Origin of the sequence: Burkholderia sp. 572 (assembly GCF_040545135.1) — a bacterium.
In the GTDB taxonomy this organism is placed as follows: Bacteria; Pseudomonadota; Gammaproteobacteria; order Burkholderiales; family Burkholderiaceae; genus Burkholderia; species Burkholderia cepacia.
In genome coordinates, this window is record NZ_JBEPLH010000015.1 from 55713 (window position 1) to 112690 (window position 56978).

General features: G+C 62.8%; 50 protein-coding genes, 1 tRNA gene and 3 pseudogenes (2 of these 54 cut by a window edge). 16 read left to right on the forward strand and 38 right to left on the reverse strand.

Going from position 1 to position 56978, the window contains the following annotated elements; genetic code table 11:
* A protein-coding gene (locus ABIC51_RS26625) for a transporter (protein ID WP_060359935.1) crosses the window boundary here: on the reverse strand, positions 1–230 show its beginning. It extends 796 nt beyond the left edge of the window; 230 of the gene's 1026 nt are visible here — the first part of the coding sequence; its start codon is at positions 228–230; its stop codon lies off the left edge, out of view.
* A 206-nt stretch (positions 231–436) separates the two neighbouring features.
* Positions 437–1396: a hypothetical protein gene (locus ABIC51_RS26630; RefSeq protein ID WP_027788506.1), complete on the reverse strand. Its 960-nt coding sequence runs from the start codon at positions 1394–1396 to the stop codon at positions 437–439.
* A 121-nt stretch (positions 1397–1517) separates the two neighbouring features.
* Here ABIC51_RS26630 and ABIC51_RS26635 point away from each other — a divergent pair, with 121 nt between their 5' ends.
* From ABIC51_RS26635 to ABIC51_RS26650, 4 genes are all read left to right on the forward strand, one after another.
* Entirely contained in the window at positions 1518–2363 is an 846-nt protein-coding gene (locus ABIC51_RS26635) for a M15 family metallopeptidase (protein ID WP_021161809.1), read from the forward strand.
* Between the two features lie 301 nt (positions 2364–2664).
* Positions 2665–6609, forward strand: coding sequence for a type VI secretion system membrane subunit TssM (tssM, locus tag ABIC51_RS26640; protein ID WP_175862491.1), 3945 nt, complete (start codon positions 2665–2667; stop codon positions 6607–6609).
* Positions 6606–7595 (forward strand): type VI secretion system-associated protein TagF, encoded by a 990-nt coding sequence (gene tagF / locus ABIC51_RS26645; protein ID WP_027788508.1) that lies wholly within the window; start codon positions 6606–6608, stop codon positions 7593–7595. The genes tssM and tagF overlap by 4 nt, the downstream gene beginning before the upstream one ends.
* Positions 7596–7599: 4 nt before the next feature.
* Positions 7600–8529 carry an OmpA family protein gene (locus tag ABIC51_RS26650; RefSeq protein WP_059688450.1) on the forward strand — a complete coding sequence of 310 codons (930 nt, stop codon included), beginning with the start codon at positions 7600–7602 and terminating at the stop codon, positions 8527–8529.
* Positions 8530–8614: 85 nt separating this feature from the next.
* On the opposite strand, the gene tssA is transcribed toward ABIC51_RS26650, so the two are convergent.
* The 9 genes from tssA to ABIC51_RS26695 all read right to left on the reverse strand — a co-directional run bounded on the left by tssA (position 8615) and on the right by ABIC51_RS26695 (position 19853).
* A complete protein-coding gene (tssA, locus tag ABIC51_RS26655; protein ID WP_059699704.1) occupies positions 8615–9736 on the reverse strand; it encodes a type VI secretion system protein TssA in 1122 nt (373 codons plus the stop codon).
* A gap of 39 nt (positions 9737–9775) precedes the next feature.
* Positions 9776–12445, reverse strand: coding sequence for a type VI secretion system ATPase TssH (gene tssH / locus ABIC51_RS26660; protein WP_059699702.1), 2670 nt, complete (start codon positions 12443–12445; stop codon positions 9776–9778).
* A gap of 322 nt (positions 12446–12767) precedes the next feature.
* Positions 12768–13868: a type VI secretion system baseplate subunit TssG gene (tssG, locus tag ABIC51_RS26665; protein ID WP_048023630.1), complete on the reverse strand. Its 1101-nt coding sequence runs from the start codon at positions 13866–13868 to the stop codon at positions 12768–12770.
* Positions 13832–15667 (reverse strand): type VI secretion system baseplate subunit TssF, encoded by a 1836-nt coding sequence (gene tssF / locus ABIC51_RS26670; protein ID WP_021161817.1) that lies wholly within the window; start codon positions 15665–15667, stop codon positions 13832–13834. Before tssF ends, tssG begins: the two co-directional genes overlap by 37 nt.
* A 77-nt stretch (positions 15668–15744) precedes the next feature.
* Positions 15745–16230: a type VI secretion system baseplate subunit TssE gene (gene tssE / locus ABIC51_RS26675; protein ID WP_021161818.1), complete on the reverse strand. Its 486-nt coding sequence runs from the start codon at positions 16228–16230 to the stop codon at positions 15745–15747.
* Positions 16231–16574: 344 nt separating this feature from the next.
* Positions 16575–17078, reverse strand: a complete 504-nt coding sequence (locus tag ABIC51_RS26680; protein ID WP_006477093.1) for an Hcp family type VI secretion system effector — start codon at positions 17076–17078, stop codon at positions 16575–16577.
* 70 nt (positions 17079–17148) lie between these two features.
* Positions 17149–18639: a type VI secretion system contractile sheath large subunit gene (gene tssC / locus ABIC51_RS26685; protein WP_006477094.1), complete on the reverse strand. Its 1491-nt coding sequence runs from the start codon at positions 18637–18639 to the stop codon at positions 17149–17151.
* Between the two features lie 15 nt (positions 18640–18654).
* Entirely contained in the window at positions 18655–19170 is a 516-nt protein-coding gene (tssB, locus tag ABIC51_RS26690; protein WP_027788514.1) for a type VI secretion system contractile sheath small subunit, read from the reverse strand.
* 44 nt (positions 19171–19214) lie between these two features.
* Positions 19215–19853, reverse strand: coding sequence for a tetratricopeptide repeat protein (locus ABIC51_RS26695; protein ID WP_027788515.1), 639 nt, complete (start codon positions 19851–19853; stop codon positions 19215–19217).
* Between the two features lie 373 nt (positions 19854–20226).
* On the opposite strand from ABIC51_RS26695, the gene tssJ reads away from it, so the two are divergent.
* The 3 genes from tssJ (at position 20227) to icmH (ending at position 23066) form a co-directional block, all read left to right on the forward strand.
* Entirely contained in the window at positions 20227–20838 is a 612-nt protein-coding gene (tssJ, locus tag ABIC51_RS26700; protein WP_027788516.1) for a type VI secretion system lipoprotein TssJ, read from the forward strand.
* Between the two features lie 102 nt (positions 20839–20940).
* The gene (tssK, locus tag ABIC51_RS26705; protein ID WP_011350756.1) at positions 20941–22287 is read left to right on the forward strand and encodes a type VI secretion system baseplate subunit TssK; all 1347 of its coding nucleotides are present in this window, start codon (positions 20941–20943) and stop codon (positions 22285–22287) included.
* The gene (gene icmH, locus ABIC51_RS26710) at positions 22284–23066 is read left to right on the forward strand and encodes a type IVB secretion system protein IcmH/DotU (protein ID WP_027788517.1); all 783 of its coding nucleotides are present in this window, start codon (positions 22284–22286) and stop codon (positions 23064–23066) included. The genes tssK and icmH overlap by 4 nt, the downstream gene beginning before the upstream one ends.
* A 92-nt stretch (positions 23067–23158) precedes the next feature.
* Here the strand turns inward: icmH and ABIC51_RS26715 are convergent, their stop codons facing one another.
* From ABIC51_RS26715 to ABIC51_RS26755, 8 genes are all read right to left on the reverse strand, one after another.
* On the reverse strand, positions 23159–23854 hold the full coding sequence (locus ABIC51_RS26715; protein ID WP_175862493.1) for a DUF7716 domain-containing protein: 696 nt from the start codon (positions 23852–23854) through the stop codon (positions 23159–23161).
* Positions 23851–24216 carry an immunity protein Imm33 domain-containing protein gene (locus ABIC51_RS26720; RefSeq protein ID WP_034195822.1) on the reverse strand — a complete coding sequence of 122 codons (366 nt, stop codon included), beginning with the start codon at positions 24214–24216 and terminating at the stop codon, positions 23851–23853. The genes ABIC51_RS26715 and ABIC51_RS26720 overlap by 4 nt, the downstream gene beginning before the upstream one ends.
* Positions 24200–24721: an SMI1/KNR4 family protein gene (locus ABIC51_RS26725; RefSeq protein WP_354006703.1), complete on the reverse strand. Its 522-nt coding sequence runs from the start codon at positions 24719–24721 to the stop codon at positions 24200–24202. Before ABIC51_RS26725 ends, ABIC51_RS26720 begins: the two co-directional genes overlap by 17 nt.
* Positions 24706–25194, reverse strand: coding sequence for a DUF4265 domain-containing protein (locus tag ABIC51_RS26730; protein WP_124673994.1), 489 nt, complete (start codon positions 25192–25194; stop codon positions 24706–24708). Before ABIC51_RS26730 ends, ABIC51_RS26725 begins: the two co-directional genes overlap by 16 nt.
* A gap of 103 nt (positions 25195–25297) precedes the next feature.
* On the reverse strand, positions 25298–25879 hold the full coding sequence (locus ABIC51_RS26735; protein WP_175862494.1) for a hypothetical protein: 582 nt from the start codon (positions 25877–25879) through the stop codon (positions 25298–25300).
* Positions 25880–26166: 287 nt separating this feature from the next.
* Entirely contained in the window at positions 26167–26490 is a 324-nt protein-coding gene (locus tag ABIC51_RS26740; protein WP_027788523.1) for a DUF7716 domain-containing protein, read from the reverse strand.
* Positions 26491–26751: 261 nt separating this feature from the next.
* Positions 26752–27093, reverse strand: a complete 342-nt coding sequence (locus tag ABIC51_RS26745; RefSeq protein WP_138143305.1) for a hypothetical protein — start codon at positions 27091–27093, stop codon at positions 26752–26754.
* Positions 27094–27770: 677 nt separating this feature from the next.
* On the reverse strand, positions 27771–28079 hold the full coding sequence (locus ABIC51_RS26755) for a hypothetical protein (RefSeq protein WP_027788525.1): 309 nt from the start codon (positions 28077–28079) through the stop codon (positions 27771–27773).
* A 362-nt stretch (positions 28080–28441) separates the two neighbouring features.
* Between ABIC51_RS26755 and ABIC51_RS26760 the strand changes: the two are divergent.
* Positions 28442–28572, forward strand: a pseudogene (locus ABIC51_RS26760) (IS256 family transposase); the annotation flags it as partial.
* A 33-nt stretch (positions 28573–28605) separates the two neighbouring features.
* Here ABIC51_RS26760 and ABIC51_RS40875 read toward each other — a convergent pair.
* Positions 28606–28734, reverse strand: a pseudogene (locus ABIC51_RS40875) (RHS repeat-associated core domain-containing protein); the annotation flags it as partial.
* 178 nt (positions 28735–28912) lie between these two features.
* On the opposite strand from ABIC51_RS40875, the gene ABIC51_RS26765 reads away from it, so the two are divergent.
* A complete protein-coding gene (locus ABIC51_RS26765; RefSeq protein WP_021161832.1) occupies positions 28913–29713 on the forward strand; it encodes a transporter substrate-binding domain-containing protein in 801 nt (266 codons plus the stop codon).
* A gap of 59 nt (positions 29714–29772) precedes the next feature.
* Here the strand turns inward: ABIC51_RS26765 and ABIC51_RS26770 are convergent, their stop codons facing one another.
* Both ABIC51_RS26770 and ABIC51_RS26775 read right to left on the reverse strand, forming a co-directional pair.
* Positions 29773–29976 (reverse strand): hypothetical protein, encoded by a 204-nt coding sequence (locus tag ABIC51_RS26770; protein WP_059522371.1) that lies wholly within the window; start codon positions 29974–29976, stop codon positions 29773–29775.
* 354 nt (positions 29977–30330) lie between these two features.
* Positions 30331–30873, reverse strand: coding sequence for a hypothetical protein (locus tag ABIC51_RS26775; RefSeq protein ID WP_175901146.1), 543 nt, complete (start codon positions 30871–30873; stop codon positions 30331–30333).
* 414 nt (positions 30874–31287) lie between these two features.
* Here ABIC51_RS26775 and ABIC51_RS26780 point away from each other — a divergent pair, with 414 nt between their 5' ends.
* The 3 genes from ABIC51_RS26780 (at position 31288) to ABIC51_RS26790 (ending at position 33888) form a co-directional block, all read left to right on the forward strand.
* Complete coding sequence (locus tag ABIC51_RS26780) at positions 31288–32373, forward strand: sensor histidine kinase (protein WP_175901149.1); 1086 nt, start codon at positions 31288–31290, stop codon at positions 32371–32373.
* Between the two features lies 1 nt (position 32374).
* Positions 32375–33109 (forward strand): LytR/AlgR family response regulator transcription factor, encoded by a 735-nt coding sequence (locus ABIC51_RS26785; protein WP_027788530.1) that lies wholly within the window; start codon positions 32375–32377, stop codon positions 33107–33109.
* A gap of 164 nt (positions 33110–33273) precedes the next feature.
* Positions 33274–33888, forward strand: coding sequence for a hypothetical protein (locus ABIC51_RS26790; RefSeq protein ID WP_175758764.1), 615 nt, complete (start codon positions 33274–33276; stop codon positions 33886–33888).
* A 121-nt stretch (positions 33889–34009) separates the two neighbouring features.
* Here the strand turns inward: ABIC51_RS26790 and ABIC51_RS26795 are convergent, their stop codons facing one another.
* Both ABIC51_RS26795 and ABIC51_RS26800 read right to left on the reverse strand, forming a co-directional pair.
* A complete protein-coding gene (locus tag ABIC51_RS26795; protein ID WP_081078924.1) occupies positions 34010–34267 on the reverse strand; it encodes a PAAR domain-containing protein in 258 nt (85 codons plus the stop codon).
* Positions 34268–34600: 333 nt separating this feature from the next.
* Entirely contained in the window at positions 34601–35122 is a 522-nt protein-coding gene (locus tag ABIC51_RS26800) for a hypothetical protein (protein WP_175901152.1), read from the reverse strand.
* A 243-nt stretch (positions 35123–35365) separates the two neighbouring features.
* Between ABIC51_RS26800 and ABIC51_RS26805 the strand changes: the two genes are divergently transcribed.
* Positions 35366–36202 (forward strand): SIR2 family NAD-dependent protein deacylase, encoded by an 837-nt coding sequence (locus ABIC51_RS26805; protein ID WP_175901155.1) that lies wholly within the window; start codon positions 35366–35368, stop codon positions 36200–36202.
* A gap of 153 nt (positions 36203–36355) precedes the next feature.
* Positions 36356–37603 carry a hypothetical protein gene (locus ABIC51_RS26810; protein ID WP_175901158.1) on the forward strand — a complete coding sequence of 416 codons (1248 nt, stop codon included), beginning with the start codon at positions 36356–36358 and terminating at the stop codon, positions 37601–37603.
* 54 nt (positions 37604–37657) lie between these two features.
* Here the strand turns inward: ABIC51_RS26810 and ABIC51_RS26815 are convergent, their stop codons facing one another.
* From ABIC51_RS26815 to ABIC51_RS26835, 5 genes are all read right to left on the reverse strand, one after another.
* The gene (locus ABIC51_RS26815) at positions 37658–38413 is read right to left on the reverse strand and encodes an SIR2 family NAD-dependent protein deacylase (protein WP_226129716.1); all 756 of its coding nucleotides are present in this window, start codon (positions 38411–38413) and stop codon (positions 37658–37660) included.
* 417 nt (positions 38414–38830) lie between these two features.
* Positions 38831–39034 carry a hypothetical protein gene (locus ABIC51_RS26820; RefSeq protein WP_155637340.1) on the reverse strand — a complete coding sequence of 68 codons (204 nt, stop codon included), beginning with the start codon at positions 39032–39034 and terminating at the stop codon, positions 38831–38833.
* A gap of 27 nt (positions 39035–39061) precedes the next feature.
* Positions 39062–39469 carry a hypothetical protein gene (locus ABIC51_RS26825; RefSeq protein ID WP_226129719.1) on the reverse strand — a complete coding sequence of 136 codons (408 nt, stop codon included), beginning with the start codon at positions 39467–39469 and terminating at the stop codon, positions 39062–39064.
* A 47-nt stretch (positions 39470–39516) separates the two neighbouring features.
* Positions 39517–39903: a hypothetical protein gene (locus ABIC51_RS26830; RefSeq protein WP_175901161.1), complete on the reverse strand. Its 387-nt coding sequence runs from the start codon at positions 39901–39903 to the stop codon at positions 39517–39519.
* Between the two features lie 16 nt (positions 39904–39919).
* Positions 39920–40828, reverse strand: a complete 909-nt coding sequence (locus tag ABIC51_RS26835) for a 5'-nucleotidase (protein ID WP_060319295.1) — start codon at positions 40826–40828, stop codon at positions 39920–39922.
* Between ABIC51_RS26835 and ABIC51_RS26840 the strand changes: the two genes are divergently transcribed.
* Positions 40803–42014: a helix-turn-helix transcriptional regulator gene (locus ABIC51_RS26840; RefSeq protein ID WP_319000683.1), complete on the forward strand. Its 1212-nt coding sequence runs from the start codon at positions 40803–40805 to the stop codon at positions 42012–42014. The two genes, ABIC51_RS26835 and ABIC51_RS26840, sit on opposite strands and share 26 nt — an antisense overlap.
* A gap of 1 nt (position 42015) precedes the next feature.
* Here ABIC51_RS26840 and ABIC51_RS26845 read toward each other — a convergent pair whose 3' ends face one another.
* From ABIC51_RS26845 to ABIC51_RS26875, 7 genes are all read right to left on the reverse strand, one after another.
* Positions 42016–44796 (reverse strand): helicase-related protein, encoded by a 2781-nt coding sequence (locus ABIC51_RS26845; protein WP_175901164.1) that lies wholly within the window; start codon positions 44794–44796, stop codon positions 42016–42018.
* A complete protein-coding gene (locus ABIC51_RS26850) occupies positions 44781–46784 on the reverse strand; it encodes a phospholipase D-like domain-containing protein (RefSeq protein WP_060082844.1) in 2004 nt (667 codons plus the stop codon). The genes ABIC51_RS26845 and ABIC51_RS26850 overlap by 16 nt, the downstream gene beginning before the upstream one ends.
* Positions 46781–47944 (reverse strand): hypothetical protein, encoded by a 1164-nt coding sequence (locus ABIC51_RS26855; RefSeq protein ID WP_175901170.1) that lies wholly within the window; start codon positions 47942–47944, stop codon positions 46781–46783. The genes ABIC51_RS26850 and ABIC51_RS26855 overlap by 4 nt, the downstream gene beginning before the upstream one ends.
* Positions 47945–48097: 153 nt before the next feature.
* Positions 48098–48604 carry a hypothetical protein gene (locus ABIC51_RS26860; protein WP_175901173.1) on the reverse strand — a complete coding sequence of 169 codons (507 nt, stop codon included), beginning with the start codon at positions 48602–48604 and terminating at the stop codon, positions 48098–48100.
* A 378-nt stretch (positions 48605–48982) separates the two neighbouring features.
* A complete protein-coding gene (locus ABIC51_RS26865) occupies positions 48983–50692 on the reverse strand; it encodes a LeoA/HP0731 family dynamin-like GTPase (protein ID WP_060319291.1) in 1710 nt (569 codons plus the stop codon).
* A complete protein-coding gene (locus tag ABIC51_RS26870) occupies positions 50692–52959 on the reverse strand; it encodes a hypothetical protein (protein WP_226257498.1) in 2268 nt (755 codons plus the stop codon). Before ABIC51_RS26870 ends, ABIC51_RS26865 begins: the two co-directional genes overlap by 1 nt.
* A 670-nt stretch (positions 52960–53629) precedes the next feature.
* Positions 53630–54628 carry a helix-turn-helix transcriptional regulator gene (locus ABIC51_RS26875; protein WP_226129747.1) on the reverse strand — a complete coding sequence of 333 codons (999 nt, stop codon included), beginning with the start codon at positions 54626–54628 and terminating at the stop codon, positions 53630–53632.
* Positions 54629–54891: 263 nt separating this feature from the next.
* Between ABIC51_RS26875 and ABIC51_RS26885 the strand changes: the two are divergent.
* Positions 54892–56214: pseudogene (locus tag ABIC51_RS26885) on the forward strand (transposase family protein); the annotation flags it as partial.
* Between the two features lie 215 nt (positions 56215–56429).
* Here the strand turns inward: ABIC51_RS26885 and ABIC51_RS26890 are convergent.
* Positions 56430–56505: transfer RNA gene (locus ABIC51_RS26890), tRNA-Thr, on the reverse strand.
* Positions 56506–56523: 18 nt separating this feature from the next.
* Positions 56524–56978, reverse strand: the 3' portion of a protein-coding gene (locus tag ABIC51_RS26895; RefSeq protein ID WP_027788532.1) for a ClpXP protease specificity-enhancing factor. 73 nt of this gene lie beyond the right edge of the window; 455 of the gene's 528 nt are visible here — the last part of the coding sequence; the start codon falls outside the window, past its right edge; the stop codon is at positions 56524–56526.

A 56978-nucleotide genomic window follows, 5' to 3' on the forward strand; every position in this document is an offset into this window, starting at 1 on the left:
CTGTCGGGCAGGCCGAGGTGCGTGCGCATCCAGCGCTCGCTCGCGCCGTGCGCGAGATTGAAGTGCAGCCAGACGAAATCGTCCGACGCGCCATCGTGCTCGCGGCACGTGCGCAGCCACGCGGCGGCCGTGTCGGCATCGAGCGTCGCGCCGGATCCGCCCGGATCGAAGCGGAATCCGCACACCATGCCGGACGTATCGGCGCCGTAAGTCTGTACGATCAGGTCCATCGTGTCGAAGGTCGTGCGGCGCGCGGCGCGCCGCGCATCGCGGGTCGCGAGCCCGCGCCGGAAAAGGAAAGGAAACGTATGCCCGACGGGCGTGACGCGCCGGTGACAGCGTCACGCCGCATCATACCGGCCGATTCCGCGCCCCAAAAGCAACGCGCCGCCCAACGGGCGGCGCAGGTGCGGCAGGCCGGCAAACGCGAGACGCGTTACTGCCGCGTCTCCGACTGCGCGGCGCTCGGGCACGCGGGATCCTTGCCCCAGTGACCTTCGCAGACGCGCCAGCGGCACAGTTGATCCTCGAAGAAACCGCGCTCCGAGCATTCCTTCACGCGCGATGCCAGCGAGCCGGCCGTCGCGGCCGTCTTGGTCGGCACGGCCTGCGCCTTCTGCGCGGCGAGTTTCTTGTCGGCGGGCTTCGTGCGCGCGACGAGCGCCGCGAGCAGATCCGCATCCGGATCGTCCTTCCCGGCCGCCTTCGCACTGCGGGTCGGCGTCGCGTCGCGACGCTTCTTCGCCTGCGCAAGCTCGGCCTGCTGTTCCTTGCGATGCTTGCGGGCCTCGGCCTTTGCGTCGGCCTTGGCATCGGCCTTCGTGTCGGTCTTGCCGTGCGCCGCGACCTTCGCGTTCTTCGCTGCGTCGGCCTTCGCGGTCTTGGTCGCAGCAGCAGCTGCGGCAGCAGCGGCGGCCGCACCGGCCGTGCCCGATGCATCGTCGGCGCCGTTGGCGAGCGCGCGCGACAGGCGGCTGTTGTCCGCGGCGGACGCGGACGATGCGGAAGCAACGGTTCGGGAAGCTGCGTCGTCGTTGACGATCGTGGCCGGCTGCGCGGCGGATGCCGCATTTTGCGCGACCTGCACGGCAGCGTCGCTGGCCGCTGCGGCCTTCGCCGGTGCGGCGGCCGCAGGTGCGGCCTCGGCCGTGACGGCGGCGGCCTGCTCGCCCGAATGCTGCACGCGCCATGCGCCCCAGCCACCGACGGCAACCACCAGTGCAACGACGGCCGCGATCGGCGCCTTCAGCGAACGGCGCGGCGGTTCGGCCGGCGGCGTGACACGTCCTTCCAGATTCGCGAGAATGCGCGACTGCTGAGCTCCGTCGCCTGCCGGTTTGGTATCGGACAGCAGGCTGGGCGGAGTTTTCGAATTTGAATTTTCCGGCGCACTCATTCAGCGTCTCATTGAATCCTGGTTTAATTCACCGCGATAATATAGCCCGGCCTCTCGAAGCAGCCTGATTCTAAGAGCAAGCATTGCAAAACACAATCAATTCCAATTTCCGGGGATTTCGTTGATTGCCGTCGCACTCGTCGCCTATTTCGCCCTTGCCGTAGCAGTTGCGGCACTGTTGCTTTTACCGGGTATCCGCGCGACCGTTTTCGAATCCGTCGCCCAGTTTCACGGCCGCCTAACACGCCGTGCGAACGATCGCGCCGCGCGTACGCGAAGTCAGATTGTTAAATCGGCAAGCGTTACGCGCGGTGCTTTAAACGATGTGCAAAATTTACTGGTTCGGCGGCGCTTGATGATTATGGTATCGGCAGGTATTCTTGCGACGCCGCCATTGGTCGCCATTGCGTTACGCGGCCGGCAATTGTTCCAGTACGACGACACGGCGCGCGTGCCCGACGAGAAGATCGCCGCCCTGCTGCAGGGCGAACAGCTCGTACCGCCCCCGCCGCTGCCGCCGGAAGTCTTCGCCACCAAGGAAGTCGAACAGGTACGTCCGGCGCTGAAGGATGCAAGCCGCGACTGGAACCTGCTGGATCCGGATTTCCGTACGCGTTTGCTGCTGGTCTACAAGATCATGCACGAACAATATGGATATGAAATGGCGTTGCTGGAAGGTTACCGGAGCCCGGAACGGCAGAACCGGCTGGCGGCAATGGGCGGCAACGTGACCAACGCGGCGGCCTTCCAGAGTTATCACCAATTCGGGCTGGCGGCCGACAACGCATTCCTGCGCGACGGCAAGCTGGTCATTTCCGAGAAAGATCCGTGGGCGATGCGCGGCTACCAGTTGTACGGCCAGGTCGCCGAACAGGTTGGCCTGACCTGGGGGGGCCGCTGGAAAATGATGGATCTCGGGCACGTGGAATACCATAAACCCGGTTTTAAACTGGGACGCGGCAGCTAGCCAGGGCTGCCGGACAGGAAATAATGAGGGCGGCATGGGGCTTTTTAATATCCCGGCAGGAAACGATATGGGCGGCGCAAAAAATCATGCATTCCGGTGCGCGATTTTTTCCGGCCGCCGCTTCCGTTTTAAATCTCACAGCGTCCTTTCGTTAATGCGCGCGCCTTCTCCGATGCCGCGGGCGCATTGATGCCAGCCCCCTTCATCCCGTTTGACAGCATGGCGACACATCGCGGCGCCACCCTTGCCGCTCGACGCGCCTGCGTCGCCTCACCGAATCGCACCGGAACCTGAACGTCCTATGCAACGCATCCTCAACGTGCTGACTCATCCGCGTACGCTCTCGATCGTCGGGATCGTCGCGCTAGCGGCCATCCTCTTCATCGTCGCCGACATGCTCCAGTTGCCGCTCCTGTGGGCGGCGATCGCGTTCGCGGCGATCCTCGCACTGTGGCTCGTCGTCGCGCTGTGGCGCCGCTGGCGCGTGAAGCGCGCGAACCAGCAGCTCGGCCAGGTGCTGGAGGAGCAGGCGGAAACCGGCAAGATCGCTGCGCCCGCCGCCGCCGCGCTCGCCCCCGACGCGAAGACGGCCGACCTCGACGTGCTGCGCACGCGCCTGTCGGACGCCGTGAAGACGATCAAGACGTCGAAGATCGGCCAGGTATCGGGCGGCTCCGCGCTGTACGAACTGCCGTGGTACATCGTCATCGGCAACCCGGCCGCGGGCAAGAGCAGCGCCGTGCTCAATTCCGGCCTGCAGTTCCCGTTCGCGGACAAGAACAGCGCCGTGATCCACGGCATCGGCGGCACGCGTAACTGCGACTGGTTCTTCACGACCGAAGGGATCCTGCTCGACACGGCCGGCCGTTATTCGGTGCACGAGGAAGATCGCAGCGAATGGCTCGGCTTCCTCGGCCTGCTCAAGCGCTATCGCCCGAAGGCGCCGATCAACGGCATCATCGTCACCGCGAGCATCGCCGAACTCACCGGCAACCGGCCCGAATTCGCGATCAACCTCGCGAAAAACCTCCGCCAGCGCGTTCAGGAGCTGACGGAGAAGCTCGAGGTGTTCGCGCCGGTCTATGTGATGTTCACGAAGGCCGACCTGATCACCGGCTTCACCGAATTCTTCAGCAGCAGCGACAAGCACGAGTACGACCGCGTGTGGGGCGCCACCCTGCCCTACGAACCCGACGACAAGCGCGACGTGGTCGCACAGTTCGACACGCACTTCGAGGAACTGTACGAAGGGCTGAAGGAAATCAGCGTCGCGCAGCTGTCGCTGTCGCGCGGCAACCAGCTGTCGCCGGGCCAGCTGAGCTTCCCGCTCGAATTCTCGACGATCAAGCCGTCGCTGCGCGCGTTCCTCGCGACGCTGTTCGAGAACAACCCGTTCCAGTACAAGCCGATCTTCCGCGGCTTCTACTTCACCAGCGCCTTGCAGGAAGGCGAAACCAACAGCGCGGCCGCGCAGCGCATCGCGCAGCGCTTCGGCCTCGACGGCAGCGCGCTGCCGAAGCCGCACAGTGCATTCTCGAAGAACGGCTTCTTCCTGCGCGACCTGTTCTCGAAGGTGATCTTCGCGGACCGCCAGACGGTGCGGCAGTTCGCGAGCCCGACCAAGACCCGGTTGCGCTATGCGACCTTCTTCGGCTTCGTCGCGGCGCTCGCGCTCGCGCTGGGCGGCTGGACCTGGTCGACGATCGGCAACCAGCAGCTCGTCGCGAATGTGCAGGCCGACCTCGACAACGTCACGCGCCTGCAGCAGGGCCGCAACGACCTGCAGTCGCGCCTGCAGGCGATGGACATCCTCGAAGACCGGATCGAGCAGCTCGAGCAGTTCCGCCGCGACAAGCCGGTCTCGGTGTCGCTCGGCCTGTACCAGGGCGACCGTCTCGAGCAGCACCTGCTGACCGAGTATTACAACGGCGTGCGCCAGATCCTGCTGGCCCCCGTGTCGCAGAATCTCGCGTCGTTCATGAAGGACGTGAACGCGCACCCCGAGCAGCTCGTGCCGATGACGCGCCCGCCCGAATCGGGCGCCGTGCAGGGTGGCGCGATTCCGGTCTCGACGAACGCGGCAGGCGCCGCGCCGCAGGCCGGCGCCGCACTGGCCGCATCCGGCACCGCGCCGGCCGCCGCGCAACAGCCGGCCGCTCCGCAGGGCGGCCTCTACAGCGACGCGTCGCCGACCAACGTGCAGGACGCGTACAACGCGCTCAAGACGTACCTGATGCTGTCCGACAAGCGTCACGTCGAACAGGCGCACCTGACCGACCAGCTCGCCCGCTTCTGGCGCGGCTGGCTCGAGACGAATCGCGGCAACATGCCGCGCGACGAGATGATCAAGAGCGCCGAGCGCATGATCTCGTTCTACCTGTCGCGCGTGAACGACGACGACTGGCCGATGATCGACGCGAACCTCGCGCTCGTCGACCAGACCCGCGAGAACCTGCGCCGCGTCGTGCGCGGCATGCCGGCCCGCCAGCGCGTGTACGAGGAAATCAAGGCACGCGCGTCGACCCGCTTCGCGCCGATGACCATCGCGCGCATCGTCGGCGACGGCAACCAGGGGCTCGTGGCAGGCAGCTACGCGATTCCGGGCACGTTCACGCGCGAAGCGTGGTTCGACTACGTGCAGCCGGCGATCCGCGACGCGGCGACCAAGGAACTGCAGGCGAAGGACTGGGTGCTGAACACGTCGACGCAGGACGACCTGACGCTCGAGGGCAGCCCCGAGCAGATCCAGAAGACGCTCGTCGGCATGTACAAGACCGAGTATGCGCAGCACTGGCAGAAGTTCATGCAGGGCATCGCCGTGCAGGGCTTCAGCAGCTTCGGCCAGGCCGTCGACGGGATGAACCGCCTCGGCGACCCGCAGGATTCGCCGATCCGCAAGATCCTCGAGACCGCGTACGACCAGACGTCGTGGGACAACCCGTCGCTCGCGAACGTGACGATCAAGAAGGCGCAGACGGGTGTCGTGAACTGGGTCAAGCAACTGTTCTCGCGCACGCCGGCCGGCCAGGTGGCGGCCGCCAACATCGACATCAACGGCAATCCGGCCGAGGTGCCGATGGGTCCGATCGGCCAGGAATTCATCGGGCTCGCGCGGATCGTCGCGGTGCATGACGGCACGTCGATGCTCAAGGGCTACATGGAGTCGCTGTCGAAGGTCCGCACGCGCTTCAACGTGATCAAGAACCAGGGCGACCCGGGCCCGGGCGCGCGCCAGCTGATGCAGCAGACGCTCGACGGCAACGGTTCGGAACTCGCCGATTCGCTGAAGCTCGTCGACGAACAGATGCTGACCGGCCTCACCGATTCGCAACGCAAGTCGCTGCGTCCGCTGCTCGTGCGGCCGCTGATGCAGGCGTTCGCGGTCGTGATCCAGCCGGCCAGCGCCGAAGTCAACAAGGTGTGGAACGCGCAGGTCTACCAGCCGTTCCAGAACTCGCTCGCGACGAAGTACCCGTTCGCGGCGAGCGCGAAGGTCGAGGCCGGCGCCGGTGAAATCGCGCAGGTGTTCGGTCCGGACGGCTCGATCGCGAAGTTCGTCGGCACGACGCTCGGGCCGCTCGCGGTGCGCCGCGGCGACACCCTCGCCGCCCGCACGTGGGGCGACATGGGCATCGGCCTCACGCCGGACTTCACGAACGGCTTCGCGCGCTGGGTCGCGCCGCTCGCGGGCGGTGCGGCAGGCGGCGCGGCCGCGTCGTCCGAGCCGCAGACGGTGTTCCAGATCCTGCCGCAGCCGAGCACGGGCACGACGGAATACACGATCGCGATCGACGGCCAGCAACTGCGCTACCGCAACACGCCGCCGCAGTGGACCAACTTCGTGTGGCCGAACCCGCAGGGCTCGCCGGGCGCGACGCTGTCCGCGACGACCTTCGACGGCCGCACGGTGCAGCTCGTCAACGAGCCGGGCCGCTACGGCCTCGAGAAGCTGATCAACTCGGCGCAACGCAAGCGCCGTCCGGACGGCACCTTCGACCTGACGTGGGCGCAGGGCAACGTGAACGTGTCGGTGACGATGCGCATCATCAGCACGTCGCAACCGTCCGGCGGCGGGGGCAGCGACCAGCCGCAGCAGCAGAGCCTGCGCGGCCTGCAGCTGCCGTCGTCGGTCGCCGACGCGAGCGCGGGCGCCGCGCAGAACGCGACCCAGTCCGGCACGGTTACGCCGGGCGCAGCGCCGGCCGTCGCGGCCGCCAACGCAACGAATGCACAGGGGGCGCAATGACGCAAACCGTACAGGCGCAAATCGCCTACTTCGGCAAGATTCCGTCGCGCGGCGACTTCGTGAAGAGCCCGCACAATCCGCAGTTGCTGCAGACGCTCGACCGCTGGATCGCGCAGGCGCTCGAACTGCTCGCGGAAGATCCGCGCTGGAAGCTCGTCTACGAGGATGCGAAGCCGATGCATTTCGCGTTCCTCGGCTCGCGCAGCAAGCTCGCGATCGCGGGCCACATGGTCGCGAGCCACGACGTGTCGATGCGCCGCTTCCCGTTCCTAGGCGCAACGGCGCTCGAGGTCGACCGGCCGCTCGCGTTCCTCGCGCGCAGCCCGCTCGCGTTCGCGCGGCTGTGGTCGCGCGTCGCCACGCAGATCCCGCCGCTGCTGGGCAAGGACGAGCCGCCCGGCGCGCTGCAGGCGCTCGGCGACACGCAGGTGCCGATCGACGTCGGCGGCCCCGGCACGTCGCATGACGGCACCTTCAACGATTTCGTCGAACACCAGTCGCTGTACGGCCTCCAGGAGATGCTGCTCGACAGCGGTCATCCCGTGCGGCTGCGCGGCGCGATGCTCGCGCTCGGCTCGCTGCTGCGGCCGGTGATGCAGAGCGGCTCGTCGCACATCGAACGCGGCCTCACGCTGCCGCTGCCGGTCGATCCGTTCTACCGCAGCCTCGTCGCCGCGTTCTGGCTCGAACTGATCGCGCCGTTCGTCGCGCAGGCCGACTTCGAGCTCGCGATCTTCATCGGCACGATCGCCGAGCGCGAACGGCTCATCATCGGCTTCAACGGCGCGTCGGCCAAGACGCTGCTGAGCGTCGTCGACCCGCAGACCTACGCCGCCCACAACATTGACATCGACGATCCCGAGTGGATCGACGCCCATGCGCAAAACGATCACCAGATCAGCAAGCTCGTCAGCTACCTCGACCAACCGCAACTCTCGCTGCGCGTCGCTATCGACGCGTTCCGTGAAGCGTTCATCGGAGGCTGACGGGATGCATCGCATGAATCACGTCCTCGCCGCCCTCCTCGCCTCGGGCCTGTTCATCGGCAGCGGCACGGCCTTCGCGCAGAACACGGGCGCGACGGTCACGCCGGTCGGCAACGGCACGGTCGCGACGACCGCGCTGCCCGCGAACACCGGTGCCGCACCGGGGACGGCGTCAGGCGCCGTCGTGCACGGCACGGCCGGCACCGCGAGCACCATCACGCCGCCGCCCGCGGCCGCGACACCCGGCCAGGTGGTCGTCGGCGGCAAGGTGCCCGACGAGGCGACCAAGGCCGCCGTGCTGCAGAAGCTGCGCGACACCTACGGCGCGACGAACGTCGTCGACCAGATCGAGGTCGGCGACGTCGCGACGCCGCCGAACTGGAGCGCGAACGTGCAGAAGCTGCTCGGCGCGCAGCTCAAGCAGATCAGCAAGGGGCAGCTGAAGATCAACGGCACGCAGATCGAGATGAAGGGCGAGGTGCACAACGAAGCGCAGCGCCAGCAGCTCGCGAGCGACATGGCGAACACGCTGAACCCGACGTATACGATCAGGAACGGGCTGCGCGTATCGGCATCCGAACAGGGCGTGCTCGACCAGACGCTCGCGAACCGGACGATCGAGTTCGAAACGGGCAGCGCAACGCTCACGCCGCAGGGCAAGCTGATCCTCGACCAGATGGCGGCCGCGCTCGCGAAGATGCAGAACCGCACGGTCGACATCATCGGTCACACAGACAACTCGGGGAACCGCACGTCGAACATCGCGCTCAGCCAGGCGCGCGCGGATGCGGTGAAGGGTTACCTGATCACGAAGAGCATCCCGCCGCAGCAGATGACGACGACGGGCGTCGGGCCGGATCAGCCGATCGCGCCGAACGATACGGCGGACGGGCGCGCGCGGAACCGACGGATCGAGTTCCGGGTGGGGCAGTAAGCGTAGAGGGATGTCACGGGCCGCTTCGTACGGAGCGGCCCGGCAGGCGACGGGCGGCGGCAGCGATGCGCCGCCCGTTTCACGTTTACGACTGCTCGTCCGGCCTCACGCCCAGCAGTTCGCGAATATGCGACAGCGAGCCGTCGTCCTTCACGACGCTCTCGAGCCACTTGTGCAGCGGCATGTCGGCCCATTCGGCCGCCTTGTCGGCAAGATACGCGACCGGGCTGTGCGGCTCGGTCTGGCGGAAATAGCGGGCGACCGCGCGCAACTGGTCGACGGCCTGCGCACGGTTCTGGATGCCGGCGATCATCTGCGTCACCGGGGCGCGCGGAACGGGCTGCGGCTGCACGTGAGTCTCCTCGGTCTGAATCGGGTTGCCGAACACCGGCTCGATGCGCTCGGGTTGCGCCTGCGGTGCCGACTGCGTGTGCGGCGCGCTGCCCGTATAACCCTGCTCGCGCGCAAAGCGCTCGGCGAGCCGGTACACGGTCTCGAACGCGTCGCGCGCCTGCCGGAAGCTCGGCGCCGAATCGCCCGCGCGCTCGACGAGCCGCTCCTCGAACGCATCGAGCGCGAATTCGAACGCCTTCAGGTTCGCGAGCAGCGCCGTGTAGAACGCGATCGACGTCACGCGCCGCGACGAATCGATCTGCTCGATCGACGGCTTGCCGCGTGCGATGTCGTCCGCGTGTTCGGGGTCGCGCTTGATGGCCTGCGCGACATGCTGCGCCACTTCCCAGTCGAGCGTGCTGAACGCGTTCGACGCACCGTCCGTCAATGGCACCGCGCGCAGCAGCTCCGCCGTGCGGCCGGACAGCCACGCGACGTTGCCGAGCCGGTGCTCGATGTCGTCGTCTTCGGGCAGCGGGTGCACGGTGTCCCAGAAGTCGCGGCACAGGCCCTCGAGCAGCGCATAGCCTTCGGTGAGGCCGGTGATGCCGTCCTCGAGCGCGAGCGCCTCGGTCAGCCATACGGCGAGCCGCAGGTCCTTCGTGCGCGTGCGCAGCAGCTCGCCTGCGTGATCGACGACGAAGCCCCAGTCGGCCTCCTTGATCTCGGTCACCCATTCGCCCTGGTCGAGCGTCGGATCGTCGTAGCGCCGCGCGTCCTGGATCGCGTCGAATTCGTTCGAAAACAGCAGGTCGTCGCCGCTGGGCGACGCATCGCTGATCGGCGTCAGCAGCTCGGGGAGATTGATCGGCATGGTTTCAGTTCATCAATGCTGGGTGATGCGCGGCCGCGCTCATTCGACGGTGTACGTGAATTCGCCGGCCTCGTCCGCGCGCACCGCGATGCGCGCGATGGCCGCGCCGTCGGCGATCCGGCCGAGCACGTGGCCCGCGATCTCCGGCAGCAGCGTGCCGTTCAGGATATGGTCGACGTTGCGGGCGCCCGAATCGACTTCGGTGCAGCGCGCGAGCACCGCGTCGACGAGCGACTCGTCCCATTCGAACGCCGCCTTGTGGTTCGCCTCGATCCGGCGGCGGATCCGCTCGAGCTTCAGCTCGATGATCTCGGCCAGCACGTCGTCGGAAATCGGGTAGTACGGCACGACCTTCATCCGCCCGAGGAACGCGGGCTTGAACGTCTTGTACAGCTGCGGACGCAGCGTCTCGGCAAGGGCATCCGGATCGGGCAGTTCCTCGGCCGGCTTGTTCAGGCACGCCTGCATCACCGCGGCGGAACCGACGTTCGACGTCAGGATGATCAGCGTGTTGCGGAAGTCGATCTCGCGCCCTTCCGCATCGTCCATCGCGCCCTTGTCGAACACCTGGAAGAACATCTCGAGCACGTCGGGGTGCGCCTTCTCGACCTCGTCGAGCAGCACGACCGAATACGGGTTGCGGCGCACGGCCTCGGTCAGCACGCCGCCTTCACCGTAGCCGACGTAGCCCGGCGGCGAGCCCTTCAGGCCCGACACGCTGTGCGCTTCCTGGTACTCGCTCATGTTGATCGTGACCATCTTGCGCTCGCCGCCGTACAGGATGTCGGCCAGCGCGAGCGCCGTCTCGGTCTTGCCGACGCCCGACGGCCCGACGAACATGAACACGCCGCGCGGCTTGTTCGGATCCTCGAGGTTTGCGGTCGCGGTGCGCACGCGCTGCGCGATCGCGTCGAGCGCATGGTCCTGGCCGATCACGCGCGCGGTGAGCAGCGGCTGCAGGTTCAGCACGGTGTCGATCTCGTCCTTCACCATCCGGCCGAGCGGAATGCCCGTCCACGCGGCGACGATCTCGGCGACGACATGCCCGTCGACCTGCAGCGGCACCATCGGCTCGCCGCCCTGCAGCGCGTGCAGCGCCGCGACGCGCTCGGCGAGCTTGTCGCGGGTCGCCTGCACGTCGACCGGCTGGCCGTCTTCCGACGGGCCGCGTGCCTTGTCGAGCGTGTCGCGCAGTTCGGTGATCTCGGCGACGATCGCACGCTCGGCTTCATAACGCGCTTCGTCCTTCGCCAGTTGTTCGAGCGCCGTGTCGCGCGCGCCGCGCAGCTCGCCAAGCCGCTCGTCGTGCGCCGCGCCGCCGGCCGCCTCGCGCTCCAGCGACGCGATTTCCGCGTCGATCCGCTCGATGCGCTTCTTCGTGTCGTCGATCGCCGCCGGCGTCGCGCTGTGCGCGAGCGCGACCTTCGCGCACGCGGTGTCGAGCACGCTGATCGCCTTGTCCGGCAGCTGGCGGCCGCTGATGTAGCGGTGCGACAGACGCACGGCCTCGGTGATCGCATCGTCAAGGATCCGCACGTTGAAGTGCTTTTCCATCAGGCCGGACATTCCGCGCAGCATCGCGGCCGCGAGCGGCTCGCTCGGCTCCTCGACCTTCACGACCTGGAAGCGCCGCGCAAGCGCCGCGTCCTTCTCGAAGTACTTCTTGTATTCGCTCCACGTCGTCGCGGCGATCGTGCGCAGCTCGCCGCGCGCGAGCGCCGGCTTCAGCAGGTTCGCCGCGTCGTTCTGGCCGGCCTGGCCGCCCGCGCCGATGATCGTGTGCGCCTCGTCGATGAACAGGATGATCGGGTGCGCGCTCTTCTTCACCTCGTCGATCACGCTCTTCAGGCGATTCTCGAACTCGCCCTTCACGCTCGCGCCGGCCTGCAGCAGCCCCATGTCGAGCACGTGCAGCGCGACGCCGCGCAACGGCGGCGGCACGTCGTCGGCCGCGATGCGCAGCGCGAGGCCCTCGACGACCGCCGTTTTGCCGACGCCGGCCTCGCCGGTCATGATCGGGTTGTTCTGGCGGCGACGCATCAGGATGTCGATCGCCTGGCGGATCTCGGCTTCGCGGCCGATCACCGGGTCGATCTTGCCGTCGCGTGCGCGCTGCGTGAGGTTGGTCGTGTACGTGTCGAGCGCGGGCGTCTTCGACGGGCCCGCCGCGGGCGCCGCGCCGTCGACTGCCGGCGCGAGGCCGCCGTCTTCCGTATCGGCCTGGCGCGGTTCGGCCTCGCTCGATCCGGCCATGATTTCGTCGAACTTGTGCTTCAGGTCCGTCACGTTCACTTCCGCGAACTGCGACGACATCCGCTGCGCGAATTGCGCGAGATCCGGCGCGGTCAGCAGCGCGAGCAGGAGGTGCCCGGAACGGATGCGGCCGAGCTGCGAATCGAGCGACGCGATCAGCCACGCCTGCTCGAACAGCGCGATCAGGTGCACGGAGAACACCGGCGTGCGCGTGTTGCCTGTCTTCAGGCGCGTCAGCTCGCGCTCCAGATCGGCGCGCAGCGCATGCGGATCGACACGGCTCGCGCGCAGCGCGAGCGGCAGGTCGCCCGCCGGCTCCTCGAGCAACGCGAGGAACAGGTGCTCCAGATCGACTTCGTAGTGGCCGCGCGCCAGGCACGCGCTCGCCGCACGCTCGGTCGCGTGGCGGCACAGCGGGTTCAGTTTCGTGATCAGGGTCTTCAGAGGCGTGCTCATGGCGTCGATCTCAGGTTCGATTGTGTGTTGTTAGGGTCTGTTTACATATGGAACGCGCATGCGTTGCCACGAGAACGGCCGCTCGCGAGGCGCGCGACGCCGCGAATACTGACGTATTCGCAAGGAGCGCAACGCGGCGAGCGGCCGTTCTCGTGGCAACCCCAAATCAAAAAATTCATATCACGGGAATGCCCGAAATCGCCCGCATGGCGGCGTCGCTCGTCACTTGTTTGGCTCGGCCAAACGGCGCTCCTCACTTCTTGCCCTGCGAGCGATTTCGGGCATTCGCATGCGCGTTCCATATGTAAACAGACCCTTGGATTCAGTGAATCACGTGCAGTTCGTAGCGCGCGTCGGAGCGATCCTCGAGCGCGTCCCGCGTGCACAGGAACGCATCCCAGCCGAGCCGCGAGCCCGCGCCGAGCACGCTCGCGCCGACCTCGGTGCGCTTGAGCACGAGCTTCACCTCGTATTCGAGCGTGACGCCGGCGAGCAGCGTCAGCATCCGCTCCAGTGCGATGGCCTGCGCGCCGCCGGGCAGGAACGCCTCGTAGTCGCGCTTGGACAGCGGGCCGACGACGATCCGCGCGCGCATGTCGCGCTGCCATACGCGTTCGCCGACGAGCGCCGTCGCGCCGAGCACCGCGTTGACCTCGCCGAGCACGCTCAGCTGGTCGGGCGGCACGTCGTACCACTTGCCGACGAACTGGTCGATCTTCACCGGCACGCGGAAATAATCGGACAGCGTGCGCTGCAGGTATGCAGCCGACATCGGCCGGTGCCGCGCGGCCAGCGCATAACCGGCAACGGCCTCGTCGAGCACGCCGCCCACGCCGGCCGCGAGGCTGTCGCGCACTTCGTCGCTCGGCACGCCCGCGATCGCGAGCAGCAGCGGCAGGTAGCGTTCGTCGCGATCGAGCTCGTAATGGAACGGCAGCCGGTATTTCTTCCACGCGGCATAGAACAGCGCGGTCGCGCGGTTCGAGAACACGTCGAAGAATGCGCGCGCCGCGTGGTCGCGCTTCAGGTGCTCGCGCGCGATGATCTGCTCGGTGTAATGCAGCGGCAGCGCGCCCTGCCCGCCAAGCAGCCCGAAGAACGCGGGCGTCAGCTCGACGTGGCCGAGCTCGCCGGCCGCGAGCGCGGCGCCGCGCTGCTCGTCCGTCTTCAGTTGCGTGCCGTCGCCGTCGAACGAGCGCGCGCCTTCGATCTCGCTCGGCGGAAAGCCGAGCGACAGCGTGTTGCGGAATTCGATGCGCTGCGCGACCACGTCGCCCTGCCGCCACGCGCCGGGCGCATCCGACGCCTGCCGCGCGAACAGCCCTTCGAGCACGCGCACGGCCTGGAAGAACTCGAAGCGGTGCGGTTCGTCGAGCAGTGCGTCGACTACGCCAGGATCGATTCGCCGGTCCGGGGCTTGCATCGGATGATCTCCTCGCCGGTGCGCTTCGACACGACGACTAGTTGAACGAAACTGTTGAGGTGGACGTACAGCCCGAAGAAGCTGTCGAGCACGCGCACGAACGAGGCCAGGCTCGCGCCGACGAAGTGCTCCTCGTCGATCGTCAGGCGGATCTCGATGCCGCGCACGAAGGTCGCGAACGGCTTGCCGGGCAGCCACTGCACGGCGCCGCGCTGCTCGACGCCGGCGAGGCCGTCGATCTGGCGCATCGACACGGCGGTGCGCCGCAGGTCGTACAGCGTCAGCATTTCCTTCAGCGGCGCGAGGCCGTGCGCGACCAGCGACACGTGATTGAGCGCGAGGTGCGACACGAGCCGCCAGTGCGCGGCGCGGCCGCGCTCGAAGCGTACGCTCTGCGTCGGGCGGCGCAGCATCGAGATTCCGCTCGTCTGCGCGCCGCCTTCCTGGAACAGGTCGCCGCCTTCGAGCCCGAACGCGAGCATGGCCGGCAGGTCGCGGTTCGTGCAGGTGAGGTCGAGGCTCAGCGTGTCGGTCTGCGGCGACGTCGGCTCGAAATCGATGTCGACGATCGAGATTTCGGTTTCATAGCCGGGGCTCTTCTGCGCGACCCAGTCGTTGCGGCGCGCGAACCAGTAATGGCCGATCCGCGCCGATTCGCCGTGATGCAGCGAGTAGAACGGCCGGAATTCGATCACCGATTCCTCGTGCGCCTGCTGCCTGACGAGCTTCACCGAATCGATCGAGTACACCTCGTATGCGAACGCGCGCCGCGCCTCGGCGATCACCGGGTAGGACACCGCGCGGTGCGTGATGCGGATCGGCTCGCCGTGCTGGCGGAACAGGTTGACGATCGGCGTGCAGAACAGCCGGAAGTGGCTCGCCGTCAGCAGCTCGAGCAGCCGCGCAACGTGCGAATCGCTGCGCACGTCCTGCAGCACGAGATGCAGTGTCGCCCGCTGGCAGCGTCCCGTCGCGCGCGCGATCGCCGCGATGTCGAAGTCGACGAAATCGAACTTGTCGGGGAACGCGAAGTATTCGGTGAGCAGGCGATACGCGGGATGCGATTTCGCCGGGTAGTCGATCAGCGCGTCGTCCTCGTCGAAGCCGGCGTGCGCGATCGGCAGCTTGCGCAACGCGGTCCAGCGGCCGTTGCGTTCGGGCTCGACATACGCGCCGAGCACGTTGACGAACAGGCAGTCGGTCAGCGCGGCGACGAACGACTGCTCGCCGTGCAGGTGCGCGCGCAGCGTCGGCAGCTTCAGCGCACCGAGATCGAGCTGCGCGGCGAGCGACTCGAACGTGATCGAGATCACGCCCGTCGCGTTCGACGGCAGCACCGTCGCGCTCGGCGCGAGCGCGACCGGCGTGTAGCGCGCTTCCGAGATGCGGATCGGCGCGAGCGTCACGTCATAGGCGGTGCGGAACCGGCACTGCACGCCGCGGATCGGGCGGCTCTTCAGCTCGGTACCGCGATCGATCACGACCGGCTCGGTCTGCTGGCCGGGCGAGGCCGGCGTGAACTGCGCGATCGAGCACGACGGGAACGGCCGCAGGTAGTGCGGATAGAGCACTTCCAGCAGCGCTTCGGTGAATTCGGGGTAGTCGTCGTCGAGCTTCTTGTTGATGCGCGCGCCGAGCAGCGCGAACGACTCGATCATCCGCTCGACGTGCGGATCCTCGCAATGCTCGCCGGACAGCGCGAGCCGCGCCGCGATCTTCGGATAGCGTTCGGCGAAATCTCGCGAATAGCGCCGCAAAAACGATAATTCGCGCTCGTAATACGGCAGCAATTCTTCCATCGACGACCCCGAACCTCAATATTTCCTGCCGGACCCTGAACCATCACCGGGCGGTCCGGCCCGCTCGGCGGCTTGATTTATTGCATTCTTGCGGCGCGTGCGCGCGTGACCGAATACTGCAGCGTCGACGGCTGCAGCATCGCGTCGAAACTCACCGGCTCCTCGGCCGGGTGCACGACGAGCAGCGCCTGGATCGCGAAATAGAGCGCGTTGGTGGCCTGCTCGTTCAGCTCGAACGTCACCTGCACCTGCTGCAGGCGCGGCTCGTGGCGCGCGATGGCCTGCTGGATCGACTTGCAGATGAACGCGCGGTCGTAGTGACTCGCCAGGCTCAGCCCTGCGAAATCGTTCAGCCCGTAGGTCAGCACCGACTTCTGGCACTCCGGCAGTGTGGCCAGTTCGTTCTCGGTGTGGGCGATACGGGTGTTGAGGATCGCCTCGACGTCGCGGGCGACCGTGTTCTTGAGCTCGTCCAGCGACAATTGCCGCATCGCTGCCGAGGCCGGCAGGTGCGGTTCGTCGTCGAACAGCTTGTCGAGAAAACTGGGTTCGAATCGTTTCATAAGGGCCTGTTTCCGCTAATAACGGGCTTGCGAACGTGTGTTGCCGGTCGTAGTGCAAGGAGTGAGGAGCGCCGTTTGGCCGAGCCAAACAAGCGACGAACGACGCCGCAATACGGCCGGCAACGCACGTTCCCCTGTTTGAAAAAATCATTCGTGGGGCTGGCCCCCAGAAGGGCCGATCGCCGCGTCACGCTCCTCGCGAATACGTCGAGTATTCGCTTCGTCGCAATCCTTGCGCTCGGCCCTTCTGGGGGCCAGCGCAAGCCCGTTATTAGCGGAAACAGGCCCTGATTCACAGCGAAAACGGCAACGGGACGACGAGCGCCCCGTTGCCGCAACCGACCTTAGACCGCGTAGGTCTTGTCGTTCTTCGTCAGACTCCAGGCGCCTTGCGTGTTGCCGCCCTGGTTGCCGCCGATCTTCTGCTGGGTTTGCTTCCACTGCACGGCTGCGTACTTCAGCGAGAACGTCTCGAGCGGCAGACCTTCCTCGCGAACGCTCGGGGCGATGCTCGAGATGATCACGTACTTGAGCTTGACTTCCAGATACTGCACGCGCTTGCCTTCACCGTCAGCGCGCGAGAAATGAACCGTCACCTCGTCGAACGTGGTACCGCCCGAAGCGTGTTGGTACAGCAGCGGGCTCGACGAATCGATTTCCTTCGTGAAAATCATGTCGCCGTGCTCGCAACGCGTCATCGTGTGACCGCCAGCGGTCGATGCGGTTGCCGAACGCGGCTGAACGATCGAGTGATCCCACGATTTCAGTTCGATCCAGCCCTGGTGGTCCTTGTCCGCGGACTCGCCCTTCACCGCGGGACTACCAAACTGCAAGTGCATATGTAACATGGCCCTTCGACTCCCCAAAGAGGTGGTTTTAACGTCCTACCCAGGCGGCCCGCCCGGGCGATTTACTCGCTTATGAATTTGCCGGTTTGGGCAGATCAGCGACAAGTCGCAGAGAAATCGAGAGTTCGTCGAGCTGAAAGTGCGGGCGCAGGAACGCGACCGAACGATACGAGCCCGGCTTGCCCGGAATCTCCGACACTTGTATGGATGCCTCGCGCAGCGGGAATTGCGCCTTCTGTTCCTGCGACGCGTTGTCGTCGAGCAGGACGTACTGCGAAATCCACCGGTTGAGGAAAGTCTCCACGTTCTGCGCCGATGCGAAGCTGCCGATCTTGTCCCGCATCATCGCCTTCAGGTAGTGCGCAACGCGCGACACCGAGAAGATGTACTGAAGCTGGGCGGACAGGACGGCGTTCGCATTCGCGCTGTCGGTGCTGTATTTTTTCGGTTTCTGCACCGATTGCGCGGCGAAAAACGCAGCGTAATCCGAGTTCTTGCAATGAACGAGCGGAATGAAGCCGAGGTCGCTCAGTTCCTTCTCGCGGCGATCGGTGATCGCGATTTCGGTCGGGCACTTCAGCGCGACTTCACCGTCGTCGGTCTTGAACGTGTGGGTCGGCAGGTCCTCGACGAGGCCACCGCCTTCGACGCCGCGGATCGCCGCGCACCAGCCGAAGTCGTCGAATGCGGCCGTCAGGCGCGCAGCGAACGCCCACGCGGCGTTGCACCACAGGTACTTGTCGTGGTCGGTGCCGTCGACGTCTTCGACGAAGTTGAAGTTCTCCGCGGTCTGGCCGTCCTTCGGATTGAACGGCAGGCGACCGAGGAAGCGCGGCAGCGTCAGGCCGACGTAGCGGGAATCTTCGGCGTCGCGGAACGACTTCCACTTCGCATATTCGACCGTATCGAACACCTTGCCGAGATCACGCGGCTTGCCGAGGTCGGAGAACGACTCGAGGCCGAGCAGCTCGGGCGACGCCGACGCGATGAACGGCGCATGCGCGGCCGCCGCAACGTGCGACATCTGCTCGATGAAGTACATGTCTTCCGGCTGGCGCGAGATCTCGTAATCGCCGATCAGCGCACCGAACGGCGAGCCGCCGAACGTGCCGAATTCCTCTTCGTAGACCTTCTTGAACAGCGCGCTCTGGTCGAATTCGCTCGCGCCCTTGAAGTCGCGCACGAGGTCGCGCTTCGGAGCGTGCAGCGCCTTGATCTTGATCGTCTGGCCGGTGTTGCTTTCCTTGACCAGATAGTCCATCCCGCGCCACGTGCTTTCGAGGCGCTGGAATTCCGGTGCGTGCATCACCGCGGAAAGCTGCGTGGAAATCAGGCGGTCGAGTTCCGCGACGCGCGCGTCGATCGTGGCCGACAGGTTGTCCGACACGATCACCGTGCCGTCGAGCACCTGGTGCACGAGTTCGCCGATCAGGTCCTTCGCACGCGCATGCTCGGAATCGGATTTCGCGACCTTGCTCTTCTCGACGATGTCGTCGAGCAGCGAAGTCCCGGCGGCGTATTCCGCGCCGCTCGCTTGGGCCGCAGCCGTTTGCTGGTTCATCTCAACACTCCGTCGTCATTCGCCGTCTTTGTCGCCGCCGGTGCCCTTCGCGAGCTCCTGCAGCTGCTGCGTGTTCTTCAGCACCTCGGACAGCAGATCCTCGAGCTTGTCGTTGCCGGCGAGCTTGTTGCGCAGGTCGGCGAGCTTCGAGCGCGCCTCGAGCAGGCGGCGCAGCGGCTCGACCTGTTCGACGACTTCGTCCGGGCTGAAATCCGACAGCGAACGGAACTTCAGGTCGACCGCAAACTTGCCGCCACCCTCGCTCAGGCGGTTTTCCACCTGGAACGCGGCACGCGGCTCGATCGCCTTCATCACGTCGTCGAAATTGTCGCGATCGATGTTGACGAACTTGCGGTCGCGCAGCTTCGGCTGCTCAATTTCGGACTGGCCCGCCAGATCGCCGACGACCCCGACGACGAACGGCAGTTCCTTCACCTCGATCGCATCGCCCTTCTCGACCTCGTAGGTCAATTGGACGCGCGGCGGCCGTATTTTCTGCAAGCTTTTCTGAATGCTTTCTTTCTTGGCCATCTCGACGGCTCCCAGGTTAGTTGTGGTTATCGCGTCAGTTGCGGTCAGTTGCGCAGTGCACCGAACGGGTCGCCGCCCTTCGGCGCGGCGCCGCCCGACGACGTGTTCGTCGGCGGCACCGTAGCGGTGGTTTCGGCGGCCGGCGTCGTGCCTTTCTTATGCACGACCGTGCGGGTCCTCTTGATTCGGCCGCTGGCGCGGGGATTCGTCTCCGGCGGGAACAGCGCCGATTCGCCCAGCGTGTCGCGCAGTTGCTTCGCGAGCGCCTGCGCATCGGACTTCGCGTCGCCCGCGAGCGACGAATCCTGACGCAGCTCGCCGAGCGACTGCGTCGCGATCCGCAGGCCGGCCACGGCCAGCACGCTCTTCGCCTGACGGTCGGTCGCGTCGCGCTGCAGCGCTTCCTGCGCGGCAACGATTGCCTGACCGTAGTGGTTCTGTGCGAACTGGATTTGCGCGATGCGCGACCACGGCTCCTCGCGCGTCGGATCCGACTTCGCGAGCTGCTGATACAGGCCGAGGGCCTTGTCCTGGTCCCCCGCCTTCGCAACTGCGTCCGCATCGGCCAGCGACTTGTTGAACACCTCTGCAGTCGGCGGCGCGGGAGGCTGGCTCGCACAACCGGCGATCACGCCGCAAGCCACTACTACCCCAGACAGTTTTGCGAAGAGACGGTCTTTCATCGTTATATCCACCGGCGCGTGAGTTTTAAATCGTTGAGAATCTGGTTCTTTTGCTTTGCAAGAAGCGCGCGGGTATAGTACCGATCAATTTTTCATAATTCAATCGTCGTGTGAAGAGTAATTCCTTTTAAAACCGGGCGCTACCCCCTCCAATGGCCGCTCGCCGCGGGCTCGCAGCGATTTTTCTTTCGGCCGGAATGGGCAAGTTTTACTGGTTGCACGACGCGCCGCCGGGGTGGCGGAAAAAATTTCCGGACGCTCGCCACGACGCGGGCGTGCTTAATAGTTGAACAGTGCAATGCCGGGGATACGCAACGAGCGCGGAAATACCCGGCAGATTTGACAGGGATAAAGGCAGCACGCCGGAAATACGATGAGATCGTTGATGATTCGCTACGCGCTGCCGCTGGTTGCCTGCGCCCTTCTGGCCGGATGCGCGGCCGCCCCGCTGCTCGGCTCGGCCGCGAGCGCCGTGATGTCCGCCGCCGGCATCGGCAAGCCCGAGGTGCCCGACGCGCAGAAGCCGCCGCGCAGCCTCGGCATCACGCTCGCCGCGGCGCCGAACCTGAACGCCGCGACCGACAACAAGCCGCTCGCGCTCGTCGTGCGGCTCTATACGCTGAAGGACCCGACGTCGTTCCAGCAGGCGCCGTTCGACGCATTTACGGATCCGACCAAGGAAAAAGCCGCGCTGGGCGCGGATTTGCTGAACGTGCGTGAAATCACGCTGATTCCGGGCCAGCGCTATACGGCGACCGAAAAGGTTTCGCGCGAAGCGCAAGCGTTCGGCATCGTCGCGCTGTTCCGCGATCCCGCACTACAACGATGGAAACTGACGTTCGACCCGGTGAAGTCGGAGAAATCCGGCATAATCATCGGCCTGCATAATTGCGCGATGACGGTCACCGATGGCACCGTCATCGCACCGCAACAGGGTGCGCCTTCGCAACCGCTGAATTTGCTTTCTTCGGTCTCCTGCGGTTAAACATGACGCACGAATGTCAATTAACAAGAGTTAACAATTGGCGATTTAATTCGGGTACGAACGAATCGATTACATCGCAACGCGACATTAACCGGATTTGACATGAGTTATTCGGCCAAGGTGCTGTGGGGGGAAGGGCTGTTCCTCCGGCCTCAACACTTTCAGCGACAGGACGCGTACCACGAAGCGCGCCTGTTCGAATCGATCCAGGCGATCCAGCCGTACAACTGGGGCGTGCGCTCGGTGCGCATCGACCGTGATGCGCTCGGCAGCAACGTGCTGCGGGTGGCCGAGCTCGCGCTCGTGTTCCCGGACGGCGCGCTGTATGCCGCACCGCAGGCCGACGACCTGCCGCCGCCGATCGCGCTGGACACGCTGCCTGACGGCATCAACGAATTCGTGTTCTATCTCGCGCTGCACCCGCTGCGCGAGAACGGCACCAACTACAGCGACGATCCGGCCGCCGGCTTCATGACGCGTTTCGTCAGCGAGCAGACCAGCGTCGGCGACAACTTCACCGACGCAGCCGAAGCCGACATCACGTTCCTGAAGACGCAGGTCAAGCTGATCGCGCACAGCGAACCGCGCGACCAGCTGCTGTCGGTGCCGCTCGTACGCGTGCGCCGCACCGCGACGTCCGGTTTCGAGATCGACGACAGCTTCGTGCCGCCGTGCCTCGCGATCGACGCATCGCCGATCCTGCACCAGCGGCTGCGCCAGCTCGTCGATGCGCTGCAGGCGAAGGTGAACGCGCTGTACGGCTTTCACCGCGAGCCGTCGAAGAACATCATCGAATTCCGCTCGGGCGACATCGCGTCGTTCTGGCTGCTGCACACCGCGAACGCCGCGTTCGCGACGCTCGCGCACCTGCACCAGCACTCGGCGCTGCACCCCGAGCGGCTGTTCCAGGAACTGCTGCGCCTCGCGGGCCAGCTGATGACGTTCTCGAAGGGCTACACGCTCGCGGACCTGCCGGTGTACCGCCACGACGATCCGGGCCCGAGCTTTGCGCGTCTCGACCTGATGCTGCGCGAGCTGCTCGACACCGTGATCTCGACGCGCTACTTCGCGATCACGCTCGACGAGGTGCGCCCGTCGTTCCACCTCGGCCGCCTCGATTCCGGCAAGATCGACGACAAGACCGAGTTCTACCTCGCGGTGTCCGCGGACATGCCGAGCGTCGAGCTCGTCGATGCGGTGCCGGCCCGCTTCAAGGTCGGCGCGCCCGACGACGTCGACAAGCTCGTGCTGTCGGCCATGCCCGGCGTGCGGCTGTCGTACACGCCGCAAGTGCCGCCCGCGATTCCGGTGCGCCCCGGCGCCTGCTACTTCGCGCTCGATTCGCGCGGCGCGCTGTACGAGCGCATGCTGCAGGCCCAGTCCGCGATGATCTACGCGCCGACTGGCATCAATGACCTGAAGTTCGAACTGATCGCGGTCACATCATGAGCTACGCGCCTTCCCTGTTCGGCGACAACGCGCCGCCTCCCCTGCATACCCCGGCGTCGACGGACGCCTCGTTCCAGGCCCGTTCGCTGCTCGACCTGCTGTACGACGGGTTCTTCATGCTGTTCCTGCTCAAGAACGGGCGGGAACCGGATAGCGCGAGCGAGTTCAGCACGCGGATCCAGGAATTCCTGTCGGACTTCGAGCGTGGCGCGAAAAAGCTGAATATCGCGGCCGAGGATGTGTACGGCGCGAAGTTCGCGTTCTGCGCGGCCATCGACGAGATGGTGCTGTCGTCGCAGTTCAAGATCCGCACGGACTGGGAACGCCGGCCGCTGCAGCTCGTGCTGTTCGGCGAGCAGCTCGCGGGGGAGAAGTTCTTCCAGTATCTCGAGGAAGGTCGCGCGCAGGGTGCGGCGCGGCTGCAGTCGCTCGAGGTGTTTCATATGTGCCTGCTGCTCGGGTTCCAGGGCAAGTATCTGCTCGAAGGGCCGGAGAAGCTGGCTTACCTCACCGCGCGGCTGGGGGACGAGATCGCGCATATGAAGGGCAAGCGGGCGCCGTTCGCGCCGCATTGGCCGTTGCCGGATCAGATCGCGCATCGACTCAAACGCGAAGTGCCGGTTTGGGCGATCGGGGCGGTTTTTGCGCTGGTGGCGCTGCTCGGGTATCTCGGGCTCAATACGTATCTGAAGGACAAGACGCTGCAGGCGTTGGCGCCTTATTCGCAGGTCATCAAGGTCGGGCCGGAGTCGGCCAATTTGACGATTTCGCTGCCTTGAGGGGCGGAGGTTTCTCGGCCTCGCTTCACGATGAGAAAGGACCGCCCCGGCGGTCCTTTTTTGTTGCGACGTCCCATTCGTCGTGCTCGCGGCTACTCGCCGTTCGAATCCAGATCGAGGAAGTCGTCGTGGCGATCGAAGTGGTTGAGACAGCGGACGAGGTCGTCGATCGACACGCCCGGTTTCTGACGACAGGCCAGATCGACGACGTCCTGGAAGTGCTCGCACGAGTAGCGGAATACGTAACCGAGCTCAGTGACACGTTCGGGGTAGCGCTCGCGATCCTCGTCGTCGACCTGTACCTTGTCGCCGATATAGATCGTCTGCCGCGGACACCAGTCTGCATCGCCGTCGTTTCCGTACACATCGTATTGCCACGCCGGATCGTAGCCCTCCGGCCGTTCGGCCTTCGCTCGCACAACCGCGATGAAGTCGGCAAGCGTGAACGCCCTGTTCTTGAAATCTTCCGGGCCGCGAATCTGCAATCCGATGCGCTCGCATTCGATACGCGCCAGCAATCGTTCGGCCCTGTCACGCTCGCACGCCAGCAGGCCGGCATCGAGGTCTCGTGCCGCCGCAAGCGCCCGCTCCAGGAACGGACGCGCCGATCCACTGCGTGACGTCTCGCACATCAGATCGCCCAGCGCGACGAGCGACTGGGCGAGTGCAACGCGATCGCCCTCCTGCTCGGCCTCGGTCAGCGCAAGATGCAGCACGGCTTCGCCTCGATCCGTCATGCCATGATCGAGCAGCATCAGCGCCTTGCGAAAGGTCTGCCGCGCACTCATCGCGACGCCTCGTTGCCGGGCAGATCCATCCAGACGTCTTCGTAGCCGGCGTCGTCGATGATGAAACGCGCGCCGGGCGGCAGCATCAAATAGGGCAAGACGAGCGGCAGGTAGGTGGGCAGATGTGCGGCGTGCAGCGGCTGGTAGAAATCGGGCGCGTCCGAATATTCGCCGCAGTGGAAAAACCAGCCGATGTCATCGCCTTCCGACAGCGCGATCCGCGTGCCATAGACAGGCATCCGCCCGAGCGTCGATATCGCGACCGCAACCTTGTGCTCGGGTTCGGCAGCGCGCAGAGCGTATCGCGCACACATGGCCTCCTGGCGCTCACGCCACTCGGCCGGATCATTCGTCAGGTTCATTTCCCGCCCCCTCCATGGCGCCCCGCATCGACAGAAAGGCCGTGAAACTGTCGGATACCGGCGTCGTCTCGCCCGTCTCGTGCGACCAAAGGACGACGGCCGGCTCGCACGATGCCGCTGTCCGGTCGTAGTCGAAGCAGTAGTAGTCACCTGTCCCGAACTCGGCAAACGGCAACAAGTGCGAGAAATCGGCATCCGTATGGTCGAAATTGTCTCGCCACGCGCGCCAGCCTTCGTCGTAGCGCCGCACGATCGAATTCCACGTCCTGCGCGGATTGCGCGCATCGAAGACGGGGAACACGGGCAGTCCGCCGAGCGACCGGCCGTTGTTGAGAAGCAGCCATGCGGCGAACGAACGCGGCAACGCGCGGCCGAGTAATGCTTCGGCCGCTTCGATCTCGGCCACGGTCGTGCCGATGGTCGGCGTGGGGGGCATCGGTTGATCTTCCTGTCGGTATCCCCGACATACACGGGTTCGATTTTGCACCGTCACGACTCGAGCCACCAGTCGAGCAGCGTTTCGTCGTCCGGATCCTCGAAGTTCCGGTAGATGTTCGCGTAGTACCAGGCAAGGCCGGTTCTTGCCGTGAAGCCGTCGAAGACGGCGCGGATTCGCTCGCCTCCCGCACCGGACGGCACCGATAACGCGAGCGAGCCGCCGTAACGACCGTCGAGCGTACCGCCCAGTTCGGATTCGACCTCATCCGCAAGCCGGTTGATGTCGCGATCCGGAATCGCGTCGCCATAGATCTGGATGCAGTAGTTTCCGCCGCGCTTCAGTACCGTGGCAGGACGATCGGGGTCATCCATGCGGACAAGATCGCCTTTCGCGAGATTCAGCGCCAGGCCAGGCGATGCCAGCAATTCGTAGATGCCCGGCTCGACCTGGCGCGCGGGAAGTTCTTCATGAACCGGTGCATCTCCGGAGCTACCTGCGTAGACGTGGATCAGGTCGTCATCCTGGTCGGGGTCAAGCATTTCGTTCTCGCCGTACGTAAGACCGTGTTTCAGTCAATCACTTGTGTCACCCGGGGCTGCCTGCGGATTGGCCTGCGCATTGCTTGAGACTGCTCGCCCGCACTCACCCGCCGACCATCTCCAGGAACACCAGCGCTTCCGCATCGGGCAGCGCCTCGCCTATCCGCGCCCGGACTTCAGCAAGGAATGCCGGGCGGATTTCATACGTGTCGTCGACGATGTCGCGTGCGTACTTTCCGACGTACAGCTCGCACCAGATACACAGCGCGTGGGCGAAGTGCGTGAGGGATGACGCAACGCGCAATGGTGCCCAGGAACCCGCGCCGTGGCGGTCGAACAGCACATCGCCTCCCGGGACGACGATCACGGGATCGCCGCCCATCTGACCCAGCACGATCCAGTCGTCGTGCCATCCGGACAGACGCCGGCCAGATGCGTCGACACGATAGCCGGTCTGGCCAAGCGCGAGACTCGCCTGGTTGCCGTACAACAGGAGGTCGTCAGCGGTCCAGGGAATCGACAGATCGACATCGTCGAGTGCGCTGAACCATGCAGCAATTTCATCGCTCACGGAGAGGGAGCTCGTGGGTGTTGCATGGTCGGGCGCAGGTGCGCCGATGCTTGCGTGCACGCCCACCGTGTCGCGAATATCGACGATGAACTGCTTCAGATCCCGATCGTGCATCGTGCCTCCCGGCGACATCGCGCCTTGTCGAATCGCTTGCGAACGATACCGGTCTCGGGTCTCTCCGTCAGCCGCATGCCGACACTTGAATTCACCGAAATCGTCGATGGAGTCATCGGTCGCTAAACGACTTGCGACCTTCGCATCCCGGACAACGTAATGCGCCGCAGGATTGCCGAGATAGACGGTGCCAAAAATGCATCCTCCTCGAGAAATCGAACGAGCGGATTGGCTGCAATCAGGGTGTCCCGCCAGGATTTCATGATGACGTGTGGCAAACCAGGTCGTCAGAACAGGATGAATTCATCGTTCTCTACGTAAAAGACGAATGCGTCGAGCAACTGCGAAACGCTCGGTTCGTCGATTTGGTCGTGGGCGTTGATCACGATATCTTCGATCGTCGCACTATTCAGCGTGACGCTCCAGCCGGGTTGCAGCGCGATCGAGGACGATGCATCGTCTTCGGCATGTTGCGCGTCTGCCGAGAACGCGCCCTCTGTATCGAGCGTCCACGGCTTCGGTGGTAGATGGAGCCAGCCAGAGAAGTCGCCGGGCGTTTCGAGGATCTGCTTCAGGCTGACTACGGTCGTCAGGTCGGTTGTTGCGAGCATGGGTTGTAGGGGTGGGAGTGACGTTTGGCGGTGCGGATGGCACGGCGTCGTGACATGCACGTGCGATATCGTCGGTAGATTCGTGTGAGCGCCGCAAAGCACGTACGTAGTTCGTCAGCATCACGGAATCGGACATCAGCGCTCGCGCACGGTACCGCAAAAGGTCGTGATTATGCCAATGAAGCGAGGGGCGAAACCTGCCACCATTTTTGTGGGTGTAGCGATCGAACAACGTGTTGGCTGCCCGCTGCGGCTGGCCATTCAGACCGGTTGGCCGAAATAAACGACCTCGAACATGTCGACCCATCGGTGGAATGGTTCCGGCAGCGCGTTCAGCAAATCGCTTTTCCCTGCAATTTTCGCATCGGACGCGAACACGACTTCATTGACTTTGGGATCGCCATAGACGGTCAGCACGACGAGGCCCCCACTGCTTCGCGTGAACGCTGCGCGCCGACAAGGCCCCGGGTCTTCCACATCGTCGAAGAATTCGACACCCGATGCAGTCAAGTCTGTCTCCCGGCATTCGAAGTATCCCCAGTCCGCGATCCGGACCGGACGATCCCGAAAAGCCGCTTCGAGGGATGGGTAGTGAGTCGTCATATGTCTCAATGAGATTCGCTCGCAACGCAGGATCGCGACCATCAGGTTCAGCGAGGCGTGTGTAAGCCGACGGCCTGCGGCACGTGGTCGGCACGCTTGCCGCGCTACCCCATCCCAAAGAGCGAATCGACAACGTTCCTGATCCACGTCTTGACATCACCCCAGGCGATTTTCTTTTGCGTCGTAATTTTTCCGATAAAAATTATCGACCACACGACGGCGAGACCTGCGGCGACACATAGGCTTAAAAATGAAAATTCACTCATTGGAATGAACGCGTTCAAATTTCTTCGCGATGTACGCATGCGACATGAGTGTACGTGAGGTCCAGAGGTCTCTGGCCGAGCACTATGGCATCGATGTATCACCCGACTTCATCGAGACGGTTACTGAAGGGCGATCGCCAAAGCGCTGAGTTGGCAGAACCGTCCGCTTGACGCGATGCATCAGGTATTGCTCTTCGACTCGCTGCGGATCGAGGAGACCGACGGCGCTAAGTTCCGGCTTCAGGCGGGTACCCGGAATCCGCAGCACTTCGATGGCAATACTTCGAGGCTCGGCGCTGTCGGCCAGTTAACGTGTCCGACGCCACGTCGCCTTGTCGGCTTCGATATCGACTCCCTGCCCATCCGTAGGCTCGCTTCGCCACATGACCAGTACATGATGAGCCCAACCGGTCAAGCAGCTCTGCTCTGATACTCGCCAAAACACTTGTCGCAAACAGCAACGAGCCCGTCGAAGACGGCCGCATGCTGATCCTCGAAATCCGATCCAAACGGCGCATCACCAGGCTCCGGCAAACCGAACTGTTTCGCGACCTCGGTCGAAACAAAGTACGAAATGTCGGCGAGTCCGTCTCCCAGCCAGTCGATGTCGTAACGGAGAATCTTCAAGCGCCTCGCGTCCGTTTTCATGTCGGCGCCGATATCGCTCGAAACATGTATCACCCCGGTTGCGCCATGCGATTTACACAGTATCCGGCCCATGTCTCATCCTATTGTCGTTTCCCATTCGCAACTAGAGCGAATCGATGACGTTCCTGATCCACGTCTTGACATCACCCCAGGTGATTTTCTTTTGCCTGGTAATTTTTCCCATAAAAATTATCGACCACGCGACGGCGAGACCCGCGGCGACACATAGGCTTGAAAATGAAAATTCACCCATTGGAATGAAAGCGTTCCAATTTCTTCGCGATGTATGCATGCGACTATTTTTTCGAATCACTGCGGATCGAGATCCGCGACGACGGCGTAGTCGGCAACAAGGCCGTCTATCCAGACCGACGGGCAGGAGCTTATCCGATCTTTTGTGTGAGGCATAAACCGAGAGCCAAGGAACCACTTTTATGCCACGCAAACGCAAGGAGGAAGTGACGATTGAACCGGGCACGACGGCTTGAACCTTGACCCGGCACTGATCAAGCAACTGGTGCCCGGGACACTGAACCGGTCGACGATCAACGAACGGCTTGCAGCAGGCCAGCCAATCCGCGTCCAGGCGTCCAACTCCGTGCAATCCACTTTCATCATCAATTTGCTGCCCCTGAAATCGGAGTGAATTTCGAGTGATTTCGCCCGTCACTCGCGATACCCGCGCAACAACTTCTTGCGCGACTCCCCACGCCTTGTACGACGCCTCCCGCCAATCACGCGGCCGGCCGCCCCCGCCCTGCTGAAATCGATCTCAATCAGGGCCAATTCGACTTCCGGCGCGGCGCGGTTGCGAGTAGTGTCTACATGCCCGTATTCCGGCCGCCCCCGGGTTCGACCGATACCCGGCGCTCACCACACACGACACTGACCTCTGGAGATCTGCGATGAAACGTTCGAAGTTCCTGCTGTCGGGCCTGCTGCTCGCGTCGGCCCTCGGCTTCACGGCCGTCGCCGCGCACGCCGACGACCTGCTCGACTCGGTCAAGAAAGCCGGCGTGCTGCGCGTCGGCCTCGAGGGTACGTACCCGCCGTTCAACTCGCGCGGCACGTCCGGCCAGCTCGAGGGTTTCGACGTCGACGTCGCGAACGCGGTCGCCGGCAAGCTCGGCGTGAAGACGCAGTTCATCCCGACCGAATGGAGCGGCATCATCGCCGGCCTTCAGGCCGGCAAGTTCGACGTGATCGTCAACCAGGTCACGATCACGCCGCAGCGCAAGGAAGCGCTCGACTTCAGCGAGCCGTACACGTACTCGGCCGCTCAACTGATCCAGCGCAAGGACGACACGCGCAACTTCAAGTCGCTCGACGATTTCAAGGGCAAGAAGCTCGGCGTGACGCTCGGCACCAACTACGACCAGATGGCGCGCACCGTGCCGGGCATCGAGGTGCAGACGTATCCGGGCGCGCCGGAGAAACTGCGCGACCTCGCCGCCGGCCGGATCGAGGCGACGCTCGACGACCGCCTGATGCTGCCGTACATGATCAAGACGTCGAACCTGCCGCTGCGCGCGGGCGCAGTGCTGAACGGCGGCAAGCAGGAAATGGCGATCCCGTTCCGCAAGGGCAACCCGAAGTTCGAGAAGGCGATCAACGACGCGCTCGACTCGCTGCACAAGGACGGCACGCTGAAGAAGATCTCGATGCACTGGTTCGGCAGCGATGTGACGGTGCCGGTCGCGCAGTAAGCGGCCCGACACTTCAACGCGTCACGCCATTCGTTTCGGTGAATGCGTGACGCGCCCCCTCAAGCCGCTTCGTCGAAGCGCGCCAGCAGCATCTGGCCGATCGGTGTCAGCGCCGGGCGCGCGGCCACGGCGTTCATGCGCATCTGCGTATCGTCGACCAGCCGCTTCTCGACCAGCACGGCGAAGGCCGGATTCGACGGATCGACGCTGTCCGGCGCACGTGCAATGCGCAACAGCATCGAGAATTCATGCGGACTCAGCATGGTCCCTGTCTCCTGATCGTCCGCGATCCGGTTCGAACCGGCGTCGATCGTCTTTTCGAATGAAATGGCGCGTGGCACGACTGCCGCGCCGCCGGGAGCGAGATCCCGGCAGGCCTGCCTGCGACGCGGGCACGTCGTCGCGAGCGGGTTGCGCACGCCCCGGCTCCGGCGATGCCGCCGCGACGGGAACGTGCAACGTTATGGGCGCACGATGACGCGACCATGACAGGAAAGCGGGGCGCAAGACAGCGTGCGTTACATGCCGCTTCGATTCGATGCCGATTCCATTGACGAAGACGGATCGCATCGCATGCATGGCCGGCGGTTGCCTGCTCGCCGGTTGTTTCGCGCCCTTCATCGCGGGTCGGCCGAATACGGGAACCCGCCGCTTGCCGATCCGCTCGCATGGCGCATGCAGCGCGCGACCACGTTCACCGCGCGCCCGAGCGTCATCCCGACGAGCACGCCCCATACCGCGAACGACAGCATCACGAAGCCGCTCGTCGCCGCCCACGCCGCGTGCACGGCGACCGCGTAATGGATGCCAGTTTCGGCGACGAACGTCAGCATCAGCGTGACGAGCAGGCTGGCGTCGCCAGGCAGGCGCACGCGCAGGCCCGACGACGCCGGACGGTACTCGAGCCGCCACCGGCTCGCGTGCAGCCAGCCCAGCGCCGCACCGCTCACGACGGCTCCCAGCGCAATCGCGTTCGCGTCGATGCCGGCATGCGGAAAGAGTCCGTTCAGGCCGACGATGCCGAGCATCCCGAACGCCACCGGCGAGATCAACGGTCGGGCCGCCGGCACCTCGCGCGGGAAACAGCGCTTGATGCCGATGTAGAGCAGCACGCAGAACATTACGTACACGTAAGGCTTCAGGTGAAGGAGCGCGGACATGGTCGGAGCCGCCTGGTCGGAGTGGACACGGCAACACCGTACTGCACCGCTCAGGCAGACGGCACGGCTTGCGACGGGCGGCCGGAATTTGCGGACGAGTTGCGCGTCGCGGCGATGATCGTCCGGCGAATCTGGACGAATGACGCGCCACCGAAGCCGGCCGCCTGCGACGTCCGAGCTGAATGGTCCGCCCTCCCCCGCCAGCCGGCGCTTCGTGCTCGACGCGCAACCGGCTACACCCCGTGTCCTTCCGCAGCGCCTTCCACTACACTCGTGGCGGAAACCGGCCAACCGTCGGCAGCCGACGCGCTTCGTCGAAGCCGCGCGCCGTTCGTCGCAACGCGCGCGTTATCGGCCCGTCCGGCAGTAAGGTCAGGCCATCGGCGCATCGCGCGCCCACCTTCACCCGACACCATGCGAGCAACGTCCGACCCGTCGCCGATTCCACAGCCGCCCGCCGGCGCCCCGCCGCGGCTGCTGCGCGATCCGTCCGCACTGCTCGCCTTCGCGTGCTTCAACTCGATCGTCGGTCTCGGTTTCTGGGCGATCCATTTCAACGAACCGCTGCTGCCCTACCTCGTCGTCGCCAACACGATCGGCTTCTGCGCGCTGCTGTTCAGCCACGCCGCCGACCGGCTGCTGCCGCGCAAGCCGGGGCTCGCGCTGAAGACCGTCGTGATTGCACCGGCCAGCGTGCTCATCGGTTTCGAGATATCGGCAGCGATCGTCCGCGGGAACGTGCCGCACGTGTTCGGGCGCGCCCGCCTCGGAACGTGGGACAACTACGGGCCGTCGTTGCTCATCTCGGCGATCCTGTTCGTGTGCGTATCGTTGTTCCTGCAATCGATGCGCATGCGTGCGACGCTCGAGACCGAGCGCCGCGAAGCCGCCGAAGCGCGCCAGTCCGAGACCGCCGCGCGCCTGGCCCTGCTGCAGGCGCAGATCGAGCCGCACTTCCTGTTCAATACGCTCGCGAACGTGCAGAGCCTGATCGAGCGCGACCCGGCCCGCGCGTCGACGATGCTCGACAGCCTGAACCGCTACCTGCGCGCGAGCCTGCGACGCACGCGCGATGCGACGTCCACGCTCGGCGAGGAACTCGAACTCGTTGAAGCACTGCTGAAGATCGCATCGATCCGGCTCGGCGAGCGGCTTTCTTATACGATCGACGTGCCGGCGGACCTGCACGCGCTGCCGTTCTCGCCGCTGCTGCTGCAACCGCTCGTCGAGAATGCACTGCTGCACGGGATCGAGCCGTCCATCGACGGCGGCGTGATCGTGATTCGCGGCAGGATGCGTGGAGACAGGCTCGAACTCAACGTGATCGATACGGGCGTCGGACTCGGCAAAAGCGACACCCGCCTGCATGGCGGCATCGGGCTCGCCAACGTCGCGGCGCGCATCCGGACACTGCACGGCGAGCGTGGCCGCGTCCGCGTCGAAACGAACGCCGCCGCCGCGCATGGCGTCACCGCTACCCTGCTGATTCCGATCGACTGACATGCCGACCGCCCTCATCGCCGACGACGAACCGAACCTGTCCGCCTCGCTCGCGCAGCGGCTGGGGCAGCTCTGGCCCGAACTGGAAATCGTTGCGATGCCGCGCAACGGCATCGAAACGCTGGCCGCGCTGAATGCGTCGCCACGCCCGGACATCGCGTTTCTCGACATCCGGATGCCCGGTATCGACGGGTTGAAGCTCGCTGCGCTGGCGCCCGATGTGCATGTCGTGTTCGTCACGGCCTACGACGAATATGCGGTCGACGCGTTCGATCGCGCGGCCGTCGACTACCTGTTGAAGCCGGTGACGGACGAGCGGCTGCTGCGGTGTATCGCGAAGCTTCAGCGCGGCGGGCCGGCGCTTGCGCAGGCCGATGCGCTCGCGCAGGCGGCACAAGCAAGAGAAGCGGTGCCGATCCGCTGGCTGACGGTAGGCGTGAAGGATGCGACGCGGCTCGTATCGGTCGACGATGTGCTGTATTTCCAGGCGTCGGAGAAATACACGGAAGTCGTCACGGCTGGCGAACGGCTCGTGATTCGCACGCCGCTGAAAGAGCTGATGCAGCGGCTCGATCCGGAGCGGTTCGCGCAGGTGCATCGCGGCGTGATCGTTGCGTATGCAGCGATCGATCGCATCGAGCGCGATCTGCTGGGACGGTTGCGGATTCGCGTGCATGGGCAGCGGGAAATGCTGCCCGTCAGTCGTGCGTATGCGGGGTTGTTCAGGCAGATGTGAGGAGCGTCTGCTTGCGGCACGCTTAACAAGGTCACGTTCCGACAACGCGTGAACGACACGTTGTCAAACCGCACACCATCCAACACAATCGCGCGATCAGGTTGCACTCGGCTGTATTGCCCCAAGTCGACAAGACACCCTCCCCACTAGCCGGCGCTGAAACGATGAAAACACTGCGTGGATTAACGACATGCGTGGTTGCAACGCTCGTAAGCGGCTGCGTCGCCACGCCTGATCTCATCGGCGAAAACACCGCGGGCATCGCGCCGACAGAAGCGACCGCGATCCTGGTCGTTGTGGACGGCAAGGCATTCGACAGGCCCGAGTACGGCAGCGAAGGGCACGCGTATCTCGCCGGACTGGGTGAAGGCATCCAGGCTGCACTGGCCGGTGTGCCGACGAGAATCGTCGAGCTGGACGAGATGAAGTTCGTGAATCCGGTACCTGCGGCACTGCGGGCCATGAGGCCGAGTCATACGATCCGCCTGTTCACGGAGTCCGGGACCACGCGTAACGGCACGCCCATCAGCGCGACGTGGCAAATGGAGGTATCGAATGTGACGACAACCCTCGTCCCGGCGACCGGCGACAAGCCGGGCGGTACCCGCTACACGATCAAGCCGATCTACAAGGCGCGCGCCGATGGGGAGACGTGTCTCGATTCGGACAGTCTCGCGAAGAAGTGTGGTGCGGCGATGGGAAAGATGTTTGGCGATACGCTGCGCGCCGCGCATGTGGTGCAGATGAGTGCGGGGACGGCCGCTCAGCCGGCCAACTGAAGGGCCGCGCGGGAATGACGAAGGGCTGCGCCATGCATCGCGCGGCCCTTCGCTGGACAGCGTGGCGGGCAACCGGGCCGAATCCGCTGTCACCTCGACTCGGCCGTCCCGGTCGTTCGAATCACGAGCGCCCCGAAGTCGGCAACGATGAAATCAGAACGGCACCACATGAGGTCTTGTGACCTTCGAACGCCGCATTCGCCCCCTCGATATCGAACTGCCCGTCGCCTTCGACGACGACGCACGGCCCATGTAACGGGCACGTGCAGCGGTCACCGACACGTGCGGGCGCACGCCCCATGACATCGCTGTTGGACGCGCCCGTCTCGACATAACCGCCGTGACTGTGGACGTCGCCCACTCGAATGATTCCTCGCATGATCGGTTATCCGGTCAGTAGGAATAGCCCTGCATGCCATAGCTGGTGTCGTGACGACGGCCCCAGCCGTAACGCTAGCCCGGCAGGCAGCACAGAGGAATCCACGGCAGCACGGGTTCCTCTTTTTTGGTCGAGCGTGCATCAGTTCGGCTGACGCGAACCCAAGCGACTCGTAAAGCAGCAGCGTGGCGACAAAATCCCGCAGGACATCAAGGCATATGCGCGCGTAATCTGGTCCCAAGCCTCGCGCAGGATGCGCTCCGCGATCCATCTTAAGACTGGCACTGCCAATCACCTGATCGCCTTGCCGTGCGAGCAGCAGCCACCCAATGTTCACGCGCCGTCTAGTTCGCGCACCATCATCTCGAGCAGATGACTTCGCACCGTCACGGCTCCCGAAGACGTAGACACTGCGGCAGCTGCAATCAGATGCGAGAGTTGGGAGAGTGCCGCGCACGGCGGCAGCCCACCGGCCACGATCCACTGCCCAGTACGCGCAGATGGCATCTGATGCGCATAACCGGCAAAAAGCACGAGTGAAGTACCGGACGCGGAAGGCCTGCGCGCGATCGCCCGATTTGCGCCGATGCAGTTCCAGCAGAATGTGGAGCCCACCGGGCGTGAAAGCTTGACCATATGAACGACGACATCGGCGTCGTGATTGTCCGGCGCGACGGCGAGTGCCCAGGCGAGCGATCCGTCCAGCGTCGGCAAGGATTCGATCCACGTCTGTGCCTGGGACGCATTGTAACCCCACAGCCTGAGGGCGATGCGAAGCGGTGCACGGTTGATCCGTTCGCGGATCTCGTGTCGAGTGGTGTCAAGATTGTTGTACTCATGGTTCTGCTTCGTCATGGTGTTGGTGCCCTCCGTTGCATTTGAACCAGCAGTCTGTGACGCGATTGGGACAATTTCTGTCCTGAATGCGAGCGGCGCGATCGGTGAAGCAAGCGCCGCCCAATCGGGACATGAAATGTCCCCGTCCTGCTTTACATTCACCGGCACAGCGCGGGCGACAATCTCTCAGCAAACTGCGCCGCACATTTCCCATGTTGCTGGCGTGACCGCGCCGCCGGCGAAATCGAAAGGTGAGCACACATGCAGCAGGAAAGTTTCACGGGAACATCGGCGAAAGCAATTGCACGCGCCGCCGAATGGGTTTGCAACGCCGACGCGCTTCTCATCACCGCCGGCGCAGGTATGGGCGCTGACTCCGGTCTTCCGGATTTTCGTGGCAATGAAGGTTTGTGGCGCGCCTATCCGGCATTGGGAACACTCAAGTGCAGCTTTCAATCCATCGCAGACCCGGATGCATTCCGCGCGGATCCCCAGCTCGCCTGGGGCTTCTATGGCCATCGCCTGAAGTGCTATCGCGAAGTCGACCCGCACGCCGGATTTGCTGTGCTTCGGCGTTGGGCAGCGCGCATGCGGCACGGGGCATTCGTTTATACAAGCAACGTCGACGGCCAGTTCCAGAAGGCGGGTTTTACAGAAAACGACATCCTGGAATGCCACGGATCGATTCATTATTTGCAGTGCGCGAAACCATGCTGTCGGCAAATCTGGCCAGCGGCCGGATTCGATCCTGTCTTCGACGAGCGTGCCTGCCAAATGATCGGAGGCGTTCCACGCTGCGCTCATTGCGGCGGTCTCGCACGTCCCAACATCCTGATGTTTGGGGACCATGAGTGGCTGGAAGATCGCACGGAACGCCAGATGGAGCGTATGCGCAGCTGGAAGAATTTGGCCGAGCACCTCGTGGTCGTCGAGATCGGCGCGGGCATGGCGCTGCCGACGGTTCGTCGGTTCAGCGAGCGGCACGCGCCTCATCTCGTACGCATCAACACGCGCGAACCACAGATCGATCCCGCAAAGGGTATCGGCATTCAAGGCGGGGCGCTCGAAACACTGCTTGCCATCGACGCCGCGCTCTGATCCGCTCCGACGCAATTGCGTGGCAATTCAAACTCGGCATCCGATTGCCGATATATCCATCATCCGGTGAAGCGATTGTTCGATCGTGTGCCAATGCGCGGGCAATCAACGGCATCTTTGCAAACAGAGACAATAGGACGGGGAACCCATCAAGTGACTACGCTGCCACACGCGAATCATCAGCAGATTTCGGATCTTCAGTTTCTCGCGGCATGGGATTTCTGGTTCAGGCGGTTTCAACCTAAACTGGATCCTTTGACCGATTCGATGCCGCGGCTGGCCTCGATTGAATCTTTGGCCAATCGTGTCAGCGCTGGCGTTCGCTTTGCGCTCGAAATCATGTGCCGTGTGCTGGCTACTCCCCCGTATCGCAACACAAAGCAGGCCTCGCGCGAAATGGTGCAAGCCAATCGTCATCTCCTGGAACACGCGGTGGCCGTCAATCCGATAACCGGTAGGATGGTCAAAGGCGTTCGTCTTACTGCCGAGGGACGCAAGCTCCTCGAGGAGATACGTGTTGCTCCCGCACTCGAAGCCTTCGCTGATGCATGGGACGAAGGCGATGGCATTCAGGAGGACACTGAAGATGTCATTGATGTATTGCGCACGGTTGACGAAACCGTGCAACCCGATTTCCCCAACGAAATAATCGAACAGCTCGTCACAGATATCCACACGGACGCGTTCATCCCGACGTATCGAAACCGGCCGCTAGGTGCACCGGTGAAGGGTTGGCGGGCGCGCCTCGATGCTTATTTTTGGCCGCATCCGGCCACCGGCTATGCCAAGACCTCCGCGGCGCTCGCGCCGATGCTCGATACCGCGCGACAACTCGCTGATTCAATCGGAAACTGGACGGAAGACCAGCAGAAGCTGGCGGTCGAGTTCGCCGAGAGCGTGTTCCTCTGGGGCGGGGTCTCGCAGCGCAAACCTTACGAGTGGCAGCATGTTGAGGCGGTGTTTGCTTCCGCGATCGAGGGCCGGACGCGAAACGGTGCGCGGATGAACAGCGGCTGGACGAAAGTTGCCGCGTTCGCAACTGCCCATCTCGAACCGGAGCGCGGTCTCGTCATCTGGGACAGCCGGGTTGCGCACTCGCTGATCAAGCGCATTGACCGGATCTTGTTAAACCAGAACCATCGAGAGGTGCCGACGCATTTTGATCATATCGGCTGGGTACCGGGGCGGGGTGGCAGCCGAACGGAGCGTAACCCCTATGCATTGAAGGGATGGCGCAGCGGCTATGGGAAGTGGAGCAGCGTCTATGCAGGCAGCGCGCTCGTTCGTGCGATTCGCGACGAACTCAATAACCGTGAACGCAGAACCCCTGCGGGCTCCGCCGGATCGCAACCTTGGACGCTCCGCGAAGTGGAAATGGTTTTGTTCATGGACGGATATTGACGTCGAATGCCTGCCACGAGGACGCGGGTTGATCGGCCAGTTCCCTCGTGGGCGCTATTGCGCCCTCATCAGAGCATTGATGCGGTTTTCGAGATTCCGTAGGCCCACAGTCGCGGACTCCGGTTCTACGCGCCCGAAAAACTCCGTGCAACGCGGCTCCGGATCAATCAAAAAGTTCCTTTCATGCTGGCACCATCTCGACTGCGGCAGCATGGCTTCGGGCGACACGACCTGAAACGCAGTGCCAATCGCGACGTACAGGTCGTCGTCGGTCATTTCGAGTTGCATGTGATGCAACTTCACGTATTCGGGCGCTTCCTCGTGGAAGAACACGACGCCCGGTTCGACTGCTTCCACCTCCCCGCAACGCGGGCAGGCGCTATCCAAACGATACTCCAACCCGGTCTTGGGAAAGCGAAGGTCGCAGCAGGTACAAAGCAGCGAGTGCATGTCGCCGTGAAGGTGCGTAACGTGCAGCGCGCCGGCCCGTTCGAGCATATCGTCGACGTTTTGCGTGACGAGCCGAACCCGATCCTTCCCCCAGATGCTTTGCCATGCCGCGAGAATCACATGTGCTTCGTTCGGGCGCGCATCCCTCTTCTCCGTGATTCTCTCGTTATAGAAACGGAAGACCGCCTCCCGGTTCTTCCGCCAGTTCAGGAAGTTACAGACCTCGCCGAGGTTTTCCTGGGTCCAAATTCCGTTACCGGTACGGAACGTCGGAATCCCGCTTTCTGCAGATAGCCCCGCCCCCGAAAATACGTACAGGCGTGGGCTCTTGACCTGCTGTTCAGACGACACTGTCATCATTTGTGACCATTCCATACTGGGTCGAGATCGTCGTCCCACGAAGGAGCGAATTCCACGTTATTCCATTTCGGGTGGCTTCTGTCGAACGGCGTACCAGGCCCTTCTCGCGGGCGATCATGACGATATATCCATCCTGACAGGTTGGCGTTCACCATGGCCTCGTAGCGCGCCATAAACGCAGCCGTGGACATGCGCGGGGCATGAGGAAGAAATTTACGGCCCTCCAGGTCGCACTCTGGCGTCCATATCTGCCAGGTGTATTTGTAGAACCTCGGTGGCGTGCTGGGCAGGTATCCCAGACAGAACCACAGCGTATCGGGGCGGTCTCGCCGCCAGCTTTCCCGGGTAGGTAGTCGCATGGTGGGTCAGCTTTCAGATTGAAACGTTGGCGTGCGGGCTGGTGAAGGCGGGAAGACGTCAATCGTCATCGGCACAGCGAACCAGCGCCATCAGCTGATTGCCGCTTCCGTAAACATGAAGCCGGGCATCGAATGTTTTGTTCAGTTGAGGGTTGTAGATTCCAACCATTCTCCCGCCCACGTAGGCGTATTGCTTCCCCTGGGTGTCGGTCTGAATGCGGCCAACGATTTTCGACGAACCGTCACGAATATACGTGTTCACAACGCCTCCATTCTGTCGTCTTACTAATTAGAAGCTGTCGGCCCAGCGGTCCCAGAACCCTGGTTCATCGTGGTGTGCATTCTGAAGCGCAAGCTGTAGCGTGACGATGTAGAACCTGACGTCGTCGAAGCGTGTCGCGCCGTCCGGATATTCAAGGAACTCCTGAACTTTGCGATATTGCGCGTCGGCCTCATCGAACGGCACGTCGATAAAAATCTCGCCGGCGTACGAACGTATGACTGTCTCGGATGCGAACGGTCCGCACTCGCGCCAGCTGATGCCTTCGCTATCCAGCCATTGCACGATACGCGAGCGATTCTCGATACGCCGGCAGTCTTCGCGGTGAGGACGCAGGGCCTTTAAGAAATCGAGATAAAGCACGTCCCGCTTCAGTCTTCGCGCGATTGCATCAATGTGTTCCAGAGTCTCTGGCATGACATTTCCCCTTGGGTGGCAAAGCAGAACGCCCTATCTTGGCGGCATCACTCCAGGACGTAGTTCATCGCCGTGGCACACGCTGAGCAGAGCGTCCGTACCCTTCCATCCTTGTGCCCCCGCAGCGTAGCCGGCCGACTACACCGCTCGCATGTGACCTGACTCAGACGCGTGGCGGCGGCGAGCCAGCTATCGACCTCGTTCGTCACGTCGCCACGAACACGGAATCGCAGGCTGCCCAACTTCTCCCGCACTTCGAGTGCGAGCAGCGCCGATGTGTGCGCCTCGTCTTCTAGCTTGCGCGACAGCTCGTCGATGATTCGATACCAGCCGTCATCGCATTCAAACCGACTACCTCCGGCGAACCGGGGCGTCAGCGTCCGATAGATGGTCGGATAAGTTGCCACCAGGGCGCTTTCGAGTTCTTGATTCATCTATGAATTCTCGCGTTCAATGAAGAATCAATCCGGATTCGTTGTTGATGCCGTAGGGCACGTGCCCAGTTGCAACTCGTTGCGAGGCTGATTCGCAGTTTTGAACGTGGTCGTCGAAGAAGATGTCGGGACTGAACTCGGCGAGGAAGCCCGCTTTGTTCTTTCCGCCGAGGAACATGGCCTCGTCGACAGTCACGCCCCAAGCCATCAACGTGCGAATCGCGCGCTCGTGTGCCGGGGCACTGCGGGCGGTCACCAACGCGGTCCGCACCCTAACTCGGGACTTGCGCCGGGCCTGAAGCGCACACAAGGCAGCAAGGAATGGCTTCAGAGGGCCGGGCGGAAGTGGCGAGCGCGCATGGCGCATTTCATGGTTATTGAACTCCTGCAACTGGCGCTGCTTGAACACGCGCTCGGCTTCATCGCTGAAGAGAACCGAGTCTCCATCGAAGGCGATGCGCAGCTCGCCGTCATTCGTGGGAGCTGCCGTGCCCGACATCGGGTAGACACGGGCGGCCGGGAATCCGGCGGCCATCGCCTCCTTGACGTCCGGGGCATGGGCCGAAAGAAACAAACTGGCCTCGAGCGGCGCAAGGTACTGGTGAGGTTTCGCGCCGCCCGTGAAAATGGCCCGACTAATAGCCAATCCGTGATGACGAGCCGACATGAACACCCTGAGTCCGGTGACCGGGTCGTTGCGCGACAGGATTGCGACTTCGACGTCGGCGCATTCGTCGCCATTGAACGCGAGGAGTTTCCGCACCAGCGGGAAGGCAACACCCGGCCCTGCGGGAATGTCCAATCGCGCCGCCTGAAGGGCGCAATACGCCGATGGATCGCCTTCCCGGAACACCTCGTTCTCGATCTCGAAGTCGAAGAGTGCCCGTGCGGAAACGGCGATGATGATTTTTGTGCTCGAAGTCATAGTTCCTCCTGTGGCTGGCATCAGCATGCAGGACGACTGGGACAAAACGTGTCTCCGTTGCCCGGTAGAATCGGCGCTATCGGGATGCCGGACAGGCCACCATCGACCCAAGCCCATAATGACAACCTCAAGCCTTGATGAAGCGATTCTTCGCATCCTGCCGACAGATAGAGACCTCGAACCATGGATGCCCACGTCTCAGATTCTTCAGTTGCTTGAAGACCGCGGGCACCGCGTTGATTACCTCAAGCAACTTCGACGGCGTCTTTCCATGCTGGAGCGAGACCTACTCGTCCTATCGACCGTGTCCGGCCGCCATAGGCTATGGCAGCGCAAATCCTGGCTGCACGGCGCCAACCAGGTGGCGAGCTTGATGAGCGCTTCCGAGGCTGTGGCGTTTCATGCACTCAGACGTTTTGTGGGAGACAAGCTACCCGCAGCAGTGATCCGGGACATCGAGCCACTCTTCAAGGCAGCCGATACGCGACTTTCTCAAGACCGAGAGGACAGTCGGCTGTATCGAGCATGGGGCAGCAAGATAGATGTGGTGGAACCCACTTTTGCGCTGGATCCGCCCCCCATCGATCCTGATGTCTTTCAGACGGTCGTGACAGCAACGTTTTTTGAGCGCGAACTGCATGTACGGTATCGCCAGGCCTACAGGGAGGCTAAGGCGAACGACGTCAAGCTGCGGCGACTTTGGCCGCTTGCGCTAGTCGAGTCAGCCGGACTCATGTACATGATCGCCCAGAGTGCGGAACACCCGCCAAGGCCCGACGAAGGCAAGCCCAATTGGCTTCGAACTTTGTTCAGGCTGGACCGAATCATTTCGGCGGTCGATTCCGGAGTTAAATTCGCGTATCCGCGCGATTTCCGGCTGCATGACACGATTGCAAACGAACAGGTTTTCGAGTTTTTGCCGGAGGCCCCAGTTGTACTGGAGCTTGCGCTGGAACCAACAGAGGCGAAGCGACTGAGAGAGCGGCGTATGTCGAAAGACCAAACGCTCGAGCCGCTCCCCGATGGTCGCACGAAGGTGACCGGAACGGTGGTCCCCAGCGTGAAACTGCGACGGTGGCTTCGCTCGCTCGGCCCCGCGGTGGAAATCCTGGCGCCAACCACGCTTCGGGATGAGTTTGCGCGCGACGCGGCCGCGTTGGCGAAGCGCTACGGCGCGACTGCTTGAGTCACGGAGACGAAGTTTCAGTTCGGCATGGGAGAAACGCGCTTTTCAGTTCAGGGCTGCGAAGATCCATTGTGAGTGCCTGACGGATCTTGTCGTGCAGCGGCACTCGTACTTCTTCGGCATCAGTGACGTGCTCGTCTACGCCAGTCGCGCGCCCCATAACGATGTCGAACCACTGTGCACGATCCTTTACAACGCGGAACATCTTCTCGTCGTGGGTGCCGGCGAGATACGGTTCGTAAACCTCAATTTTCTTGTCTTCGCGTTCGGCAAGAGCACCGATGCGATCGAGTCGCCCAGTACGCTGCTCTAGCACACTGGGGTTCCAGTCCAGATCGTGATGGATGACGAAACGGCACTCCTGGTGAAGGTCAATGCCCTCCCCCATGACTGAACTCGCGACGAGCAAGTCCGGAAAAACTGGGGTATTGAAGAGCGCGATGAGGCGCTCGCGAATATCGCGTTTCGTCTTGCCATGCGCGCGCCGAACTGGATGTAGGCTCGCGCCGCGGCGCGTAGCGTGCCTGTCCTCGGTAGGGGCACCGAGCAGTGCCGCGTTGATACGTGCGAACTCACTGTTCTGCAAGTCGCCCGGGTTCACGGCTTCGATGCGACCACGTGCTTTCGCAAGACGCCTAGCGAATTCGCACCACCGGTCGAGCAGATCGATACCGAGAGGGTTATCGCCTTCAATGCCCGCCCACACGTCCTTATCGTTGATGCCAGGCGCAAGCCGGGTATAGCGGACAAGATAGCCGGGCGTGCGCAAGTGTCGAATGGCAGCATCGGCCACGAGGTCGAGGACATCTTTGCGCCCCTCTGCGGCCTCAGTGAGCGCGTCCACAAGACGTTTCCGTATGCGTTCGTAAGATGAGCTGTCGCTGCGGAAAAGGCGCTCCGAGATCCGGTCGAGTGCATCTTGGGTTTCCTCTGTGGATTTCGTACCCAGTGCGTCCCGCGCCCGCTCCAGAATCAGATCGTCGATGCGATTTGCCAACGCATCCTCGACAGCCTTGCCGGTTCTTATGAACCAGCAGAAGATCAGACACTTTTCGCCCCGAAGCCAAAGCTGTGCAGCCTTCTCGATAGTGGCCTGCACCTTCGGGTGCGTGTCACAGACGCTCTTATCCATTAGAGCCCGGTTGATTTCCTGGCGATACCAGCCGGCCGCACCCAGCGCAGCATGCGATTCGGCAGCCGTCGTATCGGCGCTCACACCGTCTTCTTCTTTCTTGTCGCTGTCGAGCTCCACGTCCGAGTCGTGGCGTCCGAACGCCTCATATGAGGACGCGATGCCATAGGCAAAGAGCGGCCGCGCTTTCCCATCTCGTTCATCGAGCGCAACCGACTGTGCACGCGCCGCGAGCAAGAACGGCAGAGCCGCGTTCTCAGGAATCGGCAGGCCACCCGCAGTGCTGCCGCCATTCACATTGATGGCGGCACCCGGATGATAAGTGCGACGGTGCGAACGCTCGTGGCGAATAATCCACGGCTTGAGCGACGCGTGCATTTCGTGACGAGCATCGACGGCGAGCTTCGCGTGCGCCCAGGCTTCGCGTACGACGGCACTGACGCCGACCGGTGCCGGCACGTCCGGCGCCCATGCGTCGAACGCGGCCGCGTCCTCGTGCGAGAGCCGGCCCCATGCGGCATCGAAGGTGAGCGCTCTGGCTTGCGCCTTTGTGAGAACATCCTTCAGTTCGGTCAGGCGCTCGTTCAGCGGCTGCACAGGCGGCGGAGCGAGCGGGCGGACTGCGCCCATACGGCTAAGCACCTCGACGAGTTCCGTGTGCCCCAGTTCGAAAGGCGTCGCGCTCAGGAAGAGCATCCGGCGGAAAATGGCATCAAAGGCACCCGCATCGCTGTCGCTGGAGCGCTTGCGGAACAGCTGGCTGATCAATGTCGACGGGTTCTTGAGGCGATGCGCTTCGTCCACGATGAGCAGAGGAAGATCCAGGTCGGTCGATGAGAGCATCCATCGCCAAGTGTCCTGCATGACTTCGTTCAGCGCCATTCGTGCTTTTTCGAGACGATCGTCAATGCGGCTCGAATCGTTGATCGGCAATGCTTTGATCGCGGCGACAAGATCGTGCGCTCGAAGATTCCGCGCGGCATCTTCCAACGCCGCGGGCACTGGATTGTCGGACAAGTCTTCACCCGTTTCGCGCTTCCAGGTCTCTCGCCACTTTGATGGTGGAGTGGCAAGCAGGGCGGCCACATTTTCAGATGTGAACCGACTGTTGCGCACCAAGCCCTTTAGCCCGTCGGACCATTTCGCAACGCGCTGCCGCAGCTCAGCGCCGCCATGCACACGACGGGTGGCATAGTAAAGCAGCGCGAGCTGGACGAAGGTGTCCTTCAGCGTTGCCGTCAACGCGGTGTGCGTCACGATGATGAGATGGGCGCGATCCTCGGGACGATCGTCGAGCTGCTTAAGGAAAGCCTCTGCGCTACGGATGGGCGCTTCTACACAACGTATGCCGGTGCCAGGTTCAAGCAGCGACTCACTGAATTTTCCCCACTCGCGTACCCACTTGTCGGCTACCGCCGGCGGCGCAAAGATTACAACTTGCTCCAACTCCGGGGTCGAAAGAATCTGATTGACTGCCACTGCCAAGGCGACATAAGTCTTTCCCATACCGACCTGATCGGCCAGGATCACACCCTCCTGGGTTCGCAGTCTCGCCAGGATATCGGCCGCGGTATGGCGCTGGCGCGCCCAGTCCCCTTTGAAGCGGGACTCGGTGGTAAGGCGCAGACGGTCGGTCAAGCGGTCAGACATTGGCGTGCCTCCTTAATTGCGCGGCGGGCATAGGACGCGAGGTCGGCTGGCTCTTCGCCAACCCTGGCCCGCAACGCATCGAGTCGTTCGAGCGTATCGCTGACGAGAGTGAGACCTTCGGTGCGATCGATATGTTCGAGAACGTAAGCCCAGTCGACCCGGCCGACTGCCAGAGCGATTTCGGCGAGCGTGAAGACGGCTTCGGCGCGCGTTTGCTGATCCACTTCGAAGGCCTCGACGACCTTCTCCGCAACGAACTCGGGGCCGAGCGGGCCCGCGAGGTGTGCACGTAGCGTGTCGGCGGCGAGGACCTGGCGTTCGAGACGGCGCTGCATCGCGCTGAGCGAGGCGGCCAGCGCGCGCCCTCTGCGCAGCAGGGAACCCGCAATCTCGAACCGCTTTAGCGGGTCGAGGGTGGGGCCGGTTTTCTTCTTTTTCTCCACTTCCCGACGCTCTAATTCCTCGCGCAACACCTGTGCCAACGAGCGGCCAGTCGCGAGCGCATCGAGCAGATGCTGCGCGCGCAGGCTAGAGAGCATCGGCCCTGGCGGCAAGCCGTGCCGGTCATCGGCGAGCACCGCCCATGCTGTCTCATTGTCGTCCCAGCGAACGTGCACGCATATCGGTAGTGTTGCCTGCGTTAGCTGGACCACGGTCGTCGGGGGTTTGCCATTCATCTCCCACTGCGCGCGCGTCAGGAGAGGAGAACCACCGGGGGCTAGGCTCACTGCCCACTTGTCGGGCATATCGTTCGTTGCGGCGGTGACGCCGAGATGCAGCGACCATAGCGCATCATCGACACTTCGCGCCACCCGGCACAGACCAAAGCACGATGGCAGCGCAAGCAATGTGGCTTCGTCTTCGTCTTTCGGTTCGGCTTCCTTTGCGTTCTCGGGAATGGGCTTACCAAGTGAGATGAGGTCGAGCAGTGCCTTGCCCTCCTTGCTGTCGAGCGGCGCGCCGAGCCAGACGTTCATCTCGCGATGGCGGCCGTTTTTCACGAGGCCGAATCCGCGCCGTGTGTGGTTTGAGCTGCCAACGAGTGCTGCGACCCACTCTTTGCTCGTGAGGAGCAGGCATTTGGCGTGAAGCGTACGGAGTTCCTGATCTGGTTCCTTGAGTTGATGAACCGAATCGACGCACGCTTTGAGCGCGTGCGGGAAGGCGACCTGCCCACACGGGCCAAGGACGACCGCGACACGCTGAGCGCGCTCACTTGCGGGACGTCCCGTGAGCAATGCCGCAGTGCTCTCCAGAACCCCTCTGTCGTCAGAATCCCAGAACGGGGAAAGATGTGTCGCCTTGAGCGGCTGCGCCCCGCTCCAGGCGTCTTTCCATACATCGAGCGGACTGGCCATTGGGTTCGTCGGTCCGAAGGCGACGCGCACGGTCCGGCGCTGCTCCGATTGCTGCGCGATACGCTGGCGAAACAATTTCAGCGTGTTCGCTGCGCGAGTGAACGCGGCTGCACCGCCGTCGTAGCCGGGGACTAACGTCAGGTACGACTCCAGTTCATCGGCAATCTCGCCAAGCACTTGCGGCGGGAACAAGCATCCGGGCCCGAGGTCCGCGGCGAGGCCGAGTTCGATCTGACGGCGGTAGCCAGCCGCAGTCAGGTTAGCCGAGCCGAGGATGACCCGTGTTGCTTTCTCCCAGATGAGCACTGAGACCTTTGCGTGGAGCAAGCCGCCGCTACCGACTCGGCAACTGAGCAGATCCCAGAGCAACGACGTCCGCTGTCCCGGTGCGCTGCGATCCGCCAGGACCGTCACGCGCGTGTTCTGCAGCAGTTCGTGGAGTTCGACGTCAGCAACGATGTCGTCAATGGATTTTGTGTCCTCGTTCACGCTGGAGACTTCGAGAAAGCGTGCGAGGCAGTTCTGCTCGAAAAAGTCTGTTTCCAGTGCAAAGGTCGTGGCTAGCACCGCGACCGGGTCTCCGGCATCCACAGGCTTCTGCCAGAAGTCGAGCAGCGGGGTCGGCTTCATGAGGTTTGGGTTTGTGTCAGGAAGTGGGCTAATGTCACGAGGCGCATCGGATGCGTCCAGGTTCCGTCGTTCAAATCGCCTGCTTGGTCGCGGTAGGGCGGGCGCACCGTCCAGTTTCCGTCGAACCGGTCGAGCCAGGCGAGCTTCTTCTTGGCCGCCTGCACTTCTTCGTGGCGCTCGATGAGTGCGTCGAAGAATCCGCGAGGCGTGAGTGGGCCGGCAAAGCGAGAGAAGGCGCGCTGCGCATCGTCGCACAGCCCCTCGTCGTCCAGTTCCGCCACGGAGGCACTAGCCCGCTGCACGAGGTCACCAATTCTGGGCGCCAACTCGGCTAGCCCCGGCGTCTTCAGCGCATCGGATGGGGTAATTACGCAGCCATGCTGCTTTGCCGTCCATGCAAGGAAGCGCCGGAACGTGTTATCGAGCGCGGTGGCCGCGTCTTCATAATCGATAGCTGCCCGTAGGGCCACGCGCGCGGACTTGCTCACTTTCAGCTTCAGTTGTAGCGCGAGGTCCCGCTGTGATATTTCGGGCGGCGGCGGGTTCACAGCCAGTTGCGTAGCGAGTTCGTTGCGGATCTCGTGTGCACCAGTGGCAATGAGTTCACGCAGCACGCGTCGCTCATTCGACCTTGCTTCGCGCGGCGCGAGGTAGTTGGAAAGATCGCTAAGAAGCTTCCCCGTCGGAGGCACCACGCATTCTCCGCTTTCGAGCGTACGTCGGCATGCTTCGGCGATGGCCCTACGCAGTTGCCCACCTGGCTCGCCGGGGAGGCCATCTACGTAACCGTTCAACTGGAAGTCGCGTTCCCACGCTTGCACCAAGCGAGCCGCGTTCTCGGCGGGGAGGTCATCCGACGTGAGCACGCTGGCGTCACGGGAGAAGGGGCGATAGACTCCCGTGAAGCCAAATACCCGAGGTCCGCTCAAATAGTTCCGCTGACTCAGTCGCTCGTTCGCTGCCTTCGCTCGTGCGGCCTTCTGGCTGCCGGGTAGCCCTTCTGTGCGGCTGTCACCGGGGTTTCGAACCATGGCTTCGACGACGACCCACTCGAATGCGATATCGACAGTAGTCTTGCCATCGTCGGTCCTCAGATCATGCAGTGCCTGATACGCGATCGCGCCAACAGCAGAAAGCGTGACGAAGCGCGGTTGGCTCATCCGGGCCCGAAGCCCGGGAACCGACACATCGGCAATGCGATCCGCGACAGCACTCAGACCTAGTGGATCGAGGCCACCCTCCCCCGTGGCGCCTGGGTCGTATGCAGATAGACGGGGTAGTTGATCAAGCAACGACAAGGTAGACATATCAAATCAGCAAAACGCTGAACTCACTGTGCGTAAATTCTCGGTATCGATGTGTGCCAGTGCGAGATCAACAAGCAGCACCCCAGCGCCGCGAGCGGCAAACGACTGGATCGGTGGATCGTCACGGTGATAGTCTTTGACCGAAGAGGGCGACTTGACCATACGCCAACCCTTCCGTCCGCCCTTGCGTACCAGCAGCATGACGTCGGCAAAGGCACAGACACCGCCCGACGAAAAGCCAACCTCGAAAAGCGGATACCCGTCCCGCAGTAGGTCCATCGAGCGCGAAAACGTCTCCCCGTATCCATCGCGCTGCGCATTCAGATCGATACCCTTGCCGTCGGGGTCGTACAGGCGCTTTGCAATGTTGCCAACCTCAATGCGAGCTCGGGAATACTCCGAATCAGCGCGAAGCTCATTGCGATGAATTTCCAGCCAGAGACGCTTCGGGCATTGTCGATACGCGATCAACTTCGATTTCGAGATTGATTTCAGGTTCGGGGTAACGCTCACTCGCCGATCACTGCAGTTTATTTTTTATGCTGTCCGTGAGGGCTGGAGGAACACGTCCCCGTAGAGGCCGATCCACAATAAATGCACTTGTTGGCACCGCTCCCATGCTTGTGCTTCCAGAACGGACTGTTGCTACACGTTCCATATGACGATGACCCACAAAATTTGCATTTCCCTGACACGCCCGCTCTCCATTGAAACGTTGATATAGCAACTGGCGCAACTCAGATGAACTCCATTCCCTGCGCACGGCCGCTGCATAATCACCCAGTTTCAACGTACTTTCGCGCGTCTCCTTAGCATGGCTATATGTAGCACACCGCCCGTACTGCGGGCGGCATGACCAGCATCGGGCCATGGAATTAATGGAAGGCCCGATTACGCCGCATCCATCATCCGAAACTCCGCATCGATCGCTTCGCCTTGATCGCGCCAGCGATGGAACTGCTCGCGCTTCTCGCGTCCCACCACGACGCTTTGCTCGACCGCCGTTACATTGGCGCGCAAATCGACGAGTTCTGGGAAGAACTGGTCCTCGAATTGCGGCCCACCGATCAAACTGAGCAATTCCGCGCGCTGGCTCTCAAAGTTCTCGACCATCTTGTCGAGCACCTTGCGAAACGCCTGTTCGCGCTTCATTTGCTCCACAGAGTCCCAGATTTCGAGCGCAAGACCAAATGCCGACAGCAAGCCGTTGAGCCCCTTCGCAAGATTGACGGCGCCCCACGGCTTGAACTTCAGCATCTTGCCAAGATCGAGTCCAACGACCTTCGCGACACCAACAATGCCATCGCGCGCCGCCAGCACCGACGTGTTATTGATCAGGCCGCTCTTAACTACATAATCGATTCCCTGCTTGCCGTACACACGCACGCTCGCGTTGAAGTGATTCACCTCCGCGTCGAAACCGACGGCCATCTTGCTGACCTCGAATTTCACCGAGCGCATCTGCTGATCGAACGCGTTTTGCAGATTCGCATTGAGCACCACTCCGTCGGAACCGATATTGCGCTCGAAGAATTCCGCGAACGTTTCCATCGACTGACCACGCGCCTGCAGGATCAGATCCGTGAAGAAGTCTGTCACAAAGCTACGCAGACCAATGCGTACATCGTTGATACGTGTATCGGATGAAATCAGTTGTTTACGCAACTGGTTGTTCATCGTTTCGAGGCGGGTCACTTCCTGCGCGATGCGATCGTCGTTATGGATGGCAATAGGCAATTGCTTGCCAAGCACGTCACGCACGATGCTGCGCCGCGTTTCGTCGACGACGGCCGCGATGCCTCCCGCCGCGGAAACCTTTTCCGACGTTGCGTGCTGAAGCAGCCCGATGCGCGAGAGCGCGCGAAAACGCTCGAGGTCCGCAAGCCAGTATTCGGTGCCCATCTCGAACGGATCGGCCGCGACGGCCACCACGGCGAGCTCCGCGCTCTCCGCGTCGGTCAGCGCGATCAGATCGCGCAGGCGGCCCGCCACGTTGTCCTTTTTGATCGCGAAGAGCTTCGCATATTCGTGCTCGTCCTCGACATCCGCGACCGCGTCGAAGCGGCTCAACACGAACACCGTGCGCGGCAGCAGGTTCAGCGAGCGGAACAGCCAGGTGAGATCATCTCGATGGCTCTCCTTGATCGGGTTCGTCGGGTCCATCACATAAACCACGAGATGCGCCTCACTCACGTACTTGCGCGTGAGTTCCTTGTACTTTTCAAGCGTATTGGTTTGCGCGTCGAACTGCTCCTTGAAGCCGAACAAACCCGGCGTGTCGATCAGCAAGCAATCGGGGCTCGCCTCGTAGACCGTCACTGCATTTGACGATTCCTCATGGCTGATTTTCATAGTCGACTTGTCGAGCCGTTCGAGCCACGCGGCTGCGATAGCCGTCTTGCCTTCGGAAAAACCGCCAATCAGCACGACGCGCAGCTTGTCCTCTTCCATGCTGCGAATCGCATTGTCGAGCTTCGTCTTGACGTTCGGATCGGTGTCGATACCGAACGCTTCACCTTGCGCGAGGAACGCCCGCAGATCGCTGAGCACCTTCAACGTTTCCGCTTGCCGTTCCTTGAAAGACTTGAGCGTCTGTTCCATTACACTGCCTCTGTTTCGGAAATCGTGGTAGAAAATTGCGCGAGATTCGCGCTAACGCGGATCAGCGTTGAATTGACATGCGCCACCTGATCGACCGATCGCTCGACTTCGGCAGCGATCTCGCCGATACGCGCCTGGACGCTCTCCATCACCTTGTCGCAACTGCTTTTCATCGAAACGTCCATGCGACCGACGACGCGATCGATGTTCTCGTTCGCGGTCTTGCGCTGCTGAGATTTCTTGTAATCGCTATCGAAGAAGCCCCAGACTGCTTTCGCGATGCTCACGACAAGCGTCACTCCGCCGATCGCAAGCGACACCCAGCCGACAGGATTCCAGATCATCATCAGCCCCCCTGCGAGCGCCGCAATGAGCGACATGTAATTTACGCCGCTATCGAACTTCATGTTCAATTCGAAGCTACCGAGCGTCGGCGTGCCGATCGATCGATACGCATCCTGCAGTTCCTCGATGCGCCGCTGGAAGCGTTCGAGCGTATCGCTCACGTCCCGCTGGAAACGCGCGAGCTCCCTCTCCATCAGCGTCGGCAGGGCCGATTCAAGCTTCGCCTGCTCGCGCTTCATCGCCGCGCTCAGTGCATCCTTAACGTCATCGTTATCAATGCCATCCCTGATCCGCTCGTAAATCTGCTCGCGCACGCGCGTTTCGAACGTGCGGATCGCGGCGTCAGCATGCGTTTGCAACGCGGGGCCGAGCGCGCTCACCGCAAGCTCCAGCTGCTCGCTGACGTGGGTCCAGTCGCGCTCCACGTCCGCCGCAAGCAGCGCGAAACTGTCACGCTGGATCAGCGCGATCGTACCGGCCGCCGTCTGCACGGCGCTGCGCACTTTGTTGACGTTCGAGGCACGGATACGCGCGTCGCTGTCGGTCACCATGCTGCCGCTAAGCCAGTCGAGAAACGACTGGAAACCCGACCTCGCGAGCACGTCCGCGGGACTCGCCTTCGCGAGGAACTTCTCTCGGCTACGCGCGGCGTCCGAGCCCGGCACAAGGCAATCGGCCGCCGCGAGAAACGCGGGCTGCGCGCTCAGCGCGATGTAACGCTGATAGTTGTTGCCCAGATGCTCGCGCATCGTTTCGTCGAGCACGGCCAGGCTCACGCGTTCGCCCTCGTTCAGCAAATCGCCTTTTTCGAGCTGGATCGGGTTCGTGATGCGCTTGTTGAAGATCGACCAGACTTCGGTTTGATCGCCGAGATGCTCGCGAATCTTTTCGAGCGTGCCTTGCCCATCCTTGTCACCGGTCTGCGGCGCCGAAGGCTTGCCGGTCACATAGAACACCGCATGCGCGGCCTTCACCGCACCGAGAATGCTGTCGATGACGCGTGTTTCCTTGCCCTCGATGCCGGGCACGTCGAGCAGTTCGAAGCGCTGACCGTTCGCATCGAATTGGTAGCCGTGTGCGTCGAGGGTGTAGTCGGAACGGCCCGTGCCGATAATCTGGCCGTCCGCGAACGGCGCGAGGCTGTCGAGCATCGCATGCGCCTTCGTTTGCTCGGCTTCGAGCGACTGAAGGGCAGTTTGCGCGCCGTCGAGCTGCGCATCGAGCAGCGCACGCTCAGCCGCGTGCGCCGCCGCAAGTTCCCGCTGCCGCTGCACGGTACGCGCGAACTCGAGTTCCTCTGGTGGCTTGCTGAACAGCCACACGAGCTTTTGCCAGGAGGACGCGGCCCGCTTCTTCGCCTCAATCGCAAAACGCAGCCCATTCAGTTCCTGCTGGAGCGCTTCGAGATCCGCGTCGAGTTGCGCGTTACGTTCGGCGGCTTGCGCGCGCTGCGCGTCGAGCGTCGCGCGGCTTGCCTCGATCGACTGCGCGCGCGCCGCCAACGATGCTTCGCTGATGCCGAACTCGGCCTCCTTCGCGCGAAACGCGGCGCGCGCCTCGGCCTTCGTTCGCTCTTGCAGCAGAATGCGCAAGGTTTCGATGATCGTCGACTTGCCCGCGTTCGTTTCGCCATAGAACGCGATGGTAAACGTGTCCCAGCGCGCGTGCCGTTGCAAGTCCTCTATTCGCTTCGCAAGATCGTCATGGATCGGAGCGACGAGATCCACGACCTGCTTCATCGCGCTTGCGACGCGCGGGTCCGTCGAATCGAGTTTGAGCTGCCTGAGCAAATCGTCGATTTCGTTCAATACGACCTGGTGTAGGCCATTCGATGATGTACCGTCAGTTTGTTGCATATCGCCCCAACTCGATAGACGTAGAAAACCTGCCATGAGGTTCTTAAAAATTGATCGAACAGACACGACGGATGCTCACTGCACGGGTCATGCCTTGACTCGCTCACGTTCTGGCAAACCGTTCCCGTGTGCGTTGTACTGCAATCACTTGCGCTGAAAAATCTGCTTGAATTGGGCCGAAACCCGGTCGATCAAATTCGACTGTGACTGGAGCAATGTAGCCGCACCACACCGAGGACAATGCGAACGAATATCGACGTTCGGCGTCAGGACATCGCTACGCGGGGAAAACATATGTTTCCAACCGCACTGACCACATTTCAACGTAAAGGGCGCTGGGCGTACTGGCATATCACTTCTGGTAGTTTGTTTGTTATACGTGGCAGGCTACCTCAAACTCACAACCTATCTGACACTGGTCATTCATCCGCGTTGCGCATCGCTCGTTGCCGAATCGACATATGCTCCTACGGCCACCGTTCCCACTACCGCGGCAACAAAAACGATCGCAAATGCGGCCAGATGTTGCAGGGGGGAGGAATTGCAATTCGTAAACATGTTTTCTCCTTTGAGAGGCGAAAAAGAACGGCTTCGATACGCCACCTTATCAACTTAGCCTCACATTCAGACAAATCATGTCCGACCGCCCTCGATAGATACCAATCCAGTAGCGCAACGGCGTAGCTGCACATACTCCGCAATCAGCTCGTGCATCGGCAGAGCGCCTTTCACAATCTCACCCGCCTTCGTAAATCCCAGCCAGTGCCCTCGCTTCTGCTGCCAACTCGGAGCGCAGGCACTCCGGCGCCAACACTTCGACGTTCGGCCCAAACGCCCGCAACCACCACCGTAAACGCTGGCTCAACAGCACCGTCCCGTTCACCTCAAGCGTGTCGCCACTCTGGCTGACCTGCTGATCCGCGGACAGCGGCGCTTCCTGCAGATGATGGCCAGCGCCGTTCGTGAACCGCAGCCTTAGACGGACCTCACCTTCGACCATAAAGTCGAACTGACGCTGCTCCCGTACATACTTCGAGAGCCTGAACGCGCGCGGATAGGCAAACGACTCGGGCAAGATAGTAGCGCGCAGGAAACGATCGAGCCGGTACATTGCCGGATTCGGATGGCGAGGCATCGCCGCCACGAGATAAACTAGCCCGCCCACTTCAACTAACCCTAGCGGGTGGACGACCTTTGCATCGGTGTTATCGACCTTCGTGCGTGGCTGGTAGACGATTTCAAGTTGCTGCTCGTAAAAGAGCGCTTGTGAAACTTGAGCGAATACGTCGGAATCGACCTCAGGATATTGCAACGTGAAGCTGCCGACCTCGACCTCGATCTTGTCGATCCATTTGCGGTAGCGCCGCTCATGCTCACTGTTGACAGCAGCCAGCCGCTTGCCCGCCACATCGAACAGCGGGGCTAACGTGTCAGCCACCAACGTTGGAATACGCCAGGTCGAAAAGCGACGTAAGGTCTGGAGCGCCAGCGCCTCGTCGTGCGTCATGATGCCGGCTGCCTTCGCGGCGAGGCCACTCGCTCCTGCAACCTTGCGCCAATACTTGGCTCGCCCGCGCTGCTCCATGACGACGAGCCCGCTTTCGAGCAGATCCTCCAGCCAGCGCTGCACCGTCTTCACAACCGGAGGATCAATCAGCGTGGCGCTGAGCTTGCGATGCACATCCGGCGTGGAAAGTGGTTCTTCGTCTCTGCCTGCATCGGGCAGAACCTGCATGATTTCTCGATCCAGCATATCGGGAATGGAATCAGGGGAAATGGCTCACGGGTCCATCGCTTTATCTAACGACATTTTTTGGTGATTCTTGAGTGCAACCTGCGAGATATTGTTCGAGGGCGCGTAGTCGCCTTCCAAAATATTGCTGACGCTAGGGAGTCGAACCGTGCAAACGATACGGCAACACGGGTCCGCCTTTTTTGTCACCGCTGCCCCGTCCTGCAATAGGTTGACACTTTTTCGACGAATCGAAGAGGTGGCAAGTGGAGCAAGGGATCAAGCGGACGCAGCGAGACTACAGTCTGGCTTTTAAGCTGTCGGTCGTGGCGCAGGTCGAAAAAGGCGAGCTGACGTACAAAGAGGCGCAGCGACGCTACGGCATCCAGGGTCGCTCGACAGTGCTGGTATGGTTACGCAAGCACGGCTTGCAGGATTGGGCCGATCCATCCGGTCGCGCCCCATCGGACTCCACCATGCCGAAGCAAGGATCGAAGCCGCTCACCCTCGAGCAGCGCATCAAGGAACTGGAAACGCAATTGCGGGAGGCGCAGGAGAAGGCTGCGCTGTTCGAGGCCGTGCTCGACGTGATGCGTAAGGATTACGGGATCACCGTAAAAATGCCTTCGGGCAGGTCGTCGCGCAAAAGCAGATCGAACGCCTCGCGCGTGAGAAGGCCATTTTAACAAAACGGCTACCGCGCTCTTGATGTCGGAAGGCATCGAACGTACGAAGTGATCGATCAGATCTGCGCGGGCGAATCAGTCGGACTGATGTGCGCGGTATTCGATGTATCGCGGCCCTGTCTATATGCGTACCAGGGGCGTGCCCAGCGCGTAGATGCCGAACGTATGACGTTGCGCAGCCGGGTGCACGAACCGTTCGTCGAGAGTCGAGGCTCTGCTGGCGGCCGCAGCATGATGGGCATGATGCGCGAGGAAGGCACGGCGATTGGCCGCTTCAAGGTAAGTCGCTTGATGGAAGAGCTGGGGTTGATCTGCAAGCAGCCCGGCAGCCATGCGTACAAGCAAGCTACGGTCCAGAGGATCGATATTCCGAACCATCTCAACCGTCAGTTCGGGGTTGATGCGCCAAATCAAGTCTGGTGTGGCGACATCACGTATGTCTGGGTACAAGGCCGTTGGCATTACCTGGCCATCGTACTTGATTTGTTCACGCGCCGAGTCGTCGGCTGGGTATTTTCGACACGCCCGGACGCCGATCTGGTCGTGCAAGCTCTGGATATGGCCTATGAGCAGCATGGTCTGCCACAAGGGTTGCTATTCCACTCGGATCAAGGTGGTCGGTATACGAGTCGGAAATTCCGTCAGCGCCTGTGGCGCTATCGGATACAGCAGAGCATGAACCGTCGCGGAAATTGTTGGGACAATTCTCCGATGGAGAAGCTGTTCCGCAGCTTCAAGACCGAATGGCTGCCGTCGGCGGGTTACATCTCCGCGCAGGAAGCACACCGGGATATCAGCCACTACCTGATGCACCGGTACAACTGGATACGGCCGCATCAGTTCAATGACGGACTGGCGCCGTCCGTCGTGAAAGAAAAACTTAACGTAATGTCCGGGGTTGGTTGACCACTACACTTGGCATCGGTAAGAGGTTTGCTTTTTTATGTTCGTCGGGGATACGGCATACCTCCAAATCCCGGAAGTCATGCCCCGAATCTTACCCCCCAATTTTGGGGATGCCCCGGCCCCTCACGGGACGTCCTGAAACAAAAAACCCGCGTCAGCGCTAGGCTGGACGCGGGTTTCGGGACTTCCGGGTACTACTTGAAACTAGTGTTTGGTGCCGGCTGCAGGACTCGAACCCGCCACCTGATGATTACAAATCAACTGCTCTACCAGATGAGCTAAGCCGGCGTAGCGCGAGATTCTACCTCATTTCACGATCTTGAGGCGAGGTCTGTTGCCACCTTTCGAACCGTCGCCATCGCCGTCGGTTTTCGGTGGTTCGTCGGCGCCTTCGGAGGGTTCCTCGTTCGCGCCGCGGTCGGCAACCGGCGTCAACGCAGCAGGCGACTCGTCACGCTGCGCATCATCCGCCTGCGCGGCTTCTTCGTCGAACGCGCCCGAATCCTCGCCTTCGCCCGCAACCGCATCGACCTGGAACGCCATCCCCTGCCCGTTCTCGCGCGCATAGATCGCGAGCACGTTGGCAACCGGAATCTCGATCTTGTGCGCCTTCCCGGAGAACCGGGCCGTGAACTCGATCCACTCGTTGCCCATCTGCAACTGGCTCGTCGCCTCGAAGCTGATGTTGAGCACGATCTCGCCGTCACGCACGAACTGACGCGGCACGCGCGTCGAGTTGTCGACCCTCACCGCGATATGCG

What these genes read in the sequence shown, in the direction of transcription:
- ABIC51_RS26630 (WP_027788506.1), bottom strand. Translation starts at nt 1,396, where the DNA reads ATGAGTGCGCCGGAAAATTCAAATTCGAAAACTCCGCCCAGCCTGCTG.
- ABIC51_RS26680 (WP_006477093.1), bottom strand. Translation starts at nt 17,078, where the DNA reads ATGTTACATATGCACTTGCAGTTTGGTAGTCCCGCGGTGAAGGGCGAG.
- ABIC51_RS26830 (WP_175901161.1), bottom strand. Translation starts at nt 39,903, where the DNA reads ATGAATCAAGAACTCGAAAGCGCCCTGGTGGCAACTTATCCGACCATC.
- ABIC51_RS26715 (WP_175862493.1), bottom strand. Translation starts at nt 23,854, where the DNA reads ATGAGTGCGCGGCAGACCTTTCGCAAGGCGCTGATGCTGCTCGATCAT.
- tagF (WP_027788508.1), top strand. Translation starts at nt 6,606, where the DNA reads ATGACGCAAACCGTACAGGCGCAAATCGCCTACTTCGGCAAGATTCCG.
- ABIC51_RS26745 (WP_138143305.1), bottom strand. Translation starts at nt 27,093, where the DNA reads ATGACGACTCACTACCCATCCCTCGAAGCGGCTTTTCGGGATCGTCCG.
- tssM (WP_175862491.1), top strand. Translation starts at nt 2,665, where the DNA reads ATGCAACGCATCCTCAACGTGCTGACTCATCCGCGTACGCTCTCGATC.
- ABIC51_RS26735 (WP_175862494.1), bottom strand. Translation starts at nt 25,879, where the DNA reads ATGCACGATCGGGATCTGAAGCAGTTCATCGTCGATATTCGCGACACG.
- ABIC51_RS26855 (WP_175901170.1), bottom strand. Translation starts at nt 47,944, where the DNA reads ATGAGCCAACCGCGCTTCGTCACGCTTTCTGCTGTTGGCGCGATCGCG.
- ABIC51_RS26755 (WP_027788525.1), bottom strand. Translation starts at nt 28,079, where the DNA reads ATGGGCCGGATACTGTGTAAATCGCATGGCGCAACCGGGGTGATACAT.
- tssC (WP_006477094.1), bottom strand. Translation starts at nt 18,639, where the DNA reads ATGAACCAGCAAACGGCTGCGGCCCAAGCGAGCGGCGCGGAATACGCC.
- tssG (WP_048023630.1), bottom strand. Translation starts at nt 13,868, where the DNA reads ATGCAAGCCCCGGACCGGCGAATCGATCCTGGCGTAGTCGACGCACTG.
- ABIC51_RS26845 (WP_175901164.1), bottom strand. Translation starts at nt 44,796, where the DNA reads ATGTCTGACCGCTTGACCGACCGTCTGCGCCTTACCACCGAGTCCCGC.
- tssH (WP_059699702.1), bottom strand. Translation starts at nt 12,445, where the DNA reads ATGAGCACGCCTCTGAAGACCCTGATCACGAAACTGAACCCGCTGTGC.
- ABIC51_RS26800 (WP_175901152.1), bottom strand. Translation starts at nt 35,122, where the DNA reads ATGACGAAGCAGAACCATGAGTACAACAATCTTGACACCACTCGACAC.
- ABIC51_RS26775 (WP_175901146.1), bottom strand. Translation starts at nt 30,873, where the DNA reads ATGTCCGCGCTCCTTCACCTGAAGCCTTACGTGTACGTAATGTTCTGC.
- ABIC51_RS26695 (WP_027788515.1), bottom strand. Translation starts at nt 19,853, where the DNA reads ATGAAAGACCGTCTCTTCGCAAAACTGTCTGGGGTAGTAGTGGCTTGC.
- ABIC51_RS26790 (WP_175758764.1), top strand. Translation starts at nt 33,274, where the DNA reads ATGAAAACACTGCGTGGATTAACGACATGCGTGGTTGCAACGCTCGTA.
- ABIC51_RS26785 (WP_027788530.1), top strand. Translation starts at nt 32,375, where the DNA reads ATGCCGACCGCCCTCATCGCCGACGACGAACCGAACCTGTCCGCCTCG.
- ABIC51_RS26825 (WP_226129719.1), bottom strand. Translation starts at nt 39,469, where the DNA reads ATGCCAGAGACTCTGGAACACATTGATGCAATCGCGCGAAGACTGAAG.
- ABIC51_RS26840 (WP_319000683.1), top strand. Translation starts at nt 40,803, where the DNA reads ATGATGATTTTTGTGCTCGAAGTCATAGTTCCTCCTGTGGCTGGCATC.
- ABIC51_RS26730 (WP_124673994.1), bottom strand. Translation starts at nt 25,194, where the DNA reads ATGCTTGACCCCGACCAGGATGACGACCTGATCCACGTCTACGCAGGT.
- ABIC51_RS26815 (WP_226129716.1), bottom strand. Translation starts at nt 38,413, where the DNA reads ATGATGACAGTGTCGTCTGAACAGCAGGTCAAGAGCCCACGCCTGTAC.
- ABIC51_RS26835 (WP_060319295.1), bottom strand. Translation starts at nt 40,828, where the DNA reads ATGACTTCGAGCACAAAAATCATCATCGCCGTTTCCGCACGGGCACTC.
- ABIC51_RS26795 (WP_081078924.1), bottom strand. Translation starts at nt 34,267, where the DNA reads ATGCGAGGAATCATTCGAGTGGGCGACGTCCACAGTCACGGCGGTTAT.
- ABIC51_RS26720 (WP_034195822.1), bottom strand. Translation starts at nt 24,216, where the DNA reads ATGAACCTGACGAATGATCCGGCCGAGTGGCGTGAGCGCCAGGAGGCC.
- ABIC51_RS26805 (WP_175901155.1), top strand. Translation starts at nt 35,366, where the DNA reads ATGCAGCAGGAAAGTTTCACGGGAACATCGGCGAAAGCAATTGCACGC.
- ABIC51_RS26770 (WP_059522371.1), bottom strand. Translation starts at nt 29,976, where the DNA reads ATGCTGAGTCCGCATGAATTCTCGATGCTGTTGCGCATTGCACGTGCG.
- tssA (WP_059699704.1), bottom strand. Translation starts at nt 9,736, where the DNA reads ATGCCGATCAATCTCCCCGAGCTGCTGACGCCGATCAGCGATGCGTCG.
- ABIC51_RS26865 (WP_060319291.1), bottom strand. Translation starts at nt 50,692, where the DNA reads ATGGAACAGACGCTCAAGTCTTTCAAGGAACGGCAAGCGGAAACGTTG.
- tssE (WP_021161818.1), bottom strand. Translation starts at nt 16,230, where the DNA reads ATGAAACGATTCGAACCCAGTTTTCTCGACAAGCTGTTCGACGACGAA.
- tssK (WP_011350756.1), top strand. Translation starts at nt 20,941, where the DNA reads ATGAGTTATTCGGCCAAGGTGCTGTGGGGGGAAGGGCTGTTCCTCCGG.
- tssB (WP_027788514.1), bottom strand. Translation starts at nt 19,170, where the DNA reads ATGGCCAAGAAAGAAAGCATTCAGAAAAGCTTGCAGAAAATACGGCCG.
- ABIC51_RS26850 (WP_060082844.1), bottom strand. Translation starts at nt 46,784, where the DNA reads ATGAAGCCGACCCCGCTGCTCGACTTCTGGCAGAAGCCTGTGGATGCC.
- ABIC51_RS26875 (WP_226129747.1), bottom strand. Translation starts at nt 54,628, where the DNA reads ATGCAGGTTCTGCCCGATGCAGGCAGAGACGAAGAACCACTTTCCACG.
- ABIC51_RS26780 (WP_175901149.1), top strand. Translation starts at nt 31,288, where the DNA reads ATGCGAGCAACGTCCGACCCGTCGCCGATTCCACAGCCGCCCGCCGGC.
- tssJ (WP_027788516.1), top strand. Translation starts at nt 20,227, where the DNA reads ATGAGATCGTTGATGATTCGCTACGCGCTGCCGCTGGTTGCCTGCGCC.
- ABIC51_RS26740 (WP_027788523.1), bottom strand. Translation starts at nt 26,490, where the DNA reads ATGCTCGCAACAACCGACCTGACGACCGTAGTCAGCCTGAAGCAGATC.
- tssF (WP_021161817.1), bottom strand. Translation starts at nt 15,667, where the DNA reads ATGGAAGAATTGCTGCCGTATTACGAGCGCGAATTATCGTTTTTGCGG.
- icmH (WP_027788517.1), top strand. Translation starts at nt 22,284, where the DNA reads ATGAGCTACGCGCCTTCCCTGTTCGGCGACAACGCGCCGCCTCCCCTG.
- ABIC51_RS26765 (WP_021161832.1), top strand. Translation starts at nt 28,913, where the DNA reads ATGAAACGTTCGAAGTTCCTGCTGTCGGGCCTGCTGCTCGCGTCGGCC.
- ABIC51_RS26650 (WP_059688450.1), top strand. Translation starts at nt 7,600, where the DNA reads ATGCATCGCATGAATCACGTCCTCGCCGCCCTCCTCGCCTCGGGCCTG.